We start from the raw sequence: 49077 nt of genomic DNA on the forward strand, positions 1-49077 counted from the left end.
GCACGCCGGTGTGCAGTTCCTGTGCGATGATTTCTTCGCTGGTCAGGCCTTCCAGAGCCATGATCAACGCGCGCAGGGAGTTGCCGTGCGCCGCAACCAGAACGGATTCGCCGCGCAGCACGTGTGGCTGAATGGTATGCAGATAATATGGCCAGACGCGTGCACCGGTATCACGCAGGCTTTCACCACCCGGAGGCGGCACGTCATAGGAGCGGCGCCATACATGCACCTGATCTTCACCCCATTTGGCGCGGGCATCGTCTTTATTGAGGCCGGAGAGATCACCGTAGTCACGCTCATTCAGCGCAACATTGCGGATTGTTTGCAGGTCTGACTGGCCGAGCTGATCCAGAATATGCTGGCAGGTGATCTGGGCGCGGGACAAATCAGAAGTATAGGCGATATCAAATTTCAGGCCGGCATCTTTCAGCCGCTGACCGGCTGCTTTGGCTTCTGCATGGCCCTGTTCGGTGAGTGACGGGTCGCGCCAGCCGGTAAACAGGTTTTTCAGGTTCCATTCACTTTGGCCGTGACGGACAAGAACAAGGGTGCGGGACATGGAATAATCTCCGTTTGGATATGAGCGGAAAAGAAACTGATTTAAAGGCCGAGCACGTCACGCATTGTATAAAGGCCGGGCTTTTTGCCCTGACCCCATAATGCGGCGCTGACCGCGCCTTGCGCGAAGACTGATCTGTCTTGTGCCTGATGAGACAGGGTAATGCGCTCCGATGTGCCGGCAAAGATGACGGAGTGATCCCCGACAACCGAACCGCCACGCAAAGTCGCAAAACCGATTGTGCCGTCTTCGCGTGCGCCGGTATGGCCGTCGCGTACACGCACACTGTGATCAGTAAGGGCAATATCGCGTCCCTGAGCTGCAGCTTCCCCCAGCAGCAATGCGGTGCCGGAAGGGGCATCGACCTTGTGCTTGTGGTGCATTTCCAGAATTTCGATATCGAAGGCAGAAGGGCCAAGGGCGCGTGCAGCTTGCTCCACCAGCGCGGAGAGCAGATTAACGCCGAGGCTCATATTACCGGATTTAATGATTGTTGCATGACGTGCGGCGGCACGGATTTTTTCTTCATCCGCAGCGCTGCATCCTGTTGTACCGATCACATGCACAATGCGTGCCTGAGCGGCCAGTGCGGCATAGACCAGCGTCGAGGCCGGTGTTGTAAAATCAAGCACACCCTGTGCTTCGGCAAAGACCGGCAGCGGATCGGCCGAGATGATAATCCCGTTCTTACCCGCACCTGCCACTTCGCCGGCATCCTGACCAATGAGCGGCGAACCTTCCCGCACGATTGCACCGGAAAGCACCGTATCCGGATTTTCAGTAATGGCGCGGATAAGGGCTTTTCCCATGCGGCCGCCTGCGCCGGTTACGACAAGGCGCATTGCAGAGGAAGTCTGAGCCGCTGAGACAGTTGAAGTCATTCTTTTATCCGATCAGTGTTTCAGCTTCAGGAGCAGACTGGAGTTGATAGAAGCGGGCATAGACACCGTTTTCGATGGCCACGAGATCTGCATGGCGGCCTTCTTCAACAATATTGCCAGCTTCCATAACGATGATTTTATCAGCACTGACCACAGTTGAAAGACGATGAGCAATCACAATCGTGGTGCGGTCTTTCATAATGGTTTCCAATGCCTGCTGAACCCGCTTTTCGGAGTCATTATCGAGTGCCGATGTTGCCTCATCCAGCAGCAAGATCGGTGCATTGCGCACAATCGCACGGGCAATGGAAAGGCGCTGACGCTGGCCGCCAGAGAGCGTGACGCCGTTTTCGCCGACCGGACTGTCATAACCCTGTGGCTGACGAATGATAAACTCATGGGCATTAGCCAGTTTTGCAGCCTCAATAACTTCCTCTTGCGTCGCATCAGGGCGACCATAGCGGATATTATCGGCAATGGAGCCTTCAAACAGATAAGGCTGCTGTGAAACATAGGCGATGGAATGGCGCAGTGAATTGACGGTAACGCCAGCGATATCCTGATCATCGATGAGAATACGGCCGCTGTTGACGTCATAAAAGCGCTGAATCAGTGTAATGAGCGTGGATTTTCCGGCACCTGATGCGCCGACAATAGCCGTGGTTTCTCCGGCCTGAGCAATAAAGCTGATGCCTTTCAGAACCTGTTGATATTCCGGATTGTCTTTGGCGTGATAGGCAAACTCGACATCTTCAAAACGAACAGTTCCGTCTTTGATGTTCAGCTCCACAGCATCCGGCCGGTCGGTTTGTGCTGGTTTCAGATCCAGAATTTCATAGATCATACGGGCATTAACCAGCGCGCGCTCCAGATTGACCTGAAGGCGGGCAAGACGACGCGCCGGATCATAGGCCAGCATCATGGATGTGATGAATGCAAACATGGTGCCCGGAGGCTGCTGCTCGGCGATGGCACGATAACCGGCATAGGCAATGACCGCGGCGATGGCGATACCGGCGAGAATTTCAGAGATCGGGGTGACACGTTCAGAAACACTGGCGATCTTGTTCGAGCGCGCTTCTGCCCGCTCGATCAACCCGTTGATCTTGTTGCGCAGCTGATCTTCCATCGTAAAAGCTTTAACGATGGCGATGCCTTGTGTGGTTTCCTGCATCGCACCGAGCAGGTGCGAATTCAAATGAACAACTTCTCTGGTCACGGTGCGGATACGGCGTGAAACATAGGTAACTGTCAGAATCAGCGGCGGCGCGATCAGCAGGGAATAAAGCGACAGATAAGGTTCTTGATAAACCATGATGCAGAGAAGGCCGACGAGCATCACCGCATCGCGTGCAAGGGACGTGACGGTCATATTCATCAGGTCGCGCATGCCTGAAATATTCTGATTGATCTGCGCTGCCAGATGACCGGAACGATGATCATTATAAAAATTCAGTCCCAGCTTCATCAGATGGGCGAAAATACGTTTCTGATAGATTGCAGCCAGATTATTGCCGATTTTGGCCAGTTGCACGGCCTGAATATAGCTGCCGAGGCCGCGCAGGATGAATGCGAGTAAAATAGAGCCGGAAATAGCTGCGATAAGATCAGCACGTTGCCTGTAAAAAATGTCGTTGATGACATCGCGCATAATATAGCCGACAAAAACTGTGGCGCCCGATATCATCAGCGAACCGGCAATAGCTTTGGCATAAGAAATTTTGTGATCAGAAAAATTCTCAGAGAGCACACGACGGATCATCTGTGTGGTTTCTGCCGGATCATTGTTCTTTTTCTTTTTAAATAAGCTCACGGTCAGGGAAAATCCTGCTGCTGGTTTTCAGAAAAGTCCGGCAGCGTTTTTGTTCCGCCGGTGCCTCTTTCCTATAAAGCTACATAAAGCATTTGACCATGCCCCGTGTGAAAGCATGGTCAATAACGCTTGAGATTTTCCGGTTGGCTGCAGATTTGCCGGTGCCAGTGGCGCTTTTATATCAGCGCCAGCGACGGCCATCCGTATGAATGTCAAAACGGGCAGGCGTGCGTGCATAGGCTGAAAGTCCGGCAATGGCTGCCAGAGGGTGGATAATCACATGCACCGGAATGGCTTTCAGAATGTGCTGATGCGGCGCTTTATCTTCAAATGCAGCGCGGAAGCTGCCTGTGCGCAATGCGGAGATAATACGCTGCGGAATACCGCCGGAAAGATAAACACCGCCATGCGCCATGAAAATGAGTGCGAGATCACCGGCAAGACGCCCAAGGTAAATCACAAACAGTTCCAGTGTCTCAATGGCTTGGGTGTTGCTTTTATCCAGAGCAGCATCGGTGATTTCTGCCGGTGTAATCAGGGATGGCGTCACACCGTCGGCCTGACAAATGGCCTGATAAATATGCTGCAGACCGCGTCCGCAAAGCAGTTGTTCGGCAGAAACGCGGCCGTCGATCTTTTCAATAAACGGGAAAATCTGCAGGTCGCGCTCTGAACGCGGACCAAAATCCACATGGCCGCCTTCGCCGGGAACCGGCACCCATGTCTGGCGTGAACGGATAAGACCTGCAACGCCCAAACCTGTTCCGGGGCCCAGAACCACACGTTTGCCGTTCGGATGACCCGGCTCACCGCCGATATTCTCCAGATGATGATCATCAAGGGAAACAACAGCCAGAGCCTGTGCTTCAAAATCATTGAGAACAGTAATGTCCTGCAGGTTGAAGCGCTCCATCAATTGGCGCGGCCGGACAACCCACTGGCAATTTGTGAGCGGAATTTCGTCACCTTCAACCGGACCTGCAATGGCAATAACAGCAGAGCGGGGCTGAATGGACGTGTGATCGAGAACCACAGTCTGGATCGCATCTTCCAGTGTTTCAAAGTCTTTGGTCAGCAGAACCGGAAATTCTTTTGGCTCTGCATAGGAATCAACCAGAATGGCAAAGCGGGCATTGGTGCCGCCAATATCGCCGATAAGGACGGGGAAAACAAAATTCGGATCGATACTAGGCATTGTTATTACAGCATCCCGTTCTGATTGTTTTTGGCTTTACACAGTTTCAGATAATGAGCCGGTTCTCTCTTTATCTGATGCTGTTCTAAATCGTTTTAATTCTATATCGGATGCGCTGATTGAAGAAAAGCGCATAGTTGGTGAATGCCTGCGCTTTTATGGTTTTTGCGCAGGCAGCGGGATTGAGGCAGGGGGCACCGGTGCAGCAAACGCAGGCACTTGTGCCGGTGCGAAAGTCTCTGCCTCATTACCGGTGCTTTTTAATCCGTAGGTCACATCTTTGACGGATGCAGGTGTCGGAGCATTCAGCAAGGCCGCACAGGCTGACGGCAATTGCGAGACCATCATCACTTTAGGCGGCTTTGGTTTTTCGCCGGGTTTGGCTGGTTTTGCCGGCTTCCAGGGCTCATCGGTAAACCACCAGTCGAGTGATTTTCCGCAACCGTCATCTTTGCCGGTTGGTTCCTGCGGTTTACAATCCGGTGAACCGGCCTGACAACGCAACCGCACATGGAAATGGTAAAAATGCCCCCAGTAAGGGCGCACTTTTGCCAGCCAGCTGCGATCGCCGCTCACAGTTTCGCAGAGTTGTTTTTTTATGCCCGGATGCACAAAGAGACGTTCAACTTGCGGATAGCTGGCGGCATGTTTCAGAAGAGCTGTGCGCGATGCCGTCCATTTCTTCTGGTCAACATAGAGTGAATTGGGCTGCAGCATGGAAACTGCGCTCACGTCCTCGCGCTCCTGATTGGTAAAGCGGCGGTTGGGCATCGGGGTCAGCCAGATATCGGCATCAAGCCCGACCTGATGGGAGGCATGGCCGGTCAGCATCGGGCCGCCGCGCGGCTGCGATATGTCACCGACCAGCAGACCATTCCAGCCGGTTTTTGCTGCATCACGGGAGAGCTTTTCCAAAAGTGCAATCAGGTTCGGGTGTCCCCAGTTGCGGTTTCTCGACAGGCGCATAACCTGCCAGTTTTGTCCGTCTACCGGCAGGGCGACGGCACCGCTGATACAACCTTTGGAATAAAACCCGTAAGATTCAGGCGTGCTGACATTTGGCAGTTTGACCGAGCCAAAAGCCTGTTTGGCTGGCGCATCAGCCTGCGCTGTGGTCACTGCGCCGCTTAATAAGGGAGCCGTCAGGCTCAGACTGAGTGCAATGGCGCAAAGTTTGCGGGCAAATGTCATGACAACAGGTTCCGTAAGTCAAAATATGTTCGCAGCATTGACTGCGTTGCGGCGGCTGACAAGCGTAAAAATATCACAGTCGCAGCGTGTTCAGCGGCCTTCGCCCTGTTGAAGAAGGTTTTGCAGCCCTATGCGGTAGTTTGAAAAGCGTAACTGATAGCCTGTCGCTTTCAGGGCGGCATTGGAAGCGCGTTTACACTCCTGATAAAACGAGCGCGCCATAGGGGAAAGCTCCGCGGTTTCATAATCAATGGCCGGTGGCGGTGCGATATTCAGTAATTCGGCTGCAAATGTAATGATTTCATGGGCGGGTGCCGGCTCATCATCGGCGAGATTATAAATGCCCCCCTGATTGGTGAGTGCCAGATGTGCCAGTGCGCCACCGATATCCTCAACATGGATACGGTTGAAAACATGGTCTTTTTTGATCAGGCGATGGGCGCGGCCTTGTTTGAGGCTGGCCAGTGCATTGCGTGCCTGTCCCTGAAAAGTCGGGCCGTAAATACCGGCAATCCGCAAAATTGCACAGGCAATATCAGTACCCTCTACCTGCGCCAGCCATTCCTTTTCGGCGGTGACGCGGGCGGCAGAGCGGGCAGAAAGCGGTTTCAGCTCCGATGTCTCATTCACCCATGCGCCCTGATAATCACCATAGACGCCGATGGTCGACAGATAGCTGATGAAGCGCGCATTGGCTGCGTAATATGGTAGTCCTTCCGGCATCAGCCGCAAAATCGGATCTGTCTCGTCTGCACTGCCGGTTAGTGGCGCAACGGAAGACACGATATGGGTTGCTTGGCTTAATTCATCGCGCAGTTCGGCACTGAGACCTTGCTCGGCATCGAAGAAAACAGGTGTAATGCCGTTTTTGCGCAAGACCTCTGCCTGCTCCGGACGGCGGACAGTGCCGGTAACCGAGCGGATATTCGCGTTTGGATTTTTCCGCAGGGCTTCGATAAAATAATGGGCAGAATAGCCGGAGCCGAACAGAAAAATATGCATTATTTGTCTTTCTCAAATTGAACGGAGGCTGTCCGCCATTCTTCAATTACCTCATCATCTTGTTCAAGAGGAAGATGATGGTTTTTGAAACGGGTGAACTCTTGATTTGCAGCCAATCGGGATAATGCCCAGACGGCTGCTCCGCGTGTTACCGGTGCCGGATCATTCAGTAATGTTTCAATCACCGGAAGATAGGCCGGATTACCTGAATTCCCCGCCGCGATCAGCACATTACGGATAAAGCGGTCACGGCCGATCCGTTTGACCGGCGAGCCGCTGAAGAGAATACGAAATGCGGGATCATCCAGTTGCAGCAGCGTATCAAGAGCCGGTTCTTTCAACTCTTCCCGTGCCTGCAATTTAGCCTCTCTGGATACTTGCGCGAATTTATTCCACGGACAGGCCGACAAACAGTCGTCGCAGCCATAGATGCGATTACCCATCATCGTGCGAAATTCGTGCGGAATAGGGCCTTTATTCTCAATGGTGAGATAGGAGATGCAGCGCCGTGCATCAATCTGATAGGGCGCGGGAAAAGCATCGGTCGGGCAGGCATCAAGGCAGGCACGGCATTTGCCGCAACTGTCTTTACCCGCGGTATCGGGCTCCAGATCGGCGGTGGTAAATATAGAGCCGAGAAACAGCCACGACCCGTATTCGCGGCTGACCATATTGGTGTGTTTGCCCTGCCAGCCCATACCAGCGGAAACCGCCAGCGGCTTTTCCATCACTGGTGCTGTATCGACAAACACTTTAACCTCGTGGCCGGTGCGCGCGGCAAAGCGGCTGGCCATATGTTTGAGTTTGCCTTTGATAATGTCGTGGTAATCGCGGTTCTGCGCATAAACAGAAATCGCCCCGCAATCCTTTTTGTCTTGCAGGGTGCGCGGATCATGGTCGGGGCCATAATTCATCGCCAGCATGACGATTGAGCGCACTTCATGCCAAAGCTCGGCAGGATTGGAGCGGCGGTCAGCCGTTTCCTCCAGCCATTCCATTGAACCGTGGCGACCACGATCCAGAAAATAGCGCAGCCGTTGCGGTGCCTGCGGAATAGCATCAGGTGTGGTAATGGCGACGACATCAAAACCAACCGCCGCCGCTTCTTCCATTAAAAAACGTTTCAGACGGATGCTAAGAGGCTCATCGCTCTTGGCCAATGGTTTTTTAGGTGTGCGATCAGAAATCAAGGTCGCCATAATGTGATGCCGGAAAAATGCCGCGCACGCGATCAGCGAGCAGCGGACGGAAAGAAGGGCGGGATTTCATGCGCGCATACCATTCACGGGTCGCGCGGTGCTCAGCCCATTCAATTTCACCCAAATAATCCAGAACAGAAATGCCGGCAGCAGCGGCCATGTCGGCATAGCTCGGCGTATCACCGGCCAGCCAGTTGCGGGTGGCTGCCAGCCAGTCTGTATAACGCATATGCTGACGGATATTGGCACGGGCTGCGCGGATTGCAGTAGAATCAGGTGCTGATGAACCCATTTCCTGAGACATCTGCAGTTTAAACACGCGTTCACGGGCGAGGTGACGGGTGACTTCATTTTCAAACTTGATAAGAAACCAGTCCACAAGGCGGCGCACTTCAGCGCGCTCCATCGGTGTTTCCGGCAGCAGGCGGCGGTTGCGTTTCAATGCGCCGCGGGTTTCATCCATATATTCGGCAATGACCGTTGCACCAACAACCGGCAGGTCATTTTCGGCCAGCAATACGGGCAGGGTTCCTGCAGGATTGAGTGCCAGAAATTCTTTTCTGCGTGACCACGGACGTTCCTCAATCATCTCTGCTTCAACGCCATATTCATTAAGAATTAGACGGACATAGCGTGAGGTGGTGGACATCGGGTGGTGAAACAGCGTGAGCATGTGGTTCGTTAGGTCTTTCAGGTGTGGCTGTACCGGTTATAGCTGTTTTGAAAGCTGCGGCCGGAAAGCCGGGTAATCAGACTGAATGTTCTGCCAGCTTGTGCGTATCCTGCGAAAAGATCAAACCTTGCAGAAGGCTGTGATCCGGCAGAGTGCTAAACCTGAACAGAGAGCGGAATAAAAATGCGCCTGCATAGCATTTTGCGCAACTATACATTCTCCCTATAAATAATTGGTTAGGACGCGTGAGCTACATAATAATGCATTGCATTCGGACTAAAAACATTTCAACAGGCTAAATTTAAGGCAGCGTTGTTGTTTTTCAGCTTCTTTCCGGCTTTCAGACATAATGTCCGTTAAAATCGGGCGTTTGAAACCTATCAGAGCCGGACGCGCAATATTGATACAATGCAGACAAAGGTATTCAGCATTATGAGTGAATGGGCAATATTCGAGGCTGCGATTCTCGGTCTATTGGAAGGTTTGACTGAGTTTCTTCCGGTTTCGTCTACCGGTCATCTTTTGCTGGCGGGGCATTTTCTCGGATTTGAATCTACCGGACGCACTTTTGAGGTGCTGATTCAGCTCGGTGCGATCCTGGCCATTTTGAGTGTTTATTTCGGGCGTTTGTGGAAGCTGTTTACCGATCTGCCGAATGATGCCGGTGCGCAGCGTTTTGCGACCGGTGTTGTACTGGCGTTTTTGCCCGCCGCGGTTATCGGTGCTTTTGCGCACAGCTATATCAAGCAGGTTCTGTTTGAAACGCCTATGCTGGTTTGCATCATGCTGATTATCGGCGGTTTCATTTTGCTATGGGTCGATCGGCTGCCGCTGCGTCCGCGCTATAATGATGTGACGCAATATCCGCTGAAAATGTGCTTTGCCATTGGTCTCGTGCAATGTCTGGCTATGATTCCAGGCGTGTCACGCTCCGGCTCTACCATTGTCGGCGCTTTGCTGATGGGCTCAGACAAGCGCTCTGCGGCGGAGTTTTCCTTCTTTCTGGCGATGCCGACAATGGCCGGTGCTTTTTCCTATGATCTTTATAAAAACCACGCATTGCTTTCATCCAATGATCTGATGCAGATCGGGGTCGGATTTGTTGCAGCCTTTATTTCCGGTGTGATTGTGGTGCGCTATTTGCTGGATTATGTTTCCCGCCACGGCTTTGCGCTCTTTGCATGGTGGCGTTTGATTGTCGGTTCCGCCGGTTTGGCTGCATTGCTGGTCTGGGGCTGAGGCTCAGAAACAGAAAAGGCCCCGAAAGGGGCCTTTATTTTTATTCAGCTTGTTGGTTTAACGGGCAAGGCTTGCCTTGTCATACTGGCCCAGAGCACGGTAGCGCCACAGATAGGATGGCAGGATCGCATCAATCGCCTGTGGTTTGATGCCCAGACCTTCCAGTGTGAGACCGGCATCAGCGGCTTCCTGCGAAACCACATTGTTGCTTTTCAGCAGTTTAACCTGATCGCTGGTCAGTGGCGGGTTTGGCAACAGGCCGAGGATTTTGCCCTGCAAGCCGGCAACCCACCAAGGCAGGTTGATAAAGGCGCGCTTACGGCCGATCACTTCCAGCGAGATTTCCATGCAGCGGCGCAATGTCAATACTTCCGCACCACCCAGTTCATAGACCTTGCCTGCCTGAAGCTTACCTTCAACGCTGCGTGCAATCACTTCAGCCACATCGCCGACATAGACCGGCTGGAACTGCGTTTTGCCGCCGCCGATGAGTGGCATGAATGGCGAGAAGCGGGACATGCTGGCGAATTTGTTGAAGAACTGGTCTTCAGGGCCGAAAATTACACTCGGACGCAGAATAATTGCATCCGGTTTAACGCTCAGTACCTGACGTTCAGCTTCAGCTTTGGTGCGGGCATATTCTGCGGCGCTCTTCAGGTCTGCACCGAGTGCAGACATATGGAGCAGTGGCAGACCGGCAGCAGCCGTTGCTTCAGCCACATGTTTTGCACCAATGGCGTGTACGGTGTTGAAACGCTGCTTGCCGCCTTCAGATAAAATACCAACCAGATTAACAACATAGTCAGCACCCTGAACGGCGCGTTCAACTGACCAGCGATGACGGATATTGGCCTGTACCAGCTGGATCTGTCCAACATTGCCGAGCGGCTGCATATAATAAGCAATTTCCGGTTTGCGCACAGCAACGCGAACGCGGTAGCCGCGTCGTGCCAGCGCATCAACCACATGGCGCCCGACAAAACCTGAGCCACCGAAAACTGTGACCAGCTTTGGTGTTGTGCGGTGATTAAGCGTTTGCGTGTCCATGACCTGTCTCCTGCGCCGGTCCTATCGCGGCATGATAACTGCGCGGATGTTTTTACAAGAGCGCAGTAAACTTTATACATTGTCTCAGCGCTCAACGCGCTTGCCAGCTTTTGGCACCGCTTTACTGGTTTTTTGCCGTTTCGCAAAGGGGACATAATGCTCCATACCCCGAAAGATTGCACTTTCGGCTTTGTTTTGCATCAAACCCCTTTGCCTTTGCGCAAATCTGCTGCTAAATCGCGCGCATGAGCACACCACTTGACCATATCCGGAATTTTTCCATCGTCGCCCATATTGATCATGGGAAGTCGACCCTTGCCGACCGTTTGATTCAGCAGACCGGCGGCCTTGAGAATCGTGAGATGAAAGAGCAGGTGCTCGACTCGATGGATATCGAGCGCGAGCGCGGCATCACGATCAAGGCGCAGACCGTGCGTTTGAATTATCGTGCGAATAATGGTGAGGACTATGTTCTCAACCTGATCGATACACCGGGGCACGTTGACTTTGCCTATGAAGTCTCCCGCTCGCTGGCGGCCTGTGAAGGCTCGCTGCTGGTGGTTGATGCTTCACAGGGCGTGGAAGCGCAGACACTGGCCAATGTCTATCAGGCAATCGACAATAATCATGATCTGGTTGTTGTGCTGAACAAGATCGACTTGCCGGCTGCGGACCCTGATCGTGTGAAGGAACAGGTTGAAGATGTGATCGGTATCGATGCATCGGATGCTGTTATGATTTCCGCCAAAAGCGGCATCGGCATTCCGGATGTGCTGGAAGCGATTGTAAATCGTCTGCCGCCGCCGAGAGAAGGTGACCGCAATGCACCGCTGAAAGCCATGCTGGTTGACAGCTGGTACGACACCTATCTTGGTGTGATCGTACTGGTGCGCATCATCGATGGTGTGTTGAAAAAAGGCCAGACCATTCGTATGATGGGTACAGGCGCCAAATATCCGGTGGAGCGCGTTGGCGTGTTCACGCCGAAGATGGTGGCTGTTGAAGATCTGGGGCCGGGCGAGCTTGGCTTTATTACTGCTTCGATCAAGGAAGTGGCGGATACGCGCGTTGGTGATACGATCACCGAAGATAAGCGCCCGACAACCAATATGCTCACTGGCTTCAAACCGGCACAGCCGGTTGTGTTCTGTGGATTGTTCCCTGTGGATGCCGCAGATTTTGAAGATCTGCGCGGCGCAATGGGCAAGCTGCGTCTCAATGATGCGAGTTTCTCATTCGAGATGGAAACATCGGCAGCGCTGGGCTTTGGTTTCCGCTGCGGTTTCCTTGGGCTTTTGCATCTTGAAATCATTCAGGAGCGCCTTGAGCGCGAGTTTAATCTTGATCTGATTGCGACAGCACCTTCGGTTGTCTATCGCATGAACATGCTAGACGGTTCGGTGAAGGAACTGCACAATCCGGCGGATATGCCGGATGTGGTGAAAATCACCTCCATTGAAGAACCGTGGATTAAAGCGACCATTCTGACACCGGATGAATATCTGGGTTCGATCCTGAAACTCTGTCAGGAACGCCGTGGTATTCAGGTTGATCTGTCCTATGTCGGCCCGCGTGCGATGGTGACTTATGAACTGCCGCTCAATGAAGTGGTGTTCGATTTCTATGATCGCCTGAAGTCGATTTCCAAAGGCTATGCGTCATTTGACTATAACCTGTCGGAATATAAAGAAGGCGATCTGGTTAAAATGTCGATCCTCGTCAATGACGAGCCGGTTGATGCGCTTTCGATGCTGGTGCACCGTTCTGCGGCTGAAAAGCGTGGCCGTGTACTGTGTGAAAAGCTGAAAGAGCTGATCCCGCAGCATATGTTCAAAATTCCGATTCAGGCTGCTATCGGCGGCCGTATCGTTGCGCGTGAAACCATCTCGGCTCTGCGTAAAGACGTAACGGCTAAGTGTTACGGCGGTGACGTTTCGCGTAAGCGCAAACTTCTGGAAAAGCAGAAGGAAGGTAAGAAGCGTATGCGCCAGTTTGGCCGCGTGGAAATTCCGCAGGAAGCCTTTATTCAGGCGCTTAAAATGGGCGATGAATAATCACTTCAGAGATTTCGAGCAGACCCGCCTTCCGGCGGGTTTGTTTTAATTAAATTCAGGATTTTAAAAAATGACGACTAAACCACGTATTACCATTGAATATTGCATCCAGTGCAACTGGATGCTCCGTGCGGCATGGGCTGCACAGGAATTGCTGCAGGCATTCGGCGATGAAGTCGGTGAGATTGCGCTTATTCCGGGCAGCGACGGCAATTACATTATCCGCCTGAATGATCAGGTGGTCTGGGATCGTAAAAGCGAAAATGGCTTTCCGGAAACTGATGCGCTTGTCGCTCGTATCCGTGAAGCGGTAAAAGCCTGATCAGGCTTTGGCCTTTATGTAAGGCATAAAGACATAACTATCTGAAATTTATTGTTAAATTAAAGCCGGATGCATTATGTGTCCGGCTTTTTTATTGGTCAGGCAAGGGTTTGCGAACAATGTTTCATGCTGAGATTCCGGTATCATTGCCGTGCTGGTGAGTGGGTATTGGCAGGTTGCGCCGGTCTGCTCCATTGGTTGTGCATTTTTTTATTACGCGGCAGATAGCTTCAATAGTTAATTTTACTGCATAAAATAAAGATTTGAGATGGCTTGAACGGGGTTTAGTGCCTGCCTTGCAAGGGTTTATAATCTCGTTTTCAGAGATAGATTCCGGATAGCCAAAGCGTTATAAAAAACGCGGCGCACCGGAGATACCGTTTTGTTGTAATGTAGGTTGCTCAGAAGCCTTTTTCTGCTCGTGATTGTCTGGATTGTCGCCCAGTTCCAGTGCTTCGATCTTTGCGCTGCGGCGCGTGACTTTGGATGAGGAGATCAGAATATCATCAATGTCGCGGCTGGCCTGTGAGAAATGGGTTTGTAATTTCCGCACCCGCTCATCAAGGCGCCCTACATCATCCATCAGGCGTACAACTTCGCCCTGAATGAGATGTGCCTGCTCCCGCATTCGCGCATCTTTAAGTACGGATTGGATCACCTGAATGGAGAGCATCAATAGCGAGGGCGAGACAATGACGACGCGTGAGCGATGCGCGCGTTGAATGATAACCTCAAAATTCTCATGGATTTCCGCGAAAATTGATTCCGACGGTACGAACAAAAAGGCCGTATCCTGCGTTTCTCCGCTGATGAAATATTTAGCGGCAATATCACGAATATGCACTTCCATATCGCCGCGGAAAAGCTGCTCATAATGGCGTTTTGCTTCCGGCGTTTCGGAGGCTTTGAGCGCGTTCCAGTTTTCCAGCGGAAATTTGGCATCAACCACTAATGAGGCCGTGCCATTGGGCATCCGCACCAGACAATCAGGACGCATGCCATTCGAGAGGGTTACCTGAAATTCATAGGCGCCCATTGGTAAACCATCGGCAATAATAGCTTCCATCCGCGACTGGCCGAATGCGCCGCGCGTCTGTTTATTGGCGAGAATAGCCTGCAATTGCACAACCTGACCGGCGAGTGACTGGATATTATTCTGCGCGGTGTCGATCACCGCCAGCCGCTCTTGCAGCTTGCTTAAATTTTCATGGGTTGAGCGGGTTTGTTCATGGATGCTGCGGCCAAGATGATTGGTCATGCCGTCCAGCCGGTCACGGATGGATTTGTTCAGCTCTGCCTGCCTTGCACCGAAAAGCTCTGCCATCGTCTGCATGCGGCCTTGCATTTCCGCCTGACTTTTCAGGATTGACTGCATCTGCATTTCTGCCTCGCGCGCCCGCTCCTCGGACTGGAATTGTACATGCAGCATAGCTCTGCTGTTACGGCCGGATAACCATATCATCAAGAGAATAATCAGCAGCACAAAGCCGCCCGCTGCCAGTAAGAATTGCACAGGGGTAAGGCCGAGAGCATCCGCAAAGGATGCCGGTATTTCTGAGGCAGATAATGTTTCCATGATCAAAGATTACACGATTCGCAGTAAATACAAGAATAAAACGTGAACAGATTTTTATTCACCCCATGTAGATTATTGACGGCAGAGGGCGGAGAGATTAGATCGGTCACTATTCCGATTGTGCCTGCTTATGCGGGTGTCAGATATTTTCAATCATTTGCAACGCCGGATAAATGTGATGACCATTAAGCCGATTATTTTTATTCCTGATCCGGTATTGCGTCAGGTTTCCAAGCCTGTTGAGCGTTTCGATGCGGATTTGCGCAAATTCTCCGATGATATGTTCGCGACGATGTATGATGCGCCGGGTATTGGTCTGGCCGCAATTCAGGTGGCAGAACCGATCCGCATGGTAGTAATTGATCTGGCAAAAGAAGGCGATACGCCTGAACCGCATGTCTTTATTAATCCGGTGATTGTGGAGCGTTCTGACGAGCCGAGCAGCTATGAAGAGGGCTGTCTTTCTATTCCGGATTATTATGCGGAAGTAGAGCGCCCTGCCACGGTGCGCGTGAACTATCAGGACATTGAAGGCAAGCCGCAAGAAATCAGAGCCGAAGGCCTGATGGCAACCTGTTTGCAGCATGAGATTGATCATCTGGACGGTGTGCTTTTCATTGATCATATTTCCAAGCTGAAGCGGGATATGGTGATCAAGAAGTTCAAAAAACTGGCCAAGGCACATGAGCCTGCTTCGGGCAAAAAGATCTGAAGCTTAGGTTGGGTTGCGGACAGAGAGTTTAGTTAGGATAGTCTATGTCATTACGTATTGTGTTTATGGGCACACCGGAATTTTCTGTTCCGGTGATGACAGCGCTGATCGGACAGGGCTATGAAATCGTGGCTGTTTACAGTCAGCCACCGCGCCCAGCTGGTCGTCGCGGTTTGGAGCTGACGAAATCGCCGGTGCATGAAAAGGCTGAAGAATTCGGCATTCCTGTTTTCACGCCCAAAAGCCTGAAAGGCGAAGAAGAGCAGCAGATTTTCCGTGATCTCAACGCCGATGTGGCTGTTGTTGTTGCCTATGGCATGTTGCTTCCGAAAGCTATTCTCGAAGCGCCGGAACTTGGCTGTTATAATGGTCATGCCTCGCTGCTGCCGCGCTGGCGCGGTGCAGCGCCGATCCAGCGTGCGATTATGGCTGGCGATAAAGAGACCGGCATGATGATCATGAAAATGGATGAAGGGCTGGATACCGGCCCTGTTGCGATGGTTGAGAAAATCACTATTACGCCAAATATGACCTGTGGGGAATTGCATGATCGTTTGAGTATCACCGGTGCTGATCTGATGGTGCGCGCGATGGCGGCATTGGAGCGCGATAGTCTCAAACTCAATCCGCAGGCGGAAGAGGGCGTGACCTATGCCGCTAAGATCGACAAGGCAGAGGCTCGCATTGACTGGTCGCAACCGGCTCAGGCAGTGCACGACCGTATTCGCGGGTTGAGCCCGTTTCCCGGCGCATGGTGCGAAACGGAAATCAACGGTCAGCTTGAGCGCGTTAAAGTGCTGCGCTCAGTGTTGACGGATGGTGCCGGTAAAGCCGGTGAAGTGCTGGACGGTCAGTTGGTGATTGCCTGCGGTGACGGCGCGGTTGCACTAACACTCGTGCAAAAGGCTGGTGGCAAACCGGTGAATAGCACAGAGTTTTGTAATGGCGTTAAACTCGTTACGGGGACAATTCTGCCATGAGCCAGTCTCCTGTAAAGCAACTGCATATCCGGCCGGCCAAAGAGCAAGACCGCTCTTTGATTGATGGTGTGATTGCTGCTGCTTTTAACGGGAATGACGAGGTTGCACTGGTGCGCAAGCTGGTTGCTGATGGTGATGTTGTTTTAGAACTGGTCGCTGAAGCCAATGGTCATGTGACCGGTCACATTCTGTTTTCCAGAGTATGGATTGAACATGCTGACGGCCGTACGCCTGCCGTCGCTTTAGCGCCGCTGGCTGTGTTGCCGGAGATGCAGCGGGCAGGAGTGGGGCGTGCTTTAATCGCAGAGGCCCATGAGCAATTAGCGAAAGCCGGAGAAGGTTTAAGCATTGTTCTGGGTGATCCGGCTTATTACGGACGCTTTGGCTATCGTCTTGAACTGGCATCAGGATTTGAAAGTAATTATCCTGCGCATTATCTGCAGGCGAGATATCTGAGCGAAAATCATCGCGATCTGCCGCATCAGGGGCGGTTGATTTATGCTTCCGCATTTGGAGAAAATTGAGTGCCGCGTTATCGCCTGACAGTAGAGTATGATGGCTCACCCTATGCCGGATGGCAGCGGCAGGATAATGCGCCGAGCGTGCAGGGCGCCATTGAAGCGGCTATCTTTAAATTTTGTGGCGACAGCACTTCGCTGGGTGCCGCAGGGCGCACCGATGCCGGTGTTCATGCTTTTCAGCAGACCGCACATGTTGATCTGACGAAAGACTGGGCGGCATCCAAAATCCGTGATGCGGTGAATGCCTATCTGACGCAGGCGAAAGACAGCGTGTATCTGCTCAACGTGGAAAAGGTACCGGATCGTTTTGACGCGCGGTTCAGTGCGCTCGGGCGGCATTATATTTATCGCATCATCAACCGGCGCACGCCATTGGCGCTGGAAGCCAGCCGCGCCTGGTGGGTGTCGAAAAAGCTTGATGCGGATGCCATGCAGGAAGCCGCGCAGTTGCTAATCGGTACACATGATTTTACCACGTTCCGCTCAGTGCAATGCCAGTCCAAAAGCCCTGTCAAAACACTGGGTTTGCTGAATGTGCAGCGTCATGGTGAGTTGATTGAGGTTCGCGCCTCTGCGCGCTCTTTTCTCCATAATCAGGTACGCTCACTGGTCGGGAGTATCAGCGAGGTTGGCTCAGGCCGCTGGACCAATGATGATCTGATAGCGGCGCTGGAAGCGCGTGACCGCAAAGCCTGCGGTGTTGTAGCACCTGCGCATGGTCTTTACATGATCGGTGCGGATTACTCATCAATTTTGTAATGCAGGCATGAGCCTGCGGTTTGTAATGCAGGCGTAAATTTGCGTCTATGCGGCAGGCATAAACCCTGCCAGACTTTGCAGGATAATTGTCAGCATTATACTGCCCAGCACCACGGAAATGAAAAAGGGTGCCGCAAAACTGTGCGGTCTTTGCAGAGCTGCGCGGGTGAGCCTGTAGCTTAAACCTAAAGTGATCAGAAACAGACCAAAGCCGATGCCCGCAAATACAGTGGAGAGATCCGGCAGCAGCAGGTTCAAAAAAGAAAGCGGCGCATAGACCCAGGCAAATAAAGCTGTGGTCCAGTTGGTTGCGACCACATAGGTCGAAAAACGTCGTTCAAGCCCGAGGCTGCGGCTGAGAAAGCCGATAATCAGCAGGGGCAGCAGCCACACGGTTGTATCAATCAAACCGAGCTTGGCTGTGCTCATTATGCGCAATGCCGCATCGTCATTGCCGTCAGTCAGGCGTGCGGCAATCTCTACCCAGCCGATCAGCATGGGCGGTAGTGCAATCAGAAGAGCATAAAAGGAACGCCAGAAACCATCGGCATCGGTGTTGAGATCATTGAGCGCTTCCGGATGGCCGGTCATAGTCCGCCAGACTGCAGAGAAGTAATACTGAATTTCTTCAAAACTGGGCATGGCAACCTGTATAAACGGCGGGTGACGGTATTTTACTTGCGACCACAGCATCAGGCATATGTGTCTGATGCTGTGGGGATTAATCAGAGCATATCCGGTTTAAATTGAAACATTGGAAATGCTCTGTCTATTCATCTTTTGGGATACGCTTTAGCCGAAAAAATCTTCCAGAAATTTTTCATAGATTGCAGTAAGACTTTCAAGATCCTGCAGTGAAGTGCGTTCATTCGCCATATGCATCGTCTGGCCGACAAGGCCAAATTCCACTACAGGACAATAATCCTTGATGAAGCGTGCATCTGATGTGCCGCCGGAAGTGGAGAGGCTGGCCTGTTTGCCGGTTACGGACTGAATGGCACCGTTCAGCGCATTGATCAGCTTATCGTTGCGGGTCAGGAAAACATGGCTCGGACGTTCGCTCCATTCCAGCTCATAGCGAATTGGATCGGATTTACCTTGTCTGAACTGGTCGTCCTGTGCGGCTTCACTCAGACGGCGTGTGACTTCATCCTGCAGGCTCTCCGCTGTCCAGCTGTCATTAAAGCGAATGTTGAACGCAGCTGCCGCCTTGGACGGAATAACATTGGTTGCCGGATTGCCGACATCAATGGAGGTGATTTCCAGATTGGTGGCCTGAAAATTCTCAGTGCCATGATCATAGGCAGGCAATAACAGCTTGTTCAGCAGGGTAATGATACCACGCACAGGATTATCGGCATTGTGCGGATAGGCAACATGGCCTTGTGTGCCGTAAATAGTGATTGTGCCTGTCACCGAACCGCGGCGGCCAATTTTTATAGTTTCGCCCAGACGGTCAGGATTTGTCGGCTCGCCGACCAGCGATGCATCCCAGCTCTCGCCTTTTTCCTTTGCCCATTCCAGCAGTTTAACTGTGCCGTTGATCGCAGGGCCTTCCTCATCACCAGTAATCAGAAAGGAGATATTCGGTTTGCGGTCCGGATATTTTTTCAGATAACGCGCCGTTGCCGCAACAAAACAGGCAATGCCGCCTTTCATATCCACAGCGCCGCGACCGTAGAGTTCGCCGTTTTCGATTGCAGCGCTGAATGGCGGATGTTTCCAGAGAGACAAATCGCCCGCCGGTACGACATCTGTGTGACCGGCAAACATCAGATGCGGCCCTGTACCATTGAGGCGCGCATAGAGGTTTTCAATGTCCGGTGTGCCTTCTTCTGTGAAGACGGGACGGTCAATATGAAAGCCAAGCGGCTCCAGCATCGTCTGGAGTGCGCTGAGTGCGCCGCCTTCTGCCGGTGTAACAGACGGGCAGCGAATAAGGGTGGAGAGATTTTCTGCGGGGTCAAATGTGGTCATCATGCTCAAGGAGTAGCAGATGCCTTCTGCAGACGCATCCTGAATTTCGGTTTAGCCCTGAAAGTTCTCACAACAATGTGTTTAGGGAGCAAAAAAGTGGTATACTCGGATGGTAATATTTTTGTGAGAAAAACGTCATTGTCTACGTTTTGTGAACTATAAGAGATACAGATTGTTTGCTTTTTGAGAACGATAAAGGTCTGTATTTTGGTATTTTCAGATATTTTTTATTATAACTATTTGTAATTATTTGTTTTTTAAAAAACAAATATTTTTCTTCCGCGTAATTGTGTTCCAATTTTGAGAGTTTCGTAAATTTTATGTGAGTTGAAACTATAAACGATGGCTCCTATCTCAAGGTCATCGGAACGGCGCTTCTCCCAAGCACGTTCACCTAAATTGAACGAGGAATATGAAAATGAAAAAGATTGCTTTGACTGTGGCTGCCCTTGCTCTTTCTGCCGGTGCAGCTTTTGCTGAAAACCCGAATGTTGGTATTCCTGCTGATCTGTACAGCAATGATCAGACACCGATTGCTGCTCCTGTTGCGATCCAGACCCTGTTTCAGGGAAATACCACTTATACAGACGGTTCCGCTAACGGCTTTGGCGACCATGCGCCACAAAGCCATAACGGCTGATTTCACACAATAGACCTCCGAATATCATTGTTAAACATACTGCCGATCATTCACGCACATAAATGAACAGACCTCCCATTGTTCCTGCCTTTGAATGACCGGCCTACTTAAGGAAAATGAAAATGAAAAAGATTGTTTTGACTGTTGCCGCTCTTGCTATGACTGCCGGTGTTGCTTTTGCTGAAAACCCAAATGTTGGTACGCCTGACAACCTTTATGGTGCCGATCAGACACCTGTGGTTACCAATTCAGTCGTAAAAAGCACACAGACTGAAACCTATACAGATGGTTCAGCAAACGGCTTTGGTGATAACTCACCTTTGAGCACCCGCCGCTAAAACCGGTTCGGTCTAAAATAAAAAGCGACGGATTTTTGATCCGTCGCTTTTTCTGTTTTCTAGAGCATTTCCAGAATATATTGAATCATAGAAAATGCTCTATCTATTTGTTTTTACACGTATCTTATCCGAAAGCGGTGTCCCCTTTTCGGGGATACGCTTCTAAGGCTGCTATTAATCGCGCAGCAAATCATTGATCGAGGTTTTGGAGCGGGTTTTTTCATCAACGCGCTTCACGATAACCGCACAATAAAGGCTTGGGCCCTGTTCGCCGTTCGGCAATGGTTTGCCTGGCATTGTACCGGCCACAACAACCGAATAAGGCGGTACTTCACCATAGAAGATTTCGCCCGTTGCGCGATCGACGATCTTGGTGGATTTGCCGATATAGACACCCATACCGAGAACCGAGCCTTCGCGGATAATGCAGCCTTCCACGACTTCTGAACGCGCACCGATAAAGCAATTATCCTCGATGATGGTTGGTTCTGCCTGTAGCGGCTCTAGAACGCCACCAATGCCAACGCCACCGGACAGATGCACATTCTTGCCGATCTGGGCGCAGGAGCCGACGGTTGCCCATGTATCAACCATTGTGCCTTCGCCGACATATGCGCCAAGATTGACAAAAGACGGCATCAGAATGGCATTAGGCGCGATATAGGCTGAGTGACGGACGACGCAGTTTGGCACAGCGCGGAAACCGGCTTGTGTAAACTCATCTGCACCCCAGCCATCAAATTTGGACGCTACTTTATCCCACCAAACGGATGCACCCGGGCCACCTTTGATGATTTCCATCGGGTTCAGGCGGAATGACAGCAGTACCGCTTTTTTCAGCCACTGATTGACATGCCAGCTGCCGTCAGCCTGTTTTTCCGCGACGCGTGCTTTGCCCTGATCCAGCAATAATAAAGATTGCACAACGGCATCGCGGATTTCACCGGTGGTTGACACAGATACATTGTCGCGCTCGTCAAAAGCTTTTGTGATAATTTTTTCGAGAGCTGACAGATCAGGCTGAGACATATTACTGCTCCTGAGGCGTTAAAATAGGGATTAATCCGGATTTATTTCGGCGATAAGACGAAACAAACGACGAAATATTCGGATTACGAAATATTTTCGGCAAATGATTAGGCTATGCTTGAGATAGGGTCAATCTTGGCATTGCCGCTTTTGCACTATATGCCTCCAATATACATAAAGAACGAACCGGTCGCGCGCTGTGATGCGTCGGTTCAGCAAGAACAGGATGATATTGCATGAATCCGCTTGAGAAAGACGGCTGGACACCTTTCAGTAACTCCGGTGAAACTGTGAAACGTGTGGCCGCTGTGCCTGATACGCCGCAGACCCGCGCGCCTGCCTACAAACTGGCTTTCAGCGACGCCGAGTTCATGACCAAGCGTGAATTGCGCCCGATCCGTTTGCAGCTTGAATTGCTGAAGCCGGAAATGATTATGGAAGAGCGCGGTATTAAATCCACCGTTGTGCTGTTCGGCGGTGCGCGTATTCCTGAACCGGGTGGTGAAGCATGGGCTGCCAAAAACGAAGTTCAGAAAAAGAACCTCGAAGCCAATTCTATCTATTATGAAGAAGCGCGGGAATTTGCCCGCCGCTGTTCGGAATATTCTGCTTCAACCTATTATCGTGAATTTGTGGTTGTCACAGGTGGCGGGCCGGGTGTGATGGAAGCAGGCAACCGCGGTGCCGCTGATATTGGTGCGCCGTCTATCGGCTTGAACATTGTGCTGCCGCATGAGCAGGCACCAAATGCCTATGTGACGCCGGAACTGTGCTTCAACTTCCACTACTTCGCGCTGCGCAAGATGCATTTCCTGTTCCGTGCCAAGGCTTTTGCAGTCTTTCCGGGTGGTTTCGGTACGATGGATGAGTTGTTTGAAACACTCACACTGATGCAGACAGACCGTATGGAACGCGTGCCTTTAGTGCTGTTCGGCAAGGAATTCTGGACCAAGGCGATCAATATTCCGTATTTGTCTGAACAGGGGACAATCTCACCGGAAGATCTGAAGCTTTTCCATTATGTGGATACAGCTGAAGAAGCGTGGAATGTGGTGAAAGAGCATTACAAGTTGTAAGTTCAGCACTATGAAAATTTACAAGACGCCGGTGTTGATAAAGACACCGGCGTTTTTTATTGCTGAGCGTCGGGCTTTTTCGGCGGATGAATAATCGTCACCAGCACGACGGAAATGATCATCAGCAAGTACCATGCGCCGAGCTTGGATAGTGAGACCGGTACCCATTGGTCGTGTTGCCCCGGATAGAGCCAGACGCGCGACCATGTGCCGATATTTTCTGCAATCCAGATAAACAGGGATGTCAGGAAAAATGCGAGCAGCAGTGGCATACGATGACGGAACCGGAAAACGCGGTAATGCATGCTGGTGCGCCAGAACATCAGTGCCGTCAGGCCAAAAAGCAGCCAGCGCATATCCGGTAAATAATGGTGGCTGAAGAAATTGATATAAATGCCGGTGGCGAGTGCAAAGGTGAGCGGTAGCTGCGGATAATTGGCCAGTCGAATGTCAAATATCCGGTTGATCCGCGCCATATAGGAGCCGACAGCCGCATACATGAAACCGGAAAACAACGGCACGCCACCAATGCGGAAGAGATTTTCTTCCGGATAAATCCACGATCCCATATGGGTTTTGAAAACTTCCATTGCCGTGCCGACAATATGGAAAATCAGGATGACTTTGGCTTCGCGCAGGGTTTCCAGCCGGCAAAGTAACATCAGCACCTGAATTGTGACGGCTGACAGAAACAAAAAATCGTAGCGGGTGATCAGTTGTGGCAGGGCAGAACCGTCAGCCCAGAGATATTTGCTGAGAATAATCAGCCCGAGCATCACACCGCCGAACAGACATGCCCATGCCTGTTTTAGTCCGAAGACCAGAAATTCAACGAGAGCGCCGGAGATGCCGTGTTGCGGCAACCGATCAAGTAACCGGTGCGCGACATGATCAATTCGGCTCTCAAGTGAGGTATAGCGGCGGACGCCGGAAACTGGTTTCTGCATATTACGGGTGTAGTGCGGTCAGAAACTCTGTCAGATTATCCGTGACAAAATCCACGCTGTCGGTAAAGGCAGGGTCGCTTTCCCAAATTTCACTGAAATCCGGTTCAAAATTGTTTGGCACAATCAAAACCGTGCGCATGCCTGTGGCCTTGGGCACTGTGAGATTGCGCGCCAGATCTTCAAACATTGCCGCTTTTTGCGGGTTGATCCCGCATTGTTTGTAAAACAGCTCATAGGGTGCTCGCTCCGGTTTCGGCACCAGTTGTGCTGCAACAATGTCGAAAATATCGTCAAAGCGGTCGAGAATACCAAGCTGTGCCGCAGCATTTTCAGCATGTTTACGATCGCCGTTGGTGTAGATAAATTTGCGGCCGGGCAGGCGGGCAATGGCCTCGCCGAGTAGCGGATCGGGCTTGAGCCACGTATAATCAATATCATGTACTTTGGCGAGAAAGTCGTCGGGGTCAATTTTGTGACATTCCATCAGGCCTTTCAGCGTCGTGCCATATTGCTGATAGAATTGTTTCTGCACCTTGCGCGCCTCATCGCGTGGCAGCTGCAACAGTTCTGAAACATAAGCTGTCATCCGTACATCAATTTGGGAGAACAAATTGGTGTCGTGCGGATAAAGGGTATTATCCATATCAAAAACCCAGTCAGTGACATGGGCGAAGTGGTGCGGATCAGGTAAATTGGTCATGGATCGGTTATGCCATGAAGTTTTCTAAAGATCAGCCTTTATTTTGCTGAGGCAAACAGCCTGAGGCAGGTGGCTTGTATTTAACGGCGGGGCAGGGCAAACAGAGCCTGATATATTTACCAAGAACAGAAAAGCCAGCATAAATCATGGAACTCTGGATACCGATTACGATTGCCGCTGCCTTTATGCAGAATGTACGCACAACACTGCAAAAGAAGCTGCAAGGCAAGCTTGGAACCAGAGGCGCAAGCTTTGTGCGGTTTGGCTATGGTTTCCCTATTGCTATCCTTTATGTGCTCGGGCTGCATGTCTTCGCAGGTTTCGCCCTGCCGCAGATCAACGGCACTTTCATCTTTTGGAGTATTGTCGGCGGTCTGGCACAGATTTTTGCAACCATCATGCTGGTTTATCTGTTCACCCTGCGCAATTTTGCTGTCGGTACAGCCTATTCCAAGACCGAGCCGGTACAGGCGGCAATTTTCGGTCTCATCCTGCTGGGCGAGCGCCTGACAACCGGCGCGGTTCTCGCCATTATTGTTGGTGTGCTGGGGGTGATGCTGATTTCCGTTGCGCGTATGCCATTGAGCTGGGGCAATCTGTTTAAAGCGCTGGTCAGCCGTACTGCGCTGATTGGCATTGCATCGGGTGGTGTCTTCGGGATTTCCGCTGTGGCCTATCGTTCTGCGGCTTTGTCGCTGGATGGTCCGAATCCGATTATGCAGGCTGCTGTGACACTAGCTTGTGTAACGACATTCCAGACGGTTTTTATGCTGGTGTGGATGCTGATGAAAGACAAAAGCGAGATCGTGCTGGTGCTGAAATCATGGCGCTCATCATCGCTTGTTGGCTTATCCAGCGTGCTTGGCTCGATGGGCTGGTTCACAGCAATGGCTTTGCAGCAGGTGGCTTATGTGCGCGCACTGGGGCAGATCGAGCTGATCTTCACTTTCATCTCAGCGGTGTTCATTTTCAAAGAACGCATTAACCGCATGGAAGTAGCCGGATGTATCCTGATCGTAACCGGCATCCTGTTCTTGTTACTATGGCAGTAAGACATTTTTTCGCGCATTATCCTACGCATCGAAGCGGGTAAAAAATCAGTCCGGTGAACTGATTTTCCGCGTAGGCGGTTCCCACTTTTGCTGGAAATGCTCAAAGAAAAATCCCGCAATTTGCGGGATTTTTAATAGGCGCTTTTAATTAAGGCACGATCAATGTGTTTCTTAATTTATGGCACAATAAGAGTGCCGGCACCGCGTTCCGTAAACAGCTCCAGCAATACCGAGTGCGGGGTTTTACCGTTGAGGATAACCACGCCTTCCACACCGCGACGGATGGCTTCAATGCAGGTTTCCACTTTCGGGATCATGCCGCCGGAGATCGTGCCGTCCGCAATCAAAGCCTGCGCATCGGCGACCGACAGTTCTTTGATCAGGTTTTTGTCCTTATCCAGAACACCCGGCACATCGGTGAGGAACAGCAAACGTGTTGCTGCCAGCGCACCGGCAATGGCTCCGGCAAACGTATCCGCATTGATATTATAGGTATTGCCGTCACGACCTGGTGCAACCGGTGCAATCACCGGAATAACCGCTGAGCGTGCCAGCAGATCAAGCAATGTACGGTCAACTTCTACCGGCTCGCCGACAAAGCCCAGATCAAGCACGCGCTCAATATTGGAATCCGGATCGCGATAGGTTTTATGCGCCTTTTCAGCGAAAACCATATTGCCGTCTTTGCCGCACAGGCCGATTGCCCATTCGCCTTCGGCATTGATCATCGCTACGATTTCTTTGTTGATTGAACCGGCGAGAACCATCTCAACCACTTCAACCGTCTTTTCATCCGTAACGCGCAGGCCGCCTTCAAAGCGGGATTCGATGCCGAGTTTGCCGAGCATCGCTGCAATCTGCGGGCCGCCGCCATGTACAACAATCGGGTTGATGCCGGATTGTTTCAGCAGTGCGATATCGCGGGCAAAAGCCTTGCCTAATGCTGGATCGCCCATAGCATGACCGCCATACTTGACGACGACTGTTTTGTTCTCGTAGCGCTGCATGAAGGGCAGGGCGGCGGAGAGGAGTTGTGCTTGAATTTCTGGGCTCGTCGCGGTCATGGAGCACTCCACGGCATGAAGGGTTATGTGAGCGGATTGTCAAATTGTAGGGATTTTTATTCTTTGATCAGAAGGGCAATAGCTGCGCGCACTGCATCAAAGCCCATCGCCTTTTCAGAGGATGTGGCAAGAATTTGCGGAAATGCTGCCGGACGGCGCGCAATCGCTTTCTGCGTTTCTTCCATCAGGCGCGGTACGCCTGCTTCCTTGATCTTGTCGATTTTGGTGAGAATGATCTGGTAGGAAACTGCGGCTTTATCCAGCAGATCCAGCACATCGGCATCATTCTTCTTAATGCCGTGGCGGGAATCAATCAGCACATAAACGCGTTTCAGCGTGGTGCGGCCGCGCAGGTAATCAAAGACCAGCCGCGTCCATGCATCAACCATAGATTTCGGTGCTTCTGCAAAACCATAGCCCGGCATATCCACGAGTGCCAAAGGCGGCAGATCACCATTTTCACCGGAATAACCATCCGGCACGAAGTAGTTGAGTTCCTGCGTGCGGCCCGGTGTATTGGATGTGCGTGCCAAACCGTTCTGGCCGACAATTGCATTGATCAGCGAAGATTTTCCAACATTGGAGCGGCCCGCAAATGCAATTTCTGTAGGACCTTCCGGCGGCAGAAATTTCATGGACGGTACGCCGCGGATAAAAATCCATCGCTTGTTGAAGAGAGCCTTACCCTCGGCAACAAGTGCTGCATATTTCTCTGCTTCTTTTGCGACGGCCAGTTCTGCTTCGGTCACTCAATTCTTCCTGTGGCTTATGGTCGTGTCATAGGGTGATAACACTGTTCTTTATGGCATTGAGCTTTCGGTGGCTTTTGTCAACCGTCAAAGCTCTGTCAGGCATAAAAAAGCCCCCGAAGAGGGGGCTTTCTGTTTGTTTTATTTCTTGGCAGGCTTGTCAGTTTTCACCGGTGCTGCAGGTTCTTTCTTTTTGAACATTCCTTTCAGATTGTCAAAAAGTTCGATCTTCGCGCCTTGACGCTTCATAATCATGCCCTGCTGAAGGATGGACAATGTGTTGTTCCATGCCCAGTAGATAACCAGACCGGCCGGGAATGCTGCGAGCATGAATGTGAAAATGATCGGCATCCATGTGAAAATTGCAGCCTGTGTCGGATCCGGCGGTGTCGGGTTCATGCGCATCTGCAGGAACATGGTGATACCCATGATCAGCGGCCATACACCAACCATAAGGAAGGTTGGGACATCCCAAGGCAGCAGGCCGAACAGATTGAACACTGATGTTGGATCCGGCGCAGCAAGGTCGTGAATCCAGCCAAAGAACGGCGCATGGCGCATTTCGATGGTGACATAGAGAACCTTATACAGCGCGAAGAAGACTGGGATCTGTACCAGAACCGGCCAGCAACCGGCCAGCGGGTTGATCTTCTCGCGCTTGTAAAGCTGCATCATTTCCTGCTGCTGCTTAACCTTGTCATCCGCATATTTTTCACGGATTTCCAGCATAGCAGGCTGCATCATTTTCATGCGGGCCATCGACTTGTAGGACTTATTGGCCAGCGGGAAGAACAATCCCTTCAGCAGAACGGTTACGACCAGAATGGCGACACCGAAATTGCCGGAGAATTTGTAAATCCAGTCGATGAGATAAAACATCGGCTTGGTGATGAAGTAGAACCAGCCCCAGTCAATCAGCAGTTCAAACTGCTTGATGCCGAGCTTTTCTTCGTATGTTTTGATCTTGGCAACTTCTTTGGCACCGGCAAAGATGTGATTTTTGATCACAGCATTCTGACCGGCAGCAATGGTTACAGGGCTACTTAGGAAATCAGCCTGATAACGGGCGCGGCCGTCTGTGAAGTGCGAGAAGCGCGCTTCAAAAGTTTCGTTCTGCGGCGGAATCAGTGTCGCAGCCCAATACTTGTCAGTAATGCCGAGCCAGCCGCCTGTTGCTTTTGCAAGCGGCATGTTCTTGTTGTCTTCAATCTTGGAATAGGAAATTTCCTGCAAGCCCTGATCGCCGATAACGCCGATCAGACCCTCATGCAGCACATAGGTGCCGCTGGCATGTTCAGGTTTTTCAAAGCGGGTCACGCGACCATAGGAGCTGAGGGAAACTGCAGCATCCGTCGGGTTGGTGATGGTGTCTTCGACGGCGAACATATAGTTCTCGTCAACCGAAATCACGCGCTTGAACTGGATGCCTTTTTCATTGGCATAAGTCAGTGTTACCGGTGTTGAAGGTGTGAGTTTGTCATTGCCTTCAATATTCCACTCGGTCGCAGGACCAGGAACAGTACCGATTGCATCATTACCGGAGAAGCCGAGTTCCGCGAAATAGCCCTTTTTCATGCCTGAAGGAGCAAGCAGTTCGATTTCCGGGGATTTTGGATCAACAGTTTCGCGGTAATCTTTCAGGAAAAGATCATCAAGGCGCGCACCGACAGTATTGATCGAGCCGCTGACGCGCGGTGTATCAATGCTGATGCGCTTGTTCTGGGACACAGCAACCTCACGGGTCAGCGGTTGTGCTGCCGGAGTTTCTGTTGTCTGTCCCGGAATGCTGCCCTGAGGTACATTGCCCTGTGGCACATTCGCAGCTGTTTCACCATTAGCGGCAGGTGTCTGCGCTATCTGATTATTCTGCGCTTCAATCCGTGCCTGTTCTTTCTGAGCCTCAGTCTTCGGTCCCAGATAGAACACCTGCCAGAGCGTGAGAATCAGAATAGACAGACCAATGGTGAGAAAGAAGTTACGATTTTTTTCCATTGACGGGTCCTGGTTCCTGTCAGTTCATTACAGGAAAGGCAGGTGCAGACAGGGCTGCATTGCCTTACTTATAATATGCTGGCTGACAGAGCGTTGTGCAGATTATGCCCCATACCTGTCAGAGTTAAGTGCCTGCCTTATAATACGAGCGGTTCAGAAAAGCGAACGCTGAGACAATATAATTCAGGCCTATTTTGTGAAGCAGCTATTTAAACCGCTTGGTAAGTTCTCTGGTCAGTGCGCTGAAGGGGGCATTTAAGGCTTCCCTGCGTGCAACTATGACATAATCGGTTTGCGAAGCCATTGCAGCCTCGCTGAGGGCAGCGGCAGCTTTCAGGCGGCGGCGAATACGGTTGCGGATAACTGCATTGCCGTTTTTCTTGGTAACCGTGAAGCCGATACGCGGACTATCACCGGTTTTTGCCTGTTTGCTGGTTTCTTCGTCGCGCTGTTTGACTTCCATAAGGAAATATTTGCCGCGACGTTTTTCGCCACTGCGAACGGCCAAAAACTCCGCTCTCTTTCGAAGGCGGAGTGTTTTGGTCTGCTTTTTTGCTTGTTGTGTCACCGCTTCACGCGGAGCAACAATTATGCAGAAAGCTTGCCACGACCGCGTGCGCGGCGGGCTGCAATAACTTTACGACCGCCTGGAGTAGCCATGCGTGTACGGAAACCGTGACGACGCTTGCGGACGAGTTTAGATGGCTGATATGTGCGCTTCATTTGTTTAATACCGCGGTGTGCGGCCCTTCTTAAGTCTGTTTTTTAACAGGAGCTGGTTCGGGCGCGGTCTGTTAAAGACCTGCATATAATGCCTGAACGTGGGGCGGCTTATAGATGCAGGCAGGTTTTGAGTCAAGAATGCAGCGGAATATTCGGCTGGTTTGAGGATATTCCTGATTATTCTGAAAAAATATGTGCTGTTTTCTGTTTTATTATCCGCTGCAAATAGTCTTGGCGCAGTTTGATGACTATAAGGCTTTATCGAATTTACAATGAGAGGAAGAACTATGTCTGTTAAGCGTTTCGAATCCGGCAAGCGTATGAGCGGTGCGGTTGTACATGGTAACACTGTTTATCTGGCCGGTCAGGTTGGTACAGAAAATGCAAGCGTGACTGAACAGTGCAAAACCGCACTGGCTGAAGTTGATCGTCTGCTGGCTGTTGCCGGTACCGACAAGTCCAAGATCCTTCAGACCATTATCTGGCTGGATGATATGAAAGACTTCGCAGAAATGAACGCAGTTTGGGAAGCATGGGTTGATCCTGCAAACACACCGGCTCGCGCAACCGGTTCTGCGCATCTGGCGACACCGGGCTACAAAGTAGAGTTCATCGTAACTGCTGCTCTCGACTAATATTCTACTGGTGCCGCGTTCATATGAATGCGGCACCGGATTTTTCTATTCTGCGGCGACCGGTTGCGGCATTGGAGCTGTGCGGATGCGCTGTGAGTAGCCTTCGCGACTGCCTTTAGCCTGCGCACTGATATCCGCATTGAGACGCATAGACTGCGTATTTGTCTCCGGTGTCAGAATCAGCTCTTTTTCAAACATATATTCAGGCAAGTAACCGGACAGCAGCACACGGTAATCGAGTGCTATCGATGGATCGAGTATCCGTGCCATGTCAAAAACAACTGTCGTGCAGTTCGCCGTGAGCGTGTTGTAGAAACCTGCGTCTTTGCTCAGGCGATTGGCAGTATCAGTATACAGTCTGAAAAGCTGACGCGCCTGTTCCGGCGCAATATCCACATGATAGCGATACACTCTTTCTCCGCGCACATTGGTGCGCAGGTAAACGATGTCGCTTTCTTCTGCCGCAATCATTGCCAGTTCAAAATCTTTGAAAAAACCACCGATTTCTGAGAAGGCCTGACCGCGTTTTTTGCGGATTTCTGCGGAGAATACGACATACCGCCCGTCTTCAAACCCGAAGCTGACCAATGTATGGGCAATCGCAGGCCCTGCCCAATAGGATAAAAACAGATCGACGCTTTTGATTTGGTTCAGATCGTAATCAGCGCTTTTCCAGTTGGCGGTAAAATCCTTTTCCGTACGCCAGTCAAAATCACGGATATGATTGAGGCGCACCTGATCCCCTTTGAAATCAGCCGTGACGGTTTGGGCGACTTCCGGTGCCCAGTCGCGGTTCAGCGATGGTTTAATACTGTGCCACCAGATGAGCAGTACCGCGAATACAAGCGTAAATACGATAAAGAGCGCTTTGCGAAACTGGTAAAGATCGGCGAACCAGATTGTGCTGAGTGCGGCAAGGGCAATCAAGACCCACAGGCCGATGATAACCGCATTGAATACGCGCGATTCTGAAAGTTGATAATAGAGAGCCAGACTGCCCCATATCGTTATCAGAATAACGAGCAGACTGACAAAAGCCTGAGCCAGAAAGGTTAAAAAAATCAAAGCTGGATTATAGGCCATGAGGCTCCGGTTTTGTCTGGCAAGAGTGCTTTATAGTATTTGCCGAAAATGCTTATCATCGTGCAATAAGTTGTGATAGTTATGAGTGGCATGTTTTCGCCGTGTTTGAACATTAGACAAACCCAGCAACATGCTCTTAAAAATGACGTGCAGTGCATGAATTTATCGCTTTGTTAGATTTTTTTAATGTTTGTCCGGCAAAACTTCTCGTATGGTAAATAAATACTTCTCCTTTTTGGGCTCTGCCGTTCTGGCAGTTTCGCTGGTTTCCATTCTGCCGCTGGTTGTTCATGCGCAGGAGGACCTGTTGACGCCTGCAACGATGTCTTCGGGCAATGCGGCATTTATAAAAAAATCAGATACAATGACACCGGCTCCGGGCGCGGGCGTTACGATGCGTAATCCTAAGGCGGATCATGCAGAAACAACGAAAGATGTGAGCAAGGTGGTCAAAGAGGCGATTTCGCGCAGTCAGAAATTTGTCTATCACTTTACCAAGCCGGAAAACGGCAGCGGTGAAACGATTGTATTGCTGCATGGCTCCGGCGGTGATGAGGCGAGCCTTGTCCCTTTCGCGCAGAAAGTTTGGCCGCGTGCCACATTGCTCGGCATTCGTGGTCGTGTGTTGCAGGAAGGCCGTACCCGCTGGTATGCCCGTATTACACCGGTAAAATTCGACCAGAAAGATGTGCGCACCGAAGCTGACGCATTCGTCAAGTTTCTGACCCGACTTTCCGATGAAGACCAGATTGATCTGAGCCGCACAACATTTGTCGGTTATTCCAATGGTGCCAATCTGCTGGCGGCAACGATGATGCTGCATCCGGATCTGGTGAAAAAGGCTGTGCTGATGCGCTCTATGCCGGTGCTGGATCAGACGCCGGTTGCAAATCTTAGCAAAGCAAAAATTCTGGTGGTGACAGGCGCTGATGACAAGATGTATGCGCCTTTTGCGCCTGCACTTTCAGGCCTGTTGCGTACCAGCGGTGCTAAGGTTGATGCGCGGGTGGTCAAAGCCGGTCATATGATTGGTGACAAGGATGTTTCGCTGGTGACAGCATGGCTTTCAGGGCAGGGGCCGGATGGCGCACCTGCGATGTCACAGGCTGTGACGACAAAGGCCAAAGACAAAACGGATAAATTGAAAGCCCTGCCGGATGCGCAGGAACCGGCCACACAAAGCGGGCAGGCGCTGGAGCAGTCTAAGAAATAGCAAAAAGGCGGTCTTAAACCGCCTTTTTTATTGCTCAGATTACCACTGAATATTGATCAGTCCGCAATCGCCGGTTTCTGCGCCATAGGCAAGACGTGTGCCGTTTTTGTCCCAGCCCATTGAGCTGATAGCCCCTTTGCCGGGGCGACGCAGCAGCACTTCTTTCTGATCGGCAAAACGGCACAGCAAAACCATGCCGTCCTGATAGCCGACAGCGACAATATCCTCGACCGGATGACAGGCAACGGATGTGACCATTGTGTCGCCGCGCAGGCCAAGTTCCAGCGGGGCTTTGCCCATCGGGCCGTCTTTGCCTGCAAATGGCCAGATGATTGCCGCCGGTGCACCGGAGGTGGCAAGCCACTTACCCTTAGGGCTCCATGACCAGTCTTTGACCTTGGCCGGATAGCCGGTCATGCGCATATTGCGGTTATCTTCCAGACGCCAGCCATGCAGAGCATTTTCCTGCATCGTGGTGATCAGAAAACGCCCGTCCGGTGAGAAGATCGCGCCGGTATGTGCGCCCTTCCACTCCAGATCGACAGGTTTGCCAGCGGTGCCAGCCCAATGCAAGGTTGCGCCATTATAGCGGGCAATGGCGAGGCGAAGGCCTTTGGGGGCAAAGGCAACACCTTCAACACTGCGTTCATGGGCAAATTCGGTGGTTTTGCCGTTGGCTTCACGCACCCATGCCGTGCGGCCGGAAGCATAGGCAACAGCACCATTCGGGCCACTGGCAACGGTTGTGATCCATTTGCGTGGTAAAACAGCCAGCTCTTCTACATTGCCTTTGCTGTCGGTCTGGCAAATACACCCGTCTTCACCGCCGGTGATCAGAGCTTTATTGTCAGAGGTTACAGCAACGCAGAGCAGGCCGTCATGCATAGCGACGGTTTTATGCGCTTCATCCAGCCAATGCAGCGTGCCGTCAGCCAGTGCGAAATAGGCATTCTCATTCAGGAAACCAGCTTTCAGGCAGTGGCTTCCCAGATCAATAGGGGCAATCGTCGGCATGGTTATTTACATTTCTCGAAGCCGGAGCGCAGTGCCTGCTCATTCAGATTGCGGCCGATAAAGACCAGACGGCTTTCACGCTTTTCATCCGCTTTCCACGGGCGCTGGTGATCGCCTTCGATGATCATATGCACGCCCTGTACAACATAACGGTCTTCGTCATCGGCAAAAGCGATAATACCTTTAAGGCGCAGAATATCCGGCCCTTGCACCTGCGTTACATTCTGAATCCACGGGAAGAATTTTTCTGCATTCAGTTCGCCGGTACGCAGAGACACTGACATGACGGTTACATCGTGGATGGCCGAAGCATGGCCGTGGTCATGTCCGTGATCATGCCCATGATCATGGTTGCAATCGGGGCCGCAGGTATGGTCGTGATCATGGTGGTGGTGATGATGATCGTGTCCGTGGTCGTGGTGATGATGTTCATGATCACAATCAGGGCCGCAAACATGATCCGGATGGTCGTGATCGAGGAAATGCGGATCATTATCCAGAGCGCGTTTGAGGTCAAAAGCACCGCGATCCAGAACCTTGGTCAGGTCAATTTCTGCGCGCTGGGTACGGTGGATAATCGCATGCGGGTTAATCGCGCGGATTGTGGCTTCCACATGTGCCAGTTCCTGCGCTGTTACCAGATCGGTTTTGTTGAGCAGAACCACATCGGCAAAAGCGATCTGGTCTTCGGCCTCTTTACTGTCTTTCAGGCGCAGCGGCAGATGCTTGGCATCAACGAGTGCTACAACCGCATCAAGCTGGGTCTTGGCACGCACATCATCATCCATGAAGAATGTTTGCGCGACCGGAACCGGATCGGCAAGGCCGGTGGTTTCAACGATAATCGCATCGAAACGGCCTGGACGGCGCATCAGACCTTCAACCACGCGGATCAGATCGCCGCGCACGGTGCAGCAAATGCAGCCATTGTTCATTTCATAGATTTCTTCGTCGGACTCGACGATGAGATCATTATCAATGCCGATTTCACCAAATTCATTGACGATCACAGCATAGCGTTTGCCGTGATTTTCGCTGAGAATACGGTTGAGCAGGGTGGTTTTACCGGCGCCGAGATAGCCGGTCAGGACTGTTACCGGAATTTTAGGGAGTGCGGTTGCGGAAGTCGCAACCTGATCTGCTGCTGGGCTATCGCTCATGGGTAGAGTGCCTCTTCATCGTCAGAATTTTTACCGGATCGGGCAACGGGAATTCAGATCCGAGCCGGTCTGTATGTTGAAATCTGTGTGCATATAAGAACTGCGAAACCGTAATTCTATAGAACAGCCCCCAGAGCGTTTCAATTCGAAAAGAATTGTTTGAACCGCTCCGTGGATTTACCTAGCCGCAGTTTCGGATGGATCGAAGCGGAAATAGAAAATAGTCCGGTGGTTATTTTCCCGCGTAGGCGGTTCCCACTTTTCCTGAAACTGCTCTGCCTATATAGAGCAATCACCCCAGAGCGATTGTTCGCAATTTTCAGAGTGCCGGTTTCATAGTGGAGGTGTTTCCCCGAAGACCGAGATGTCAAAGCGATGCACATCTTCCATCAGGCCGCTCAGACCTTTGACAGCATGGGCTATCATTTTCTCACCGTCTTCCGCATTGGCACGCAAGGCATTGCCTGCGGCACCCTGCTTGTTGAGGTCACTCATCATCCAGCCGAAAGCATGGGGGCCGTAAGCACGCAAATATTGAAACTCCTCAATGAAATTCTCCTGCTCATTGATGAAGTTCTGCGCTTTATCCATATGCACAAGCTCCGGCGTCAAGGCCAGCATGACGGAGGTTTCGATATAGCCTGCATGAATATCGAGGTGTTTTTGCTCTGCACTGATCAGGTCTTCCGGAATGCCAAAGCGTGTCCAGTGGGTGGCAACAGCCAGCATGCCTAACCGTGCCCGTAACTCTGTGGCGACGATTGTGGCCAACGGCGAATTACCGCCATGCGCATTGAGGATGACCAGCTTGCGGATATTGGCGGCGCAGAGGTTTTCACCAATCCCGATCCAGCGGTTGACGGCTTCAGAAAAAGCCAGAGTGCGCGTGCCTTCCACATCCATATGTTCAATGGAATAGCCCACGGGTTCCGTTGTCAGAAAACGGGCGGTGATATGATCGGGCAAGTTTGCGGCCAGACGCGATGCTATGCCATCAGCAATGATTGTATCGGTCTCAAAAGGCAGATGCGGGCCGTGTTGCTCATGTGCACCCAGAGGTAAAACGGCGATAAGATTGTCGGGGACGGTTTCCTGTAAGGGCTCAGCTGCAAGAGACGCTTTGATCTGTGTCGTTGTTTCAGAAAGGGCGGAACTGGCGTGCTGGTTGATCTCCGGCAAAATATTTCTCCTCTGAGCGGGTAAAGGCGAACAGCTATCATAACGGGTGAGGGCGCTGACGGCTATTCTAAATACGCCTTTACGGGAATTGTCTTGTCGTCACTTCGGAAAAATGTCCTGCGTTCGGCTGGTCAATGTGTTTCTTGTCAGTCATATCTCCTTCAATTAGTGTGTTTATGACAGATGAGCGGACAGGTGGGGTAAATCATGAGTAAGACAGGCAAAACCGCTATTCTTCAGCCATTGCAGCATAGTGCACGTATGATGCGGACAATTTTGGCAACGCGGCTGCTGGAGCACGGGCTTTATGCAGGGCAGGATGCAGTTTTGCTGAAGCTTGCAGAAGAAGACGGCCTGCCTCCCGGTATTCTGGCGCAGCGTTTAGGTGTGCGTCCGCCGACTGTGACAAAAACAATCAGCCGTTTGCAGGCGCAGGGTTTTGTTACCAAACAGGCATCAGAAAGCGATCAGCGCCAGACCCATGTGTTTCTGACCGATCAGGGGCATGATGTTATCCGCACTATTGAAAAGCTGGTGCGCAAAACGGAAAAAGACTGCCTGCGCGGTTTTGACAAGAAAGAACGTAAGGTTCTGTTGAAATTGCTGGCGCGGGTGGAGAATAATCTGAATGCGGCGGCTGCCGGTCGTCCGTTGCGCTCTGCGGCGAGTGATGAGGCTGAGACTGCGGATGATCTGTCAGACGATAATGACACGGAATAAGATCATATAAATTACCGGTTGTAGTGCTGACATACTGAATATTGGATATTTTGCCGGATAAGATGTTAAAATCCGGCTCGCTATTTGTTTAAGGATATTCTAGACCTTAATGAATAGGTGTGAGGTAAAATGTGGCTGGCAGACAAAATTGCCTGTCAGAGTTTATCGTGACGGCAGATGTGTTTGTTCAATAAGGGGCGGATGGCTTTTGGCCCAGAAAATCAAACTTTCAACCATTGCTGATGCGCTTGGCGTATCAACGGCTACAGTTTCTCTGGCTTTGCGTGACAGTCCTCTGGTGGCGGATCAGACCCGCGACCGTATTAAGGAACATGCCCGCACCATTGGCTATATTTATAACCGCCGCGCGGCATCGCTGCGCACCTCACGCTCCGGCATTATCGGCGTGGTGGTTCATGATATTATGAACCCGTTCTTTGCGGAAATTCTGCGCTCGATTGAAACAGAACTCGACCGTTCCCGTCAGACTTTTATTCTCAGCAATCATTATGACCAGCTCGAAAAGCAGCGCACTTTTGTTGATACGCTTTTGCAGCTCGGCGCGGATGGTGTGATTATGTCTCCGGCCATTGGGACACCTGCGGAAGATATTGAATTGGCGGAAAGCAACGGTCTGCCGGTGGTGCTGATTGCGCGTAATGTTGAAGGCGCGGATGTGCCGGTGTTTCGCGGGGATGATGCCTATGGCATCAGCCTTGCAACCAATCATCTGATTTCTCTTGGACATAGCCGCATTGCAATGATCGGCGGTACGGATCAGACGTCCACAGGGCGCGACCGCTATCAGGGTTACGTCAATGCGATGGAAAAAGCCGGTCTGACCGTAAAGCCGGAGTGGCGCATTCCGGGGCCGCGCACCAAGCAGGGTGGCTTTGAAGTGGCGCCGCAGTTTCTTTCCCTGAAAGACAAGCCAACAGCAGCAGTCTGCTGGAATGATCTGGTGGCAATCGGGTTGATGAACGGTATTGCCCGCGCCGGTCTGGTGCCGGGGGAGGATATTTCGGTCACCGGTTATGATGATCTGGAAGAGGCCGCAATTGCCACACCAGCATTGACAACAGTGTGGAATGGCCAGCGTGAAGTGGGACGGCAGGCTGCTCGTGCGCTGCTTGACCAGCTCAACGGTGTTGAGATGCATAGCGATCAGCCGCTGATTAAGCCGGAGCTACATATCCGCCAGTCAACGAGTAAGCCACATTAAGTGGCCTCCCATTAATTAGTATTGAGTTTTTGCTGAATTAAAAAAGCCGCAGGTTTATCTCTGCGGCTTTTTTCTATTACTTGTTGATACCAGCATGCTTGCGCACAGCATCCCCAAAAGCGTGGAAGATTTTGGCTGAAGGCGCATCGGAACGCACCCAATATTCGGGATGCCATTGCACAGCGAGCGCAAAGCCCGGCGCATCTTTAACCGTCACGGCTTCAATCGTGCCGTCTTCCGCAATTGCCTGCGGTTCCAGCTTGTCGGACAGGCGGTCGATAGCCTGTCTGTGAACAGAGTTGGTTTTTACTGTGTCGCTTTCCAGAATAGCTGCAAGGCAGGAGTTTTCAGCAATTTCAAGCGGATGCGTAATCGCATAGCGCTCATCGCGAATCGCGGAAATCGGCGCGCGGTGGTCATTCTTACCGTCGAGCTCCTGAATGTCGTTGGCAAGTGATCCGCCAAGCGCCACATTCATTTCCTGCAAACCGCGGCAAATGCCGAGAACCGGAATGCCGCGCTCCAGTGCTGCGCGGATCAGGGGCAGTGTGGTCGCGTCACGGTCAGGGTCAAACGGGCCATGTTGTTCGCTGGCTTCCTGCCCGTAAAGAGCGGGGTGCACATTGGAGCGCGAGCCAGTCACGAGCAGGCCGTGCACAGCGGCAAACAGCGCGTCGAAATCAACTTTTTCGCGGATATTCGGCACCAGAACAGGCGTCACACCGGCAGCTTCCACAAGCGCCGTAACATATTCAGAAGGTGTTGCGTGCCAGTTATTGCCGTCGATATCACGGATATCCGATGTGACAGCAATCAGAGGGCGGGATTTTTGCGTCATAAAACAGGCCTTGTCGTGGTTGCGCAGTGGCAGGCAGTTGGTTAGTTTTGCGTGATGACAGCGACTCTTTACAGCGCGCATGAAAAATTGAAATGACCACGGGTGAACCGGTGTAAATTGTCAGTTTTTCAAACGCCTGAAATTGTCTACTGCAAAGCGGGCAGATTTGAAATAAATTTTGCTGTGTTCTGAGGCACTGTTTCAAGGACGCAGCAAAACGATTGAGGGGGCAGATGTCCGCAAATAGCCAGAATTTATTTTCTGTTGAAGGCAAGGTAATTGCTGTAACCGGTGGCTCCTCAGGGCTCGGGCATCATATGGTGCATACTCTGGCAGCGCATGGCGCAAAAGTGGTCTCAATTGCCCGCAGTCATGTGCCGCATTGTTGTCCGGATTGTGACGGTACCAAACCGGATATTCTCCATGTGCATGCCGATGTCTCTGACAAAGAAGAAATCTGCGCGGCCTTTGATCAGGCGGAAAAATGTTTCGGCCCTGTGAGTGTGGTTTTTAACAATGCAGGTATTGCCTGTAAGGCCAGCGCATTGAAAACGACTTCTGCAATGATGGAGCAGGTTTTTGCCGTTAATGTTGTCGGTGCTTTCAATGTTGCGCAGGAAGCCGCACGGCGCATGATTGCCGCTAATCTTGCCGGTGCGATTATCAATACGACGAGTATTCTTGGCAATGTTCCGCAAAAAGGCGCTATTGCTTATTCTATGTCCAAAGCTGCGCTGACGCAGATGACACGCTCTTTAGCGCTGGAATGGGCGGCTCATAATATTCGCGTGAATGCCATTGCTCCGGGCTGGTTTCCGACTGGCATTAATCAGGATTTGATGGAAGGGCCTGCACACGGTTATCTGAAAGCAAAAAACCCGATGCGCCGCCTTGGTGAAAATTGTGATCTGGAAGGCGCGTTGTTGCTGCTTGCTTCAAATGCCGGCGGCTATATGACCGGCACAACTATTACAATTGACGGCGGGCATAGCTTGCAAAGCTGAGAATTGTGCTCGGGTCTGAACACAATATGCCCCTGATTTTTTATTTTAGTGTATGATTGTTCCTGTTCGGGTGGTTCCGCCTGAAGAGGAGAAATGCCTTGGTGTCTGACAATGAGGAGAACGGAGCCTGAAGCGGAGCCGGAAATGGCAGTGAACAGGTTTGTTTTTGCATATTGTCGCTTGCTGCGTTAATGCGCGTGAGTATATCAGAGTTTTTAAATATATATTTATAGTTATGAAGCATTATCATCTGCAGGCAACTCAACAACCTATGGCGTTGATTTTAATGTAAAAACACTCAAAAGTAGAAAAAGTTGAAACTTATTTTTAAAGTATTTTTGTCATTCTTCCCCGGCGAGGGGGAGCGATAACAAATGACATGGTTATTTAAAACCAATATTCCGGTGGACGTTCGCCTGTCATTTGTCAGAGCGCTGTATGGCAATCGGGCTACCCTGTGGTTCGGGTTGGCAGCACATATGCTGGCCTGCGCAGTGATTTATTTTAAAACCAGCGATGTTGTATTTCTGGGCTTTGCCGGCCTGTTTGCGCTGATCACCAGCATCCGCATGTATGATATGCATGTTTTTGACAGGGCTGATTTCAGCAGGCTGACGCATGATAAAATCAACCGTTGGGAAATGCATTACCTCATCGGTGCCTGTGCGATTTGCCTGGTGCTTGGCCTGCTTTGCTTTTACAGCACCTATGTGATCGACGATCCTTTTGCTGAACTGGCCAGCCTGTCTATTCTTCTTGCTTCTGTGGTTTCCATTGTCGGTCGTAACTATGCGTCGCGCAATGCTGTAGTGATGATGTCGATCTGCGCGCTGGTGCCTGTATTACTGGGCTTCATTCTGGTCGACAGTATTTTCCATGTCGTTATCGGCGCGCTTCTGGTGCCGTATTTCCTCAGCAATATTCAGATGGCCAACGGCTTGCGCCAGTCCCTTTTTGCTGCGGTGATGAATGAACGCCGTTTGAGCACTGTTGTCAGCCGTTTTGATACCGCGCTGAATAATATGCCTCAGGGACTGGTGATGCTGGACGGGCGGGCCTCAATTGCTGTGGTCAATAAACAAGTGCGGGATATGCTGAATATCTCGCAGAATGTCAGTCTTCTGAACCGTCCTTTTGAAGTTGTGTTGCGTTATTGCGCAAAGCACGGCCTGTTTCCGAGTGAAGAGCTGGATAATGTGCGGATGCGCATCGGCGATCTTTTGGAAGGTCGCAGGCAGCGGGATGTTTTTCAGTTTGGCGAAAACCGCTATATCGAAGTGATGTGTAATCAGCGTCGTGAAGAAGGTGCGGTGCTGATTTTTGACGATGTAACCGGCCGTATTGAGGCTGAGGCGCAGATTCAGCATATGGCGCGCTATGATGGTTTGACAGGTCTGCCGAACCGTTTCTATTTTGAAACGCTGGTGCGTGCACTGACAACCGGTAATCAGCCTGATGAGCTGGTTGCACTGGCGGTGATCGATCTTAATCATTTCAAGCATGTGAACGATACGTACGGGCATCATGCGGGGGATGAGTTGCTGCGTCAGTTTGCCGAGCGGATGGGCGGGCTTGATCCGAACCGTTTTGTTGCGTCGCGTTTTGGCGGCGATGAATTTGTATTGTTTATTCAAGGCATTAAAGATCGCTCGAGTATCAATGTCGTTATGGATGAGGTGATTACCTATCTGTGCGGCGTTTATAATTTTTCATCGCAGCAGATTTATCTGGATATCAGTGCCGGTGTGGCCATTGATGTGATGAAAAATATGGATTTGCGCGGGCTGCATGTGAATGCTGATCTGGCATTGTATGAAGCCAAAAGTAACGAGCATAACCGGTGGGTTGCGTTTGTTGAGGCGATGGATACGAAATACCGGTCGCGTCAAAAACTTAAAAATGATCTGCGTGAGGCGATCAGCGAGGGCAGCCTGACGGTGGTTTATCAGCCGATTGTCAGCCTCAATTCTCTGCGTATTGTTGCGGTTGAGGCGCTGTCGCGCTGGCATCACCCGCAATTGGGGCCGATCGGGCCTGCTGATTATATCCCGCTGGCTGAAGAAATGGGGATTATCACAGAGCTGACTCGTTTTATGTTGCGCCGCGCCTGTCAGGATTGCGCAGGCTGGGGGCACAAAATCGGTGTTTCGGTTAATCTTTCTGCGATTGATCTGAAAAATACAGGCATCGTTGATATGGTGGTGGACGCATTGCAGAGTGCACAGCTGCCATCCTATCTGCTGGAGGTGGAAGTTACCGAAAGCGCTATCATCAGCGATCGCGTTAAGACCTGTGAAATGCTGCAAAAGCTAAAGAATTCAGGCATCAATATTGCGCTGGATGATTTCGGTACCGGTTATTCAAGCCTCAGCTATCTGAATACGCTGCCGCTCACCAAAGTGAAAGTTGATCGCTCTTTTGTGCGTGATATTGTGACAGACCGGCGCGCTTTTATGCTGTTGCGGGGTGTGACGCAGCTTTCCCATGAGCTTGGTTTTGGGGTGACCATTGAGGGCGTGGAAACCGAAGAGCAGCTGAAGCTTATCCGTGGCACAGGTGGCGCTGATCTGGTGCAAGGGTTCTTGCTGGGCACGCCGTTGCGTGCTGAAGAAATCAGCGCTCAGTTGCAGAAATCTTTATCGGTCACGCCGAAGGATTTCCGGTTCGAAGTTGAGACAGATGATCTCTGACCTGATATTCGGGCAATGTGGAAGTGGTTCCCTGGCAATTTATCTCTAAAAACAAAATACTCAGCGCTGCAAATGGAAAAAATATCATTTGCAGGTGGTTGGGCACTTGCTTTTTCCCGTACATAAAGAGAAATGGTTACCAGTATATTTGTATCCTGAAATCAGCGGGCAAATATGGTAGGTGATGCCTGTGAGGGATGTTGCCGTTTCCTGAAAGGCCGGTGCCGGTGTCTCTGGAAAACATGAAAGCACTGTAATGCTTTGAAAATACGCTTTATTTTAGGTTTATCTTATGAGTGCGGATTTTCAAATTATCATAGCGTTTCCATGTTCGCCGCAATGCGCAGTTTGCATCGCTTCGGGACGGTTGCACCATAGCTTAAGTTTATTGGTGGCGGACGATAATTTATGACGGTCTCTCAACCGGTTGCGAAAGCACCAGCTATTTCGAACTTCGCCCGGCATATGCTGGAGTTTCTTGATCGCGTAGAATACCGGCGTGTCATCCATGCGGAAGATCTCGAAGAGATCGGCAGATTACGCTATCGCTCCTATATGACGCGTAATGTCATGGACGATAATCTTCTCGGTACAATTGTGGACGATGTGGACCGTGACCATCAGGCCTATGTTTATGGCATGTATATAGATGGTATCCTGGTCAGTACTTTACGCGTTCATCATATTACAGCAGCCCACAGGGTGGGCACCAGCGCCAAACTTTTCCCTGATATTCTGGGGCCGATGCTGGATAATGATATGAGCTTTGTTGACCCGACGCGCTTTGCTGCAGATCCTGTATATTTGGCAGAGTTTCCGGCTATTCCTTATCTGACGCTGCGGATTGCTGCTATGGCCTCAGAATTCTTTAATGCCAGTTTTTGCTTAGCAGCGGTTAAGCCTGAACATATGGCTTTCTATAAACGTATCTTCGGTTCGCAGATGCTGGCTGATCCGCGGGATCATGAAGGCTATGGCATTCAGGTTGGCTTGGGTGCGGCAGCCGTCAGCTCTATCCGCGATGCGGTTGCAGTACGGTTCCCGTTCTTTAAATCACAGCCGCATGAGCGGCGTAATATGTTTGCGGATGTGCGGCTCGGCAATATTCCCCTGACAATTTTACCGACTGCAAAATATACCGGTCTGGGTGCCTGACACAGGTATAAACGATGGTGTTGCAGCAGATTGTCGCAACATAGCCGGTAACAGATGCTTGCCTATCAGGGGAGAACTGTGTCAACTGTGCGCTGATAAGCTATCTGAACCGGAAGACGGCCGTTAAGGAAGATATCTTTGGGGAGGGAGAAAGAAATGGCAGAAATTCAGCACGGTCCTGCAGAGCTGGGCGCGGAGATGGATTATCCGGAGCATGAGCGGACGTATCAGGGCTTTACCTGGCTGGTGAAGTGGGGAACAATTGTGCTCGCTGCGTTGATGGCTGCGATGGCTTTTGCTTTCTTTGCTGCAGGTTGGTTCTCGGGTGTTGTTCTGTTTGCGCTGATTATGGCTGCCGCAGTTTTTCTGGCCTGATATTTCCTAAAAAACACATCTGATATGACAAAAGCAGTTCAGGATTTTACCGGAACTGCTTTTTTGTGCTGTCTTTGAGACAGGTATAATTTTGTATGCCTGCTTTAAAATAAAGCGTGTCAGGTCAGTAAGGCTGACATAATTGCGTATTTTCGATCACACCAGAGATTTTTTGCATAATTAGTATTGCAGCCTGATTTTTCCGTGATTTACTGCCCCCCGATTAAAATGATGTTTTGTATGCAGCCGGACATGGCTGCTGCAAAATATCGGGGCAGGGAAAGTGAGGGCAGTTTTGTCTCAGGTAATATTCATTCCCGTTGAGACTGATCCGAATGAAACACGGGTGGCGGCAACGCCGGAAACCGTGAAAAAGCTGATTGGTCACGGATTTAAGATAATCGTGGAAAGCGGTGCGGGCACGTCATCGCGCATAACGGATCAGGCTTTTGCTGATGCCGGTGCGCAGATCGGCAAAACCACCGACATTAAAACCGCGGATATTATTCTTAAACTACGCCGTCCCTCACAGACTGAACTGAAAAATTATAAAACCGGTGCAGTGCTGATCGCGATGCTCGATCCTTACGGTCATGAAGACAGTGTGGCAGCAATTGCGCAGGCGGGGCTGACTGCTTTCACGATGGAGTTCATGCCGCGCATTACCCGTGCACAGGTGATGGATGTGTTGTCGTCGCAGGCCAATCTCGCCGGTTATCAGGCAGTGATTGATGCAACGGCGGAATATGACCGCGCCATACCGATGATGATGACTGCTGCCGGTACCGTGCCTGCGGCCAAAGTCTTTGTGATGGGGGCAGGGGTTGCCGGTCTTCAGGCCATTGCGACAGCACGCCGTCTTGGTGCGATTGTAACGGCGACTGATGTGCGTCCTGCCGCTAAAGAACAGGTTGCATCGCTCGGTGCAAAATTTGTCGCTGTCGAGGACGATGAGTTCAAGGCTGCAGAAACTGCGGGCGGCTATGCCAAGGAAATGTCGAAAGACTATCAGGCCAAGCAGGCAGCGCTGGTCGCTGACCATATTGCCAAGCAGGACATAGTGATTACCACAGCGCTTATTCCGGGGCGCGCTGCGCCGCGTCTGGTGAGTGCCGCTATGGTGGCAAGCATGAAGCCGGGCTCCGTGCTGGTTGATTTGGCCGTTGAGCGTGGCGGCAATGTGGAAGGTGCCGTTGCGGGGCAAATTACCGAAAAAGACGGTGTAAAAATTATCGGCCACATGAACACGGCCGGTCGTATTGCAGCTTCTGCATCGCAACTTTATGCACGTAACCTGTTCGCTTTCCTTGAGACGCTGATCAACAAAGACACAAAACAGGTTGCTATCAATCTGGATGATGAACTGGTGAAGGCAACTGTGCTGACCCATCAGGGCGCTATTGTGCATCCGGCTTTTGCTAATGCAAAAGCAGCGCCTGTTGCGGCTAAGGATAAGGCGGAAACAGCTCAGAAGCCTGCTGTGAAGAAAGCTCCGGTCAAAAAAGCTGCTCCTAAAAAAACGGCTGCTGAAAAACCGGCACCCAAAACGGGCGCAGGCAAGTAAACCGTAAATGAGGCCGGAAATAAGGGAGATGAGGCATGAGTGCGGATTCTTTGAAAGAGGCACTTGGTGGTCTCGATAAGGCGGTTGAAAATCTGAGGGCTGCTGCGGAAGGTCTGGGGAGTTCAGATAGCATCAGCAATGCTGTGCATGCCGCGAGCGGTGGCGTGATTGATCCGTTTGTGTTTCAGCTGGCGATTTTCGTGCTGTCGATTTTTGTCGGTTATTACGTTGTCTGGTCGGTAACGCCTGCCTTGCACACGCCTTTGATGGCGGTGACCAATGCGATTTCATCGGTGATTGTCGTCGGTGCGCTTCTGGCCGTTGGCCTCTCTCTATCCGGCTGGGCAACCGGCTTCGGCTTTATCGCTCTGGTGTTGGCAAGCGTGAATATTTTCGGGGGCTTTCTGGTCACCCAGCGCATGCTCGCCATGTATAAGAAAAAAGACAAGTGAGGGCTGAAACATGAGCGTTAATCTGGCAGCCTTTCTTTATCTCGTTTCCGGCGTGCTGTTTGTTCTGGCATTGCGCGGTCTTTCTCACCCGACGACCAGCCGTCAGGGTAATTTCTACGGTATGCTCGGCATGGGCATTGCTATTGTTACCACGCTGATATTGGCGCAGCCGTCAATTAAAGGTCTGGCGCTGATTGTGCTGGGGCTGGCAATTGGTGGTGGCGCCGGTGCTGTTGTTGCCAAGCGCATTGCGATGACTGCAATGCCGCAGCTGGTGGCGTTTTTCCACTCGCTGGTTGGTCTTGCTGCCGTGATGGTAGCCGCTGCGGCTCTCTATTCTCCGCATTCTTTCGGCATCGGTGAAGTCGGCTCAATCCACGCGCAGGCACTGGTGGAAATGTCGCTTGGCGTAGCCATTGGTGCGATCACCTTTACCGGTTCGATCATTGCTTATCTGAAACTTGACGGGCGGATGTCCGGCAAGCCGATCATGTTGCCGTCACGCCATATCATCAATGCGGCGCTGTTTATCGGCATTGTGGTGCTGGTGATCGCGCTGGCGATGACCGAGAGTTATCTGGTGTTCTGGGCGATCGTGGTGCTGTCACTGTTGTTTGGCGTGCTAATCATTATCCCGATTGGTGGCGCGGATATGCCGGTGGTTGTGTCGATGCTCAACTCCTATTCCGGCTGGGCTGCAGCAGGTATCGGCTTCACGCTGGGCAATCTGGCACTGATTATCACCGGTGCGCTGGTTGGTTCTTCCGGTGCCATTCTGTCTTACATCATGTGTAAGGGCATGAACCGCTCGTTCATTTCTGTGATCCTTGGTGGTTTCGGTGGTGATACATCTTCTGGTGGTAGCACGGGTGAGGTAGAGCAGCGTCCGGTGAAACAGGGCTCGGCGGATGATGCGGCTTTCATCATGAAAAATGCAGCCAAAGTGATCATCGTGCCGGGTTATGGTATGGCAGTCGCTCAGGCGCAACATGCACTGCGTGAAATGGCTGATAAGCTGAAGGCAGAGGGTGTTGAGGTCAAATATGCCATTCATCCGGTGGCGGGTCGTATGCCCGGCCATATGAACGTGCTGCTGGCCGAAGCCAATGTGCCTTATGATGAAGTGTTCGAGCTGGAAGACATCAATTCTGAATTTGCACAGGCTGATGTGGCTTTCGTAATCGGTGCGAATGACGTGACTAATCCGGCGGCGAAAACCGACCCGCAGTCACCGATCTTCGGTATGCCTATTCTCGATGTGGATAAGGCCGGTACGGTGCTGTTCATCAAGCGCGGTATGGGGTCAGGCTATGCGGGTGTGGAGAATGAATTGTTCTTCCGTGACAACACCATGATGCTGTTTGCTGATGCAAAGAAGATGGTCGAAAATATCGTCAAAGCGCTGGATTAAACCGGTGTGTTTTGTCAGCTAAAAGAAAAGGCGGCTTTTGAGCCGCCTTTTTTATTGCTGTTTTATAAATATTTAGTACTGATTTGGATCGGAAAAATGCCTGCGGCTGGTCGAAAGTTGCGCGCAGGCAAAGACTTATATTCAGCGCCTGAGAAAAAGAATCTCAAGCGATCTGCCTCAGTAGAACCCGCTTTAAATTGGGATTTTTAATTTGAATATTTTCATCTTTAGTCTCCTTGTTAAAGGAGGAAGATGAATGAAATTATTTATAAATTTATATCGTAAAATGTTGTTGCTTGGTGCATGCGTTTGTTCTTTCTCAGTGGCAGCCCATGCAGATGTTAATAAAGTTTATCAAACAGCATTCGGTGCTGAAGCAGCAGTAAAAATCGGAAAGATATATTTCACCGCTGATATTAATGCCGGAACTATTTCTGATCTGGCACGGGTTCTGGATGAGTTGAATATCGGTTATAAAAATCTCGGAGCTATTTATCTCTATGTCAGCAGCTATGGCGGCGACATGGATAGTGGTTATGCAGGATATTGGCTTGTGAGGGGATCCCGCATTCCGGTGACAGCAGTCAATATTTCAACAGTCGGGTCTGCAGCGAGCATGATGTTTTGTGGTGCTGATAACAGACAATCTTTACAAGGCAGCCGGTTTATTATTCACCCTGCAAACCTCTTACGAAAAAGTTCATCCTTGACGACTGACGAGCTGAAAATCGCACAGTCTAACCTTGCCGGATATAATCAAATGTTCAGAGATGTTTATAAGAAATGCACAACATTTGGTGATGATGAGATGAATGCTGTCTTGGAAAGGGAAGCCCAAAGAATGCTTCTTTCGTCACAGCAGGCAATGGACAAAGGTATTATTACAAAGCTGGCTGATAATATTATTCATGCTCAGGTTGCTTATTATATTACCGACGGAGGTAAGAAATAAAACAAAGCCTCCGGAACGATTTGATTTCCGGAGGCTTTAAACTCGCTGAACTATTTAACTGCCATAAACCAGTTTGTCCTGACGGGCGCGCAGTTCTGCGAGGCGGGAGCCGGCAGGCAGAGCCGCATTGTCATAGGTGATCAGCTCACCCTTTTTAATCGGCTTGAGCACTCTGGCGCCGGTCAGCATACCGCACGGAATGGCTTTGGCCGCGCGGGCTTCACCGGCCGTCATGATCCATGCGCGGTAGCAATATTCGCCAATCGCATCGAGCGTTTCACCAATCGCCATATCTTTCTTGGCAACGGCTGCAACTTCAGCTACCGGCTTGTCCAACGGCACCATGTCCGGCTTGCCATAGAGCACAACGCGGGCGCAGGTCAGCGGCACTTCCAGCGAA

General features: G+C 51.2%; 47 protein-coding genes and 2 pseudogenes (1 of these 49 cut by a window edge). 23 read left to right on the top strand and 26 right to left on the bottom strand.

Annotated elements, in window-relative coordinates; genetic code table 11:
* The 8 genes from P8H26_RS11090 to P8H26_RS11125 all read right to left on the bottom strand — a co-directional run.
* Positions 1 to 559, bottom strand: the 5' portion of a protein-coding gene (locus P8H26_RS11090; RefSeq protein ID WP_289633062.1) for a 2,3-bisphosphoglycerate-dependent phosphoglycerate mutase. It extends 62 nt beyond the left edge of the window; only the first 559 of its 621 coding nucleotides appear in the window; its start codon is at positions 557 to 559; the stop codon falls past the left edge of the window.
* Between the two features lie 41 nt (positions 560 to 600).
* The gene (dapB, locus tag P8H26_RS11095; protein ID WP_289633063.1) at positions 601 to 1440 is read right to left on the bottom strand and encodes a 4-hydroxy-tetrahydrodipicolinate reductase; all 840 of its coding nucleotides are present in this window, start codon (positions 1438 to 1440) and stop codon (positions 601 to 603) included.
* A gap of 4 nt (positions 1441 to 1444) precedes the next feature.
* Positions 1445 to 3253 carry an ABC transporter ATP-binding protein gene (locus P8H26_RS11100; protein ID WP_289633064.1) on the bottom strand — a complete coding sequence of 603 codons (1809 nt, stop codon included), beginning with the start codon at positions 3251 to 3253 and terminating at the stop codon, positions 1445 to 1447.
* 181 nt (positions 3254 to 3434) lie between these two features.
* Positions 3435 to 4448, bottom strand: a complete 1014-nt coding sequence (locus P8H26_RS11105) for a glucokinase (RefSeq protein WP_289633066.1) — start codon at positions 4446 to 4448, stop codon at positions 3435 to 3437.
* Between the two features lie 156 nt (positions 4449 to 4604).
* Entirely contained in the window at positions 4605 to 5639 is a 1035-nt protein-coding gene (gene mepA / locus P8H26_RS11110) for a penicillin-insensitive murein endopeptidase (protein WP_289633068.1), read from the bottom strand.
* Positions 5640 to 5729: 90 nt separating this feature from the next.
* A complete protein-coding gene (locus tag P8H26_RS11115; RefSeq protein ID WP_289633069.1) occupies positions 5730 to 6641 on the bottom strand; it encodes an NAD-dependent epimerase/dehydratase family protein in 912 nt (303 codons plus the stop codon).
* Positions 6641 to 7840, bottom strand: a complete 1200-nt coding sequence (gene queG / locus P8H26_RS11120) for a tRNA epoxyqueuosine(34) reductase QueG (protein ID WP_374708283.1) — start codon at positions 7838 to 7840, stop codon at positions 6641 to 6643. The genes P8H26_RS11115 and queG overlap by 1 nt, the downstream gene beginning before the upstream one ends.
* Positions 7821 to 8513 carry a glutathione S-transferase family protein gene (locus P8H26_RS11125; RefSeq protein ID WP_289633071.1) on the bottom strand — a complete coding sequence of 231 codons (693 nt, stop codon included), beginning with the start codon at positions 8511 to 8513 and terminating at the stop codon, positions 7821 to 7823. The genes queG and P8H26_RS11125 overlap by 20 nt, the downstream gene beginning before the upstream one ends.
* 432 nt (positions 8514 to 8945) lie before the next feature.
* Between P8H26_RS11125 and P8H26_RS11130 the strand changes: the two genes are divergently transcribed.
* Positions 8946 to 9752: an undecaprenyl-diphosphate phosphatase gene (locus P8H26_RS11130; RefSeq protein WP_289633073.1), complete on the top strand. Its 807-nt coding sequence runs from the start codon at positions 8946 to 8948 to the stop codon at positions 9750 to 9752.
* Between the two features lie 57 nt (positions 9753 to 9809).
* Here P8H26_RS11130 and P8H26_RS11135 read toward each other — a convergent pair whose 3' ends face one another.
* The gene (locus P8H26_RS11135; protein ID WP_289633074.1) at positions 9810 to 10799 is read right to left on the bottom strand and encodes a complex I NDUFA9 subunit family protein; all 990 of its coding nucleotides are present in this window, start codon (positions 10797 to 10799) and stop codon (positions 9810 to 9812) included.
* A 245-nt stretch (positions 10800 to 11044) separates the two neighbouring features.
* Here P8H26_RS11135 and lepA point away from each other — a divergent pair, with 245 nt between their 5' ends.
* Positions 11045 to 12853, top strand: a complete 1809-nt coding sequence (gene lepA / locus P8H26_RS11140; protein WP_289633075.1) for a translation elongation factor 4 — start codon at positions 11045 to 11047, stop codon at positions 12851 to 12853.
* 70 nt (positions 12854 to 12923) lie between these two features.
* Positions 12924 to 13175 (top strand): SelT/SelW/SelH family protein, encoded by a 252-nt coding sequence (locus tag P8H26_RS11145; protein WP_289633076.1) that lies wholly within the window; start codon positions 12924 to 12926, stop codon positions 13173 to 13175.
* 349 nt (positions 13176 to 13524) lie between these two features.
* Here P8H26_RS11145 and P8H26_RS11150 read toward each other — a convergent pair whose 3' ends face one another.
* Positions 13525 to 14751 carry a DNA recombination protein RmuC gene (locus P8H26_RS11150; protein WP_374708284.1) on the bottom strand — a complete coding sequence of 409 codons (1227 nt, stop codon included), beginning with the start codon at positions 14749 to 14751 and terminating at the stop codon, positions 13525 to 13527.
* 178 nt (positions 14752 to 14929) lie between these two features.
* Here P8H26_RS11150 and def point away from each other — a divergent pair, with 178 nt between their 5' ends.
* Genes def through truA form a run of 4 tightly spaced genes read left to right on the top strand, consistent with a single transcriptional unit; the run spans position 14930 to position 17723 of the window.
* Positions 14930 to 15463, top strand: a complete 534-nt coding sequence (gene def, locus P8H26_RS11155) for a peptide deformylase (RefSeq protein ID WP_289633077.1) — start codon at positions 14930 to 14932, stop codon at positions 15461 to 15463.
* A gap of 44 nt (positions 15464 to 15507) precedes the next feature.
* Entirely contained in the window at positions 15508 to 16443 is a 936-nt protein-coding gene (gene fmt / locus P8H26_RS11160) for a methionyl-tRNA formyltransferase (RefSeq protein ID WP_289633078.1), read from the top strand.
* Positions 16440 to 16967, top strand: a complete 528-nt coding sequence (locus P8H26_RS11165) for a GNAT family N-acetyltransferase (RefSeq protein ID WP_289633079.1) — start codon at positions 16440 to 16442, stop codon at positions 16965 to 16967. The genes fmt and P8H26_RS11165 overlap by 4 nt, the downstream gene beginning before the upstream one ends.
* Positions 16968 to 17723, top strand: coding sequence for a tRNA pseudouridine(38-40) synthase TruA (gene truA, locus P8H26_RS11170; protein ID WP_289633080.1), 756 nt, complete (start codon positions 16968 to 16970; stop codon positions 17721 to 17723).
* A gap of 45 nt (positions 17724 to 17768) precedes the next feature.
* Here truA and P8H26_RS11175 read toward each other — a convergent pair whose 3' ends face one another.
* Together P8H26_RS11175 and dapE are read right to left on the bottom strand one after the other, a co-directional pair.
* On the bottom strand, positions 17769 to 18365 hold the full coding sequence (locus P8H26_RS11175) for a hypothetical protein (protein ID WP_289633081.1): 597 nt from the start codon (positions 18363 to 18365) through the stop codon (positions 17769 to 17771).
* A gap of 150 nt (positions 18366 to 18515) precedes the next feature.
* Complete coding sequence (dapE, locus tag P8H26_RS11180) at positions 18516 to 19703, bottom strand: succinyl-diaminopimelate desuccinylase (RefSeq protein WP_289633120.1); 1188 nt, start codon at positions 19701 to 19703, stop codon at positions 18516 to 18518.
* 415 nt (positions 19704 to 20118) lie between these two features.
* On the opposite strand from dapE, the gene P8H26_RS11185 reads away from it, so the two are divergent.
* Both P8H26_RS11185 and P8H26_RS11190 read left to right on the top strand, forming a co-directional pair.
* Positions 20119 to 20340: a hypothetical protein gene (locus P8H26_RS11185; RefSeq protein WP_289633082.1), complete on the top strand. Its 222-nt coding sequence runs from the start codon at positions 20119 to 20121 to the stop codon at positions 20338 to 20340.
* 122 nt (positions 20341 to 20462) lie between these two features.
* Entirely contained in the window at positions 20463 to 20678 is a 216-nt protein-coding gene (locus P8H26_RS11190; protein WP_289633084.1) for a hypothetical protein, read from the top strand.
* A gap of 174 nt (positions 20679 to 20852) precedes the next feature.
* Here P8H26_RS11190 and dapD read toward each other — a convergent pair whose 3' ends face one another.
* Entirely contained in the window at positions 20853 to 21707 is an 855-nt protein-coding gene (dapD, locus tag P8H26_RS11195; RefSeq protein ID WP_289633086.1) for a 2,3,4,5-tetrahydropyridine-2,6-dicarboxylate N-succinyltransferase, read from the bottom strand.
* 236 nt (positions 21708 to 21943) lie between these two features.
* Here dapD and P8H26_RS11200 point away from each other — a divergent pair, with 236 nt between their 5' ends.
* Positions 21944 to 22783: an LOG family protein gene (locus tag P8H26_RS11200; protein ID WP_289633087.1), complete on the top strand. Its 840-nt coding sequence runs from the start codon at positions 21944 to 21946 to the stop codon at positions 22781 to 22783.
* Between the two features lie 56 nt (positions 22784 to 22839).
* Here the strand turns inward: P8H26_RS11200 and P8H26_RS11205 are convergent, their stop codons facing one another.
* Both P8H26_RS11205 and P8H26_RS11210 read right to left on the bottom strand, forming a co-directional pair.
* On the bottom strand, positions 22840 to 23730 hold the full coding sequence (locus P8H26_RS11205; protein ID WP_289633088.1) for a DUF817 domain-containing protein: 891 nt from the start codon (positions 23728 to 23730) through the stop codon (positions 22840 to 22842).
* Between the two features lies 1 nt (position 23731).
* Positions 23732 to 24430 carry a pyrimidine 5'-nucleotidase gene (locus P8H26_RS11210; RefSeq protein ID WP_289633089.1) on the bottom strand — a complete coding sequence of 233 codons (699 nt, stop codon included), beginning with the start codon at positions 24428 to 24430 and terminating at the stop codon, positions 23732 to 23734.
* A gap of 146 nt (positions 24431 to 24576) precedes the next feature.
* On the opposite strand from P8H26_RS11210, the gene P8H26_RS11215 reads away from it, so the two are divergent.
* Positions 24577 to 25482, top strand: a complete 906-nt coding sequence (locus P8H26_RS11215; protein ID WP_289633091.1) for a DMT family transporter — start codon at positions 24577 to 24579, stop codon at positions 25480 to 25482.
* 176 nt (positions 25483 to 25658) lie between these two features.
* Here P8H26_RS11215 and argB read toward each other — a convergent pair whose 3' ends face one another.
* From argB to rpmH, 5 genes are all read right to left on the bottom strand, one after another.
* On the bottom strand, positions 25659 to 26546 hold the full coding sequence (gene argB, locus P8H26_RS11220) for an acetylglutamate kinase (RefSeq protein WP_289633092.1): 888 nt from the start codon (positions 26544 to 26546) through the stop codon (positions 25659 to 25661).
* A 56-nt stretch (positions 26547 to 26602) separates the two neighbouring features.
* Positions 26603 to 27295, bottom strand: a complete 693-nt coding sequence (yihA, locus tag P8H26_RS11225) for a ribosome biogenesis GTP-binding protein YihA/YsxC (RefSeq protein ID WP_374708285.1) — start codon at positions 27293 to 27295, stop codon at positions 26603 to 26605.
* A 141-nt stretch (positions 27296 to 27436) separates the two neighbouring features.
* Entirely contained in the window at positions 27437 to 29287 is a 1851-nt protein-coding gene (yidC, locus tag P8H26_RS11230) for a membrane protein insertase YidC (protein WP_289633093.1), read from the bottom strand.
* 205 nt (positions 29288 to 29492) lie between these two features.
* The gene (gene rnpA / locus P8H26_RS11235) at positions 29493 to 29795 is read right to left on the bottom strand and encodes a ribonuclease P protein component (RefSeq protein ID WP_289633094.1); all 303 of its coding nucleotides are present in this window, start codon (positions 29793 to 29795) and stop codon (positions 29493 to 29495) included.
* An 80-nt stretch (positions 29796 to 29875) separates the two neighbouring features.
* Positions 29876 to 30010, bottom strand: a complete 135-nt coding sequence (gene rpmH, locus P8H26_RS11240; protein WP_113945134.1) for a 50S ribosomal protein L34 — start codon at positions 30008 to 30010, stop codon at positions 29876 to 29878.
* Positions 30011 to 30297: 287 nt separating this feature from the next.
* Here rpmH and P8H26_RS11245 point away from each other — a divergent pair, with 287 nt between their 5' ends.
* A complete protein-coding gene (locus P8H26_RS11245) occupies positions 30298 to 30645 on the top strand; it encodes a RidA family protein (protein ID WP_075657046.1) in 348 nt (115 codons plus the stop codon).
* A gap of 45 nt (positions 30646 to 30690) precedes the next feature.
* Here the strand turns inward: P8H26_RS11245 and P8H26_RS11250 are convergent, their stop codons facing one another.
* Entirely contained in the window at positions 30691 to 31728 is a 1038-nt protein-coding gene (locus P8H26_RS11250; RefSeq protein ID WP_289633095.1) for a DUF4105 domain-containing protein, read from the bottom strand.
* A 211-nt stretch (positions 31729 to 31939) separates the two neighbouring features.
* Between P8H26_RS11250 and P8H26_RS11255 the strand changes: the two are divergent.
* Positions 31940 to 32830 (top strand): annotated as a pseudogene (locus P8H26_RS11255) (alpha/beta hydrolase); the annotation flags it as partial.
* 150 nt (positions 32831 to 32980) lie between these two features.
* Here P8H26_RS11255 and P8H26_RS11260 read toward each other — a convergent pair.
* The 3 genes from P8H26_RS11260 to P8H26_RS11270 all read right to left on the bottom strand — a co-directional run bounded on the left by P8H26_RS11260 (position 32981) and on the right by P8H26_RS11270 (position 36240).
* Positions 32981 to 33955, bottom strand: a complete 975-nt coding sequence (locus tag P8H26_RS11260; RefSeq protein ID WP_289633097.1) for a WD40 repeat domain-containing protein — start codon at positions 33953 to 33955, stop codon at positions 32981 to 32983.
* Positions 33956 to 33957: 2 nt separating this feature from the next.
* Positions 33958 to 35115, bottom strand: a complete 1158-nt coding sequence (locus P8H26_RS11265) for a GTP-binding protein (RefSeq protein ID WP_289633098.1) — start codon at positions 35113 to 35115, stop codon at positions 33958 to 33960.
* A 333-nt stretch (positions 35116 to 35448) separates the two neighbouring features.
* On the bottom strand, positions 35449 to 36240 hold the full coding sequence (locus tag P8H26_RS11270) for a creatininase family protein (RefSeq protein ID WP_289633122.1): 792 nt from the start codon (positions 36238 to 36240) through the stop codon (positions 35449 to 35451).
* Between the two features lie 261 nt (positions 36241 to 36501).
* On the opposite strand from P8H26_RS11270, the gene P8H26_RS11275 reads away from it, so the two are divergent.
* A complete protein-coding gene (locus P8H26_RS11275; protein ID WP_289633099.1) occupies positions 36502 to 37014 on the top strand; it encodes a MarR family winged helix-turn-helix transcriptional regulator in 513 nt (170 codons plus the stop codon).
* Between the two features lie 208 nt (positions 37015 to 37222).
* Positions 37223 to 38236: a LacI family DNA-binding transcriptional regulator gene (locus P8H26_RS11280; RefSeq protein WP_289633101.1), complete on the top strand. Its 1014-nt coding sequence runs from the start codon at positions 37223 to 37225 to the stop codon at positions 38234 to 38236.
* A gap of 76 nt (positions 38237 to 38312) precedes the next feature.
* On the opposite strand, the gene P8H26_RS11285 is transcribed toward P8H26_RS11280, so the two are convergent.
* On the bottom strand, positions 38313 to 39074 hold the full coding sequence (locus tag P8H26_RS11285) for a gamma-glutamyl-gamma-aminobutyrate hydrolase family protein (RefSeq protein ID WP_289633102.1): 762 nt from the start codon (positions 39072 to 39074) through the stop codon (positions 38313 to 38315).
* Between the two features lie 233 nt (positions 39075 to 39307).
* On the opposite strand from P8H26_RS11285, the gene P8H26_RS11290 reads away from it, so the two are divergent.
* The 8 genes from P8H26_RS11290 (at position 39308) to P8H26_RS11325 (ending at position 48677) form a co-directional block, all read left to right on the top strand.
* On the top strand, positions 39308 to 40078 hold the full coding sequence (locus P8H26_RS11290; protein WP_289633104.1) for an SDR family NAD(P)-dependent oxidoreductase: 771 nt from the start codon (positions 39308 to 39310) through the stop codon (positions 40076 to 40078).
* 374 nt (positions 40079 to 40452) lie between these two features.
* A complete protein-coding gene (locus tag P8H26_RS11295) occupies positions 40453 to 42768 on the top strand; it encodes a bifunctional diguanylate cyclase/phosphodiesterase (protein WP_289633106.1) in 2316 nt (771 codons plus the stop codon).
* Positions 42769 to 43176: 408 nt separating this feature from the next.
* Positions 43177 to 43923: an acetyltransferase gene (locus P8H26_RS11300; RefSeq protein WP_289633107.1), complete on the top strand. Its 747-nt coding sequence runs from the start codon at positions 43177 to 43179 to the stop codon at positions 43921 to 43923.
* A gap of 156 nt (positions 43924 to 44079) precedes the next feature.
* The gene (locus P8H26_RS11305; RefSeq protein ID WP_289633108.1) at positions 44080 to 44298 is read left to right on the top strand and encodes an aa3-type cytochrome c oxidase subunit IV; all 219 of its coding nucleotides are present in this window, start codon (positions 44080 to 44082) and stop codon (positions 44296 to 44298) included.
* Positions 44299 to 44593: 295 nt separating this feature from the next.
* Positions 44594 to 45862, top strand: coding sequence for a Re/Si-specific NAD(P)(+) transhydrogenase subunit alpha (locus P8H26_RS11310; RefSeq protein WP_289633110.1), 1269 nt, complete (start codon positions 44594 to 44596; stop codon positions 45860 to 45862).
* A gap of 35 nt (positions 45863 to 45897) precedes the next feature.
* Complete coding sequence (locus tag P8H26_RS11315; protein WP_289633111.1) at positions 45898 to 46314, top strand: NAD(P) transhydrogenase subunit alpha; 417 nt, start codon at positions 45898 to 45900, stop codon at positions 46312 to 46314.
* Positions 46315 to 46324: 10 nt separating this feature from the next.
* Entirely contained in the window at positions 46325 to 47725 is a 1401-nt protein-coding gene (locus P8H26_RS11320; RefSeq protein WP_289633113.1) for an NAD(P)(+) transhydrogenase (Re/Si-specific) subunit beta, read from the top strand.
* A 256-nt stretch (positions 47726 to 47981) separates the two neighbouring features.
* On the top strand, positions 47982 to 48677 hold the full coding sequence (locus P8H26_RS11325; protein ID WP_289633114.1) for an ATP-dependent Clp protease proteolytic subunit: 696 nt from the start codon (positions 47982 to 47984) through the stop codon (positions 48675 to 48677).
* Positions 48678 to 48731: 54 nt separating this feature from the next.
* Here P8H26_RS11325 and P8H26_RS11330 read toward each other — a convergent pair.
* Positions 48732 to 49077, bottom strand: a pseudogene (locus P8H26_RS11330) (SAF domain-containing protein); the annotation flags it as partial.

The organism is Pseudochrobactrum sp. sp1633 (assembly GCF_030376605.1).
GTDB lineage: Bacteria > Pseudomonadota > Alphaproteobacteria > Rhizobiales > Rhizobiaceae > Pseudochrobactrum.

Bases quoted from the DNA above. Each gene is read 5' to 3' on its own strand.
- P8H26_RS11245 (WP_075657046.1), top strand. From the start codon at position 30,298: ATGTCTGTTAAGCGTTTCGAATCCGGCAAGCGTATGAGCGGTGCGGTT.
- dapE (WP_289633120.1), bottom strand. From the start codon at position 19,703: ATGATGACCACATTTGACCCCGCAGAAAATCTCTCCACCCTTATTCGC.
- P8H26_RS11150 (WP_374708284.1), bottom strand. From the start codon at position 14,751: ATGGAAACATTATCTGCCTCAGAAATACCGGCATCCTTTGCGGATGCT.
- P8H26_RS11145 (WP_289633076.1), top strand. From the start codon at position 12,924: ATGACGACTAAACCACGTATTACCATTGAATATTGCATCCAGTGCAAC.
- P8H26_RS11260 (WP_289633097.1), bottom strand. From the start codon at position 33,955: ATGCCGACGATTGCCCCTATTGATCTGGGAAGCCACTGCCTGAAAGCT.
- P8H26_RS11115 (WP_289633069.1), bottom strand. From the start codon at position 6,641: ATGCATATTTTTCTGTTCGGCTCCGGCTATTCTGCCCATTATTTTATC.
- P8H26_RS11205 (WP_289633088.1), bottom strand. From the start codon at position 23,730: ATGCAGAAACCAGTTTCCGGCGTCCGCCGCTATACCTCACTTGAGAGC.
- yidC (WP_289633093.1), bottom strand. From the start codon at position 29,287: ATGGAAAAAAATCGTAACTTCTTTCTCACCATTGGTCTGTCTATTCTG.
- P8H26_RS11320 (WP_289633113.1), top strand. From the start codon at position 46,325: ATGAGCGTTAATCTGGCAGCCTTTCTTTATCTCGTTTCCGGCGTGCTG.
- def (WP_289633077.1), top strand. From the start codon at position 14,930: ATGACCATTAAGCCGATTATTTTTATTCCTGATCCGGTATTGCGTCAG.
- rpmH (WP_113945134.1), bottom strand. From the start codon at position 30,010: ATGAAGCGCACATATCAGCCATCTAAACTCGTCCGCAAGCGTCGTCAC.
- P8H26_RS11185 (WP_289633082.1), top strand. From the start codon at position 20,119: ATGAAAAAGATTGCTTTGACTGTGGCTGCCCTTGCTCTTTCTGCCGGT.
- P8H26_RS11130 (WP_289633073.1), top strand. From the start codon at position 8,946: ATGAGTGAATGGGCAATATTCGAGGCTGCGATTCTCGGTCTATTGGAA.
- queG (WP_374708283.1), bottom strand. From the start codon at position 7,840: ATGGCGACCTTGATTTCTGATCGCACACCTAAAAAACCATTGGCCAAG.
- P8H26_RS11265 (WP_289633098.1), bottom strand. From the start codon at position 35,115: ATGAGCGATAGCCCAGCAGCAGATCAGGTTGCGACTTCCGCAACCGCA.
- P8H26_RS11175 (WP_289633081.1), bottom strand. From the start codon at position 18,365: ATGCCCAGTTTTGAAGAAATTCAGTATTACTTCTCTGCAGTCTGGCGG.
- mepA (WP_289633068.1), bottom strand. From the start codon at position 5,639: ATGACATTTGCCCGCAAACTTTGCGCCATTGCACTCAGTCTGAGCCTG.
- dapD (WP_289633086.1), bottom strand. From the start codon at position 21,707: ATGTCTCAGCCTGATCTGTCAGCTCTCGAAAAAATTATCACAAAAGCT.
- P8H26_RS11215 (WP_289633091.1), top strand. From the start codon at position 24,577: ATGGAACTCTGGATACCGATTACGATTGCCGCTGCCTTTATGCAGAAT.
- P8H26_RS11275 (WP_289633099.1), top strand. From the start codon at position 36,502: ATGAGTAAGACAGGCAAAACCGCTATTCTTCAGCCATTGCAGCATAGT.
- P8H26_RS11190 (WP_289633084.1), top strand. From the start codon at position 20,463: ATGAAAAAGATTGTTTTGACTGTTGCCGCTCTTGCTATGACTGCCGGT.
- P8H26_RS11290 (WP_289633104.1), top strand. From the start codon at position 39,308: ATGTCCGCAAATAGCCAGAATTTATTTTCTGTTGAAGGCAAGGTAATT.
- fmt (WP_289633078.1), top strand. From the start codon at position 15,508: ATGTCATTACGTATTGTGTTTATGGGCACACCGGAATTTTCTGTTCCG.
- P8H26_RS11305 (WP_289633108.1), top strand. From the start codon at position 44,080: ATGGCAGAAATTCAGCACGGTCCTGCAGAGCTGGGCGCGGAGATGGAT.
- P8H26_RS11125 (WP_289633071.1), bottom strand. From the start codon at position 8,513: ATGCTCACGCTGTTTCACCACCCGATGTCCACCACCTCACGCTATGTC.
- lepA (WP_289633075.1), top strand. From the start codon at position 11,045: ATGAGCACACCACTTGACCATATCCGGAATTTTTCCATCGTCGCCCAT.
- P8H26_RS11295 (WP_289633106.1), top strand. From the start codon at position 40,453: ATGACATGGTTATTTAAAACCAATATTCCGGTGGACGTTCGCCTGTCA.
- P8H26_RS11105 (WP_289633066.1), bottom strand. From the start codon at position 4,448: ATGCCTAGTATCGATCCGAATTTTGTTTTCCCCGTCCTTATCGGCGAT.
- P8H26_RS11315 (WP_289633111.1), top strand. From the start codon at position 45,898: ATGAGTGCGGATTCTTTGAAAGAGGCACTTGGTGGTCTCGATAAGGCG.
- P8H26_RS11300 (WP_289633107.1), top strand. From the start codon at position 43,177: ATGACGGTCTCTCAACCGGTTGCGAAAGCACCAGCTATTTCGAACTTC.
- P8H26_RS11135 (WP_289633074.1), bottom strand. From the start codon at position 10,799: ATGGACACGCAAACGCTTAATCACCGCACAACACCAAAGCTGGTCACA.
- P8H26_RS11165 (WP_289633079.1), top strand. From the start codon at position 16,440: ATGAGCCAGTCTCCTGTAAAGCAACTGCATATCCGGCCGGCCAAAGAG.
- P8H26_RS11200 (WP_289633087.1), top strand. From the start codon at position 21,944: ATGAATCCGCTTGAGAAAGACGGCTGGACACCTTTCAGTAACTCCGGT.
- P8H26_RS11325 (WP_289633114.1), top strand. From the start codon at position 47,982: ATGAAATTATTTATAAATTTATATCGTAAAATGTTGTTGCTTGGTGCA.
- P8H26_RS11250 (WP_289633095.1), bottom strand. From the start codon at position 31,728: ATGGCCTATAATCCAGCTTTGATTTTTTTAACCTTTCTGGCTCAGGCT.
- argB (WP_289633092.1), bottom strand. From the start codon at position 26,546: ATGACCGCGACGAGCCCAGAAATTCAAGCACAACTCCTCTCCGCCGCC.
- P8H26_RS11285 (WP_289633102.1), bottom strand. From the start codon at position 39,074: ATGACGCAAAAATCCCGCCCTCTGATTGCTGTCACATCGGATATCCGT.
- P8H26_RS11210 (WP_289633089.1), bottom strand. From the start codon at position 24,430: ATGACCAATTTACCTGATCCGCACCACTTCGCCCATGTCACTGACTGG.
- dapB (WP_289633063.1), bottom strand. From the start codon at position 1,440: ATGACTTCAACTGTCTCAGCGGCTCAGACTTCCTCTGCAATGCGCCTT.